Origin of the sequence: Parabacteroides leei (genome assembly GCF_023369805.1) — a bacterium.
GTDB lineage: Bacteria > Bacteroidota > Bacteroidia > Bacteroidales > Tannerellaceae > Parabacteroides > Parabacteroides leei.
The window spans coordinates 173,015-215,629 of record NZ_JAMBQG010000012.1 but is presented as its reverse complement, the minus strand read 5'-3'; the positions used below and the strand labels follow the sequence as shown (position 1 = coordinate 215,629).

The 42,615-nt window shown below is 42.4% G+C and carries 33 protein-coding genes, 1 tRNA gene, 1 rRNA gene and 1 riboswitch (1 of these 36 running past the window's edge); of the genes, 23 read left to right on the top strand and 12 right to left on the bottom strand.

Going from position 1 to position 42,615, the window contains the following annotated elements:
- Positions 1–92, top strand: a 5S ribosomal RNA gene (gene rrf, locus M1P97_RS17470); the annotation flags it as partial.
- Positions 93–217: 125 nt separating this feature from the next.
- On the opposite strand, the gene cobC is transcribed toward rrf, so the two are convergent.
- Genes cobC through cbiB form a run of 6 tightly spaced genes read right to left on the bottom strand, consistent with a single transcriptional unit; the run spans position 218 to position 4,694 of the window.
- Positions 218–751, bottom strand: a complete 534-nt coding sequence (gene cobC, locus M1P97_RS17465) for an alpha-ribazole phosphatase (protein WP_249389720.1) — start codon at positions 749–751, stop codon at positions 218–220.
- Positions 752–760: 9 nt separating this feature from the next.
- On the bottom strand, positions 761–1,513 hold the full coding sequence (locus M1P97_RS17460; RefSeq protein WP_195374897.1) for an adenosylcobinamide-GDP ribazoletransferase: 753 nt from the start codon (positions 1,511–1,513) through the stop codon (positions 761–763).
- Positions 1,514–1,546: 33 nt separating this feature from the next.
- Positions 1,547–2,584: a nicotinate-nucleotide--dimethylbenzimidazole phosphoribosyltransferase gene (cobT, locus tag M1P97_RS17455; protein WP_249389719.1), complete on the bottom strand. Its 1,038-nt coding sequence runs from the start codon at positions 2,582–2,584 to the stop codon at positions 1,547–1,549.
- A 15-nt stretch (positions 2,585–2,599) separates the two neighbouring features.
- Positions 2,600–3,127, bottom strand: coding sequence for a bifunctional adenosylcobinamide kinase/adenosylcobinamide-phosphate guanylyltransferase (locus M1P97_RS17450; protein ID WP_195374895.1), 528 nt, complete (start codon positions 3,125–3,127; stop codon positions 2,600–2,602).
- Positions 3,120–3,728 carry a S4 domain-containing protein gene (locus M1P97_RS17445; RefSeq protein ID WP_249389718.1) on the bottom strand — a complete coding sequence of 203 codons (609 nt, stop codon included), beginning with the start codon at positions 3,726–3,728 and terminating at the stop codon, positions 3,120–3,122. The genes M1P97_RS17450 and M1P97_RS17445 overlap by 8 nt, the downstream gene beginning before the upstream one ends.
- A 15-nt stretch (positions 3,729–3,743) precedes the next feature.
- Positions 3,744–4,694 (bottom strand): adenosylcobinamide-phosphate synthase CbiB, encoded by a 951-nt coding sequence (gene cbiB, locus M1P97_RS17440; RefSeq protein ID WP_249389717.1) that lies wholly within the window; start codon positions 4,692–4,694, stop codon positions 3,744–3,746.
- A gap of 85 nt (positions 4,695–4,779) precedes the next feature.
- Between cbiB and M1P97_RS17435 the strand changes: the two genes are divergently transcribed.
- A complete protein-coding gene (locus M1P97_RS17435; protein ID WP_195374892.1) occupies positions 4,780–5,799 on the top strand; it encodes an HU domain-containing protein in 1,020 nt (339 codons plus the stop codon).
- A gap of 160 nt (positions 5,800–5,959) precedes the next feature.
- On the opposite strand, the gene M1P97_RS17430 is transcribed toward M1P97_RS17435, so the two are convergent.
- Positions 5,960–6,151: an Arc family DNA-binding protein gene (locus M1P97_RS17430; RefSeq protein ID WP_195374891.1), complete on the bottom strand. Its 192-nt coding sequence runs from the start codon at positions 6,149–6,151 to the stop codon at positions 5,960–5,962.
- 269 nt (positions 6,152–6,420) lie between these two features.
- Here M1P97_RS17430 and M1P97_RS17425 point away from each other — a divergent pair, with 269 nt between their 5' ends.
- The 4 genes from M1P97_RS17425 (at position 6,421) to M1P97_RS17410 (ending at position 13,565) form a co-directional block, all read left to right on the top strand.
- Complete coding sequence (locus M1P97_RS17425) at positions 6,421–8,424, top strand: tetratricopeptide repeat protein (RefSeq protein WP_195374890.1); 2,004 nt, start codon at positions 6,421–6,423, stop codon at positions 8,422–8,424.
- 162 nt (positions 8,425–8,586) lie between these two features.
- On the top strand, positions 8,587–11,697 hold the full coding sequence (locus M1P97_RS17420) for a TonB-dependent receptor (protein ID WP_249389716.1): 3,111 nt from the start codon (positions 8,587–8,589) through the stop codon (positions 11,695–11,697).
- Positions 11,698–11,778: 81 nt separating this feature from the next.
- Positions 11,779–12,978: an alkaline phosphatase family protein gene (locus M1P97_RS17415; protein WP_195374888.1), complete on the top strand. Its 1,200-nt coding sequence runs from the start codon at positions 11,779–11,781 to the stop codon at positions 12,976–12,978.
- A 218-nt stretch (positions 12,979–13,196) separates the two neighbouring features.
- Complete coding sequence (locus tag M1P97_RS17410) at positions 13,197–13,565, top strand: RNA recognition motif domain-containing protein (protein ID WP_195374887.1); 369 nt, start codon at positions 13,197–13,199, stop codon at positions 13,563–13,565.
- Positions 13,566–13,640: 75 nt separating this feature from the next.
- On the opposite strand, the gene M1P97_RS17405 is transcribed toward M1P97_RS17410, so the two are convergent.
- Together M1P97_RS17405 and M1P97_RS17400 are read right to left on the bottom strand one after the other, a co-directional pair.
- On the bottom strand, positions 13,641–13,856 hold the full coding sequence (locus M1P97_RS17405) for a winged helix-turn-helix domain-containing protein (RefSeq protein ID WP_195374886.1): 216 nt from the start codon (positions 13,854–13,856) through the stop codon (positions 13,641–13,643).
- A gap of 318 nt (positions 13,857–14,174) precedes the next feature.
- Positions 14,175–14,247: transfer RNA gene (locus M1P97_RS17400), tRNA-Glu, on the bottom strand.
- 275 nt (positions 14,248–14,522) lie between these two features.
- On the opposite strand from M1P97_RS17400, the gene mutA reads away from it, so the two are divergent.
- The 11 genes from mutA to M1P97_RS17345 all read left to right on the top strand — a co-directional run bounded on the left by mutA (position 14,523) and on the right by M1P97_RS17345 (position 29,715).
- The gene (gene mutA / locus M1P97_RS17395) at positions 14,523–16,385 is read left to right on the top strand and encodes a methylmalonyl-CoA mutase small subunit (RefSeq protein ID WP_195374885.1); all 1,863 of its coding nucleotides are present in this window, start codon (positions 14,523–14,525) and stop codon (positions 16,383–16,385) included.
- A gap of 12 nt (positions 16,386–16,397) precedes the next feature.
- Entirely contained in the window at positions 16,398–18,545 is a 2,148-nt protein-coding gene (gene scpA, locus M1P97_RS17390) for a methylmalonyl-CoA mutase (protein WP_195374884.1), read from the top strand.
- 127 nt (positions 18,546–18,672) lie between these two features.
- Entirely contained in the window at positions 18,673–19,884 is a 1,212-nt protein-coding gene (locus M1P97_RS17385; RefSeq protein ID WP_195374883.1) for a hypothetical protein, read from the top strand.
- Positions 19,885–19,982: 98 nt separating this feature from the next.
- Complete coding sequence (locus M1P97_RS17380) at positions 19,983–21,449, top strand: glycosyltransferase family 2 protein (RefSeq protein WP_249389715.1); 1,467 nt, start codon at positions 19,983–19,985, stop codon at positions 21,447–21,449.
- A 30-nt stretch (positions 21,450–21,479) separates the two neighbouring features.
- Positions 21,480–22,415, top strand: coding sequence for a DUF4922 domain-containing protein (locus tag M1P97_RS17375; RefSeq protein WP_195374900.1), 936 nt, complete (start codon positions 21,480–21,482; stop codon positions 22,413–22,415).
- Positions 22,412–23,695 (top strand): MFS transporter, encoded by a 1,284-nt coding sequence (locus M1P97_RS17370; protein WP_195374881.1) that lies wholly within the window; start codon positions 22,412–22,414, stop codon positions 23,693–23,695. The genes M1P97_RS17375 and M1P97_RS17370 overlap by 4 nt, the downstream gene beginning before the upstream one ends.
- Before the next feature lie 20 nt (positions 23,696–23,715).
- Positions 23,716–24,549 carry an ATPase gene (locus M1P97_RS17365; protein ID WP_249389714.1) on the top strand — a complete coding sequence of 278 codons (834 nt, stop codon included), beginning with the start codon at positions 23,716–23,718 and terminating at the stop codon, positions 24,547–24,549.
- A 14-nt stretch (positions 24,550–24,563) separates the two neighbouring features.
- Complete coding sequence (gene murQ / locus M1P97_RS17360; protein WP_249389713.1) at positions 24,564–25,385, top strand: N-acetylmuramic acid 6-phosphate etherase; 822 nt, start codon at positions 24,564–24,566, stop codon at positions 25,383–25,385.
- Between the two features lie 41 nt (positions 25,386–25,426).
- A riboswitch (cobalamin riboswitch) is annotated at positions 25,427–25,625 on the top strand.
- Between the two features lie 267 nt (positions 25,626–25,892).
- Positions 25,893–26,486, top strand: a complete 594-nt coding sequence (locus M1P97_RS17355; protein ID WP_195374878.1) for a porin family protein — start codon at positions 25,893–25,895, stop codon at positions 26,484–26,486.
- A 71-nt stretch (positions 26,487–26,557) separates the two neighbouring features.
- The gene (priA, locus tag M1P97_RS17350) at positions 26,558–29,020 is read left to right on the top strand and encodes a replication restart helicase PriA (RefSeq protein WP_249389712.1); all 2,463 of its coding nucleotides are present in this window, start codon (positions 26,558–26,560) and stop codon (positions 29,018–29,020) included.
- 200 nt (positions 29,021–29,220) lie between these two features.
- The gene (locus M1P97_RS17345; RefSeq protein WP_195374876.1) at positions 29,221–29,715 is read left to right on the top strand and encodes a low molecular weight protein-tyrosine-phosphatase; all 495 of its coding nucleotides are present in this window, start codon (positions 29,221–29,223) and stop codon (positions 29,713–29,715) included.
- Between the two features lie 31 nt (positions 29,716–29,746).
- On the opposite strand, the gene M1P97_RS17340 is transcribed toward M1P97_RS17345, so the two are convergent.
- Together M1P97_RS17340 and M1P97_RS17335 are read right to left on the bottom strand one after the other, a co-directional pair.
- Positions 29,747–30,484: a hypothetical protein gene (locus tag M1P97_RS17340; RefSeq protein ID WP_229058660.1), complete on the bottom strand. Its 738-nt coding sequence runs from the start codon at positions 30,482–30,484 to the stop codon at positions 29,747–29,749.
- Positions 30,485–30,570: 86 nt separating this feature from the next.
- Positions 30,571–32,601 carry an HD family phosphohydrolase gene (locus M1P97_RS17335; protein WP_195374875.1) on the bottom strand — a complete coding sequence of 677 codons (2,031 nt, stop codon included), beginning with the start codon at positions 32,599–32,601 and terminating at the stop codon, positions 30,571–30,573.
- Between the two features lie 94 nt (positions 32,602–32,695).
- On the opposite strand from M1P97_RS17335, the gene gltX reads away from it, so the two are divergent.
- The gene (gltX, locus tag M1P97_RS17330; protein ID WP_195374874.1) at positions 32,696–34,213 is read left to right on the top strand and encodes a glutamate--tRNA ligase; all 1,518 of its coding nucleotides are present in this window, start codon (positions 32,696–32,698) and stop codon (positions 34,211–34,213) included.
- A gap of 3 nt (positions 34,214–34,216) precedes the next feature.
- Entirely contained in the window at positions 34,217–35,455 is a 1,239-nt protein-coding gene (locus M1P97_RS17325; protein WP_195374873.1) for a 3-deoxy-D-manno-octulosonic acid transferase, read from the top strand.
- A 77-nt stretch (positions 35,456–35,532) separates the two neighbouring features.
- On the opposite strand, the gene M1P97_RS17320 is transcribed toward M1P97_RS17325, so the two are convergent.
- On the bottom strand, positions 35,533–35,970 hold the full coding sequence (locus tag M1P97_RS17320) for a hypothetical protein (protein ID WP_195374872.1): 438 nt from the start codon (positions 35,968–35,970) through the stop codon (positions 35,533–35,535).
- Positions 35,971–36,167: 197 nt separating this feature from the next.
- Here M1P97_RS17320 and M1P97_RS17315 point away from each other — a divergent pair, with 197 nt between their 5' ends.
- The 4 genes from M1P97_RS17315 to M1P97_RS17300 form a co-directional block, all read left to right on the top strand.
- Complete coding sequence (locus M1P97_RS17315; protein ID WP_195374871.1) at positions 36,168–36,620, top strand: helix-turn-helix domain-containing protein; 453 nt, start codon at positions 36,168–36,170, stop codon at positions 36,618–36,620.
- 949 nt (positions 36,621–37,569) lie between these two features.
- Positions 37,570–39,204, top strand: a complete 1,635-nt coding sequence (locus M1P97_RS17310) for a tetratricopeptide repeat protein (protein WP_249389711.1) — start codon at positions 37,570–37,572, stop codon at positions 39,202–39,204.
- A 185-nt stretch (positions 39,205–39,389) separates the two neighbouring features.
- On the top strand, positions 39,390–42,548 hold the full coding sequence (locus tag M1P97_RS17305) for a SusC/RagA family TonB-linked outer membrane protein (protein ID WP_394803928.1): 3,159 nt from the start codon (positions 39,390–39,392) through the stop codon (positions 42,546–42,548).
- A 28-nt stretch (positions 42,549–42,576) separates the two neighbouring features.
- On the top strand, positions 42,577–42,615 hold the start of the coding sequence (locus M1P97_RS17300; protein ID WP_249389710.1) for a RagB/SusD family nutrient uptake outer membrane protein. It continues 1,470 nt past the right edge of the window; 39 of the gene's 1,509 nt are visible here — the first part of the coding sequence; it begins with the start codon at positions 42,577–42,579; its stop codon lies off the right edge, out of view.

Sequence of the window (42,615 nt, the reverse complement as noted above, 5' to 3'; positions counted from 1 at the left end):
GGGATCCACCTCTTCCCATTCCGAACAGAGAAGTTAAGCCCAACCACGTCGATGGTACTGCGTAAAAGTGGGAGAGTAGATAACCGCCGTTTTTGTCAGGTCGAAAGACTGAATGGTAGAAAGGAGTCAGTCCGAAAGAACTGACTCCTTTTCTGGTTTTGTACAAATATCAAATGGATATATTACAATAAAGAGTATTGGGAGATATGGGGAATTGTTAGTCGAAAGAGAGTTTTATAATCTCTCCGTAGGAAGGTACGTTCTTGAAAGCATCTTTGATATCATATTCTCCTGCATATACCCGCGCACAGGTTAAAACACCTCCGTGAGCGAATATACATACGTTCTCTAGTCCGCTCTTTCTTATTTCATCGAGGAATGAACTGACACGTTCATACTGATCTTTTAAAGATTCTCCTCCTGGTGTTCTGGTCTTGATCCAGTCTGCAAACCAGGTTTCAGAACGGGGATCAGAGGATAACTCTTCCCAGGATTTCATTTCCCATTCTCCGAAATTAAGTTCTTTTACCCGGTCTTCCCGTGTCGCTTCCGGATAGCCACAGTAAGATGCGAGCCGTACACAACGAGTTAATGGGCTACACCAAATTTTATCGAAGTTTAATCCGGAGAGTGATGCTTTTACTTTTTCAGCCTCTTCTTCAAAAGACGGACGTAATGCGACATCTGTTTGCCCATAGGCATAGCCTGCAGGAACCTCGACAGAGGTGTGTCTGATTAAATAGATATTCATATAGTAATTTTAAAGTGTTGTTGTGTATATAACAGCTATCCCGAGGTAAAAACTCAATTCGCAAAGTAGAAATGTGGCTCCGCAACAATCCCCCGTGTATCCTTGTATTTTCTTATTCATGAGTGCAGTCAGCATATACCAGGTGGCGACGGGAAGAAGACCTGCTAAAAAATAAACAGGTTCTGGTAACCAGTATAAAGGAACTAATAGGCAAATAAGACTGAATAGATATTCTCCTGTCGTCATGCGGCTATATACTGTCTTACTTTTAGCTTCCTCTTCTTTCCGGGCATATGGAAGACGATTGATGATCATTCCTGCAACTCCTTTACTATAAGGATCTCCGGCGAGTATGGCACAACCTGCTAATTCAATTGGGAGGTTACTGAGTAATAAGTAATACAGACCGAAATAGCAGATCAATCCGATTACTCCATAACTTCCTATGTGAGAATCTTTCATGATGGCCAATATTCGTTCCCGACTGGTACCTCCTCCAAATCCGTCAAAGAAATCCGCCAGTCCGTCTTCATGTAAACAGCCTGTAATTAATAATCGGGTTATCATTGCTAGTGCCAAAGCGACTCCGGCCGGTAGAATAAGAGAGCCTGCATACAATACGATAACCATTAATCCGGCAGTAAACCAACCGACCAATGCCCACCGGCTAACTATATTCTTGAAATATTCGGCGGGTACTTCTGCCAGTTTCCAGAAAGGCAGACGTGTAAAGAATATGAATGCAGCCAATATACGTAACATATATATAAATGTTAGGAATGGAATACCATCCGGTTAGAAATATTTTGTCACAGCAGCTTGCTGGAAAGTATGCATTTCATTTATCATACGTATAGCCGAGTCAATGATCGGGTAAGCGCATACTGAACCGGATCCTTCTCCTAAACGTAGTCCCAGATTTAATACCGGCTCTGCCTGGAGGGCATCCAACACTTTTCTGTGCCCTGCTTCATCTCCGCAATGTCCGAATATGCAATAAGGGAGCATGTCCGGATAGAGACGGGAAGCAGCCAACACACAATTGGTCATAATAAAGCCATCGACAAGGATGACCATTTTGAGTTCAGCCGCCCGGAGCATTCCACCTACTGCCATGACCATTTCATAACCTCCGAAATAACTGATTACATCTAAAGTACTGTTATCGCCTTTGTAGTTTTCAAGAGCAGCTTTTAGCACATTATATTTATGTTGCACTCCATTGCTGTCCAAACCACTTCCGGCACCCACACATTCGACTAAAGGAATACCTGTGAGGCAAGTCATCCACATGCTGGATGCTGCTGTGTTACCTATCCCCATTTCCCCGAAACTGATAACATTGCATCCTTCTTTATGGCAGTCGGAAACGATGTCGGCACCATACTGAAGAGCCAATTCCATTTCTTCACGAGTCATAGCAGCTTCGTGGAGGAAGTTGCGGGTCCCTTTTCTGATTTTACGGTCTATTAATTGTGGGATTACAGGAAAATCGAAATCAACCCCGCCATCGACGATCTTTATATCGAAGCCGTGTTGACGTGCAAGGAAACAAACACCGGCTCCGCCATTCAGGAAATTGTGGATCACTTGTCGGGTGACTTCTTTGGGGGATTTGCTTACTCCTTCATCGGCAATGCCATGATCGGAAGCGTATATAACATTGACAGGATGATTTAATGCAGGCGCAAGTGTCTGCTGAATCAGTCCGACCTGAAGGGCTATTTCTTCTAATCTGCCTAACGAACCTTTAGGTTTGGTCAGGTTGTTTATTTTTTCTTGTAACGCTTCCGCAATAGCAGTATCCGGTTTTTCAATCTGAAAAGTAATCATTGTTTTATTATTTTGTTATTCTTTTATTTTCATGGGTATTCCGCTTATCATCAGTACGACTTCATCGGCACGGGAGGCAATGTATTGGTTCAACCATCCCTGTAAGTCGGTGAATTTACGCTGTACCGGATCGGGAGATACGCCTCCCAATCCTATTTCATTGGTAACAAAGATGAGATAAGCATGCTGTTCAGCCAATCGGTTGAATTCTTCTTTTAGTTCTTTGAGTGACAGATCGACATTGCTGTCATTGTCAAAAAAGAAATTAGTTCCCCATAGGGTGACGCAATCTATTACAACTACGCGGCCTTCCAAGTTGTGATGGCTCAGATATTTTTCTTCTTCGATGTTTGTCCATTCCGGACCACGATCTGCCTGGTGGCGAAGAACACGTTGACGGAATTCCTCGTCCCATACGCGGGAGGTAGCCAGATAAACCGGGTTAGTGCTTAATGATAAGGCTAGCTTTTGTGCGTATCCGCTTTTACCCGAACGTTGCCCCCCGGTTATAAGTACAATATGCTTATCCGACACTTTATTCATCTTTAGGTTTGTTACGGGAAGCAGTACGTTTAGCCTTGTTTAAAGGGTTATTTTTACTGGTCTTCCGCAGGCTGGCCGACTTTGGTGATGCGGCTAGACGTTGTGCAACAGCTGCTTTTCCTAACGATTTGCCGAACTTCGGTTGTAATGCATCTTTCAACGCTTTTTCTTCCGGACTCAGCTTCTCCTTCGGTTTGGCTCCACTTTTTGCAGCTTTTCTTGCAGCTGCATATTTGTTGTATTTTACGTATTTTCCGGGTCTTAATGTACTGCTGGAACCGGACGGTTTATTACTGTTTTCTGCTTTAGGTGCAGTTACTGTCTTTTTCCCTTTTTTCTCCGGAGTTTTTGTTGTTTCACCAAAAACCAGATTTTGTGTTTTGCCGACTACAGCACGCGAATGCTCTTGAGCCTGACCTTCGTATTTACCTACATTGATCTGAATATCATCCAGCATGACAATGTCGGATTTACTGACCTTCTGTCCGACTTCCGGATGTTTACCATTAACGGTAACCCGTCCCATTTCAATGAACTTGTCCGCTTCCCGGCGTGAGCAATAACCTGCATCACTAAGTAATTTGTTTAGTCTTATTTCCATTGTATATAATTATCTTTAATGTAATAATAGTGATAAAAAACAAACAAGCAATCCCATTGCCAGTTCTGTATTGCTGTTTATTTTAGTCGCAATTAACATGTCTTCTACAGTAAAAGCTCTGTCATTGATACCAATGTATGGTTTTTCAACAGACTGGCCGAAATAGTCGTGTGTCCCTCCGAAACGACAGTCCAGGATAGCAGCCAGGGCAGCCTCCGGATAGCCCGAGTTGGGACTGAGGTGTGCACGGCCGAACTGTTGGAGATAGTTTCTTCTATGCCAGTTACCGGAAACCAGCAGCATTAGGCAGGCCGTTAACCGGGCAGGGATATAATTGGCTACATCATCCAGTCGGGCGGCTGCTTGTCCGAATTCTTTATACCGTTCGTTTTTATAACCAATCATGGAGTCGAGTGTATTGATCATTTTATAAGCCATCATACCGGGTAATCCCAGCAGAGCAAACCAAAACATGGGAGCAATAACACCGTCGCTCAAGTTTTCTGCTAATGTTTCCAGGGCAGCCGCTCTGATTTCCTGAGGAGATAGATGGGATGTGTCGCGACCGACAATACGACCGACCTGCATACGCCCTTCTTCTACGCTCCGGTCTACAGCTTCAAAAACAGCTTTTACTTCTGTAATCAATGTTTTTCCTGCCAGACAATAGAAAACCCCGACTCCGACAAGCAGTGCATAAAACTGTGTGTTGATTACTGCCGCCCACTGCAGGAGTAAGGAAGGAAGGAAATAGATACCTGTAACAAGAACCAATGTAAGTAAAGCTCCTTTATAGAAACGATTGTTTCCTACATTGAGTTTCTTTTCACCGAAAGAAATTAATTTGCCAAACCATATAATGGGATGGGGCCACCCTTCCGGATCACCCAATAGGCGATCTGCCAGCCATCCTCCTAAAAAGGGGATTACTTTTATTAAATATATAGATTGATATGACCAGTACATTGCATTTGTTATATGAGAGACAAAGGTAGAAAATTGTACCGTTTTTTGTTTTGTAAATTCACGAATAAATATCTACCTTTGTCTTATGTTAAGGATAATAACACATATAGAGCGACTATTGCTGGTGCACGATTGCGTAATTGTGCCGAAATTCGGTGGTTTTGTGTTGCAAACGGTCTCTTCCGTTTACAATGGGGCAGATCATTTGTTTAATCCGCAACGCAAAGAAATTGTTTTTAACATCACATTACAACATAACGACGGCTTACTTTCGGAATCATATATGCAAATGTATGATGTGAATTACCGAAAAGCACAGTTAATGTTGGAGGAAGATGTTGAAGATATGAAAGCTGCTTTGCAGGAGGAAAAGAAGTTGTCCCTGGGGGGATTAGGAACTTTTAGCCTGGGAATGGAAGGACAGGTTATTTTCCATCCGGGTAATTCCGATTCCTTTAGTATTGTTTCTTATGGTTTGGCAGCATTTCATTTTCCGCAGTTGAAACCTGTTTTGGCAGAACGTGAAGAAGCTGTTCTATTGGCGGGAAAGAAGAAGAAAGATATCTTATACATTCCAGTTAATCGAAAATTTCTCCGCGTAGCTGTTGCTTCTGCGGCCGCTCTCGCTTTATTCCTGTTGGTATCAACTCCGGTAAAGGATGTGAACCAAGCTGCTTATACGGCCAGTTTTGTTCCAACAGAAATGGTTGTTAAAAGTGTGCCGGAAATGAAAGTGGAAGAAGTTGCGCCAACTGTGTCTGTGGCAAAGGAGTCAAAAGCGGCAGAGATAAAAAAGAATACTGCAGTAGTAACCACTGTTCCTAAGGTTAAAAAACAGGAGGTTGTCTCCAAATCAGTTGAAAAGATACCTGTTCCTAAAATGTATCACATCGTAATAGCCAGTTTCCCGACAGCGGAACAGGCTGATAAATACATTGCCGGTGTAGATCGTAACGAATGTAAGCATGTTAGTAAAGTGGCCCGTGATGGAAAATATCGTATTTATGCTGATAAATTCGATAATCGTGAACAAGCCGAAGCTTATATGTCTACACTTCGTACCAATGAGAAATATAAGGATGCTTGGTTGTTTATCAGTCGCTAATAGAACAGCTTATTGTATATATTTCTGATTTTTTACAAGTCGTATTAATACTGATATAAAAAGGCATCCGAAGGAAAATAAAATTTCTTTCGGATGCTTTTTCTTTTTCTCCCGGGAGAAAAAAGTTTTTTATGTAGACGTGTTTTAGAGTTATCGTAATTTATTCCTCTTCTTGCTTCGATTGTTTTTTCTTTTTTAGCCGGCCGGCTTTGCGTAAAGCCTGGTCCAGAATGTACAGGATCTGACCATTGGTGCTGCGGAACTCGTCCGCAGCCCAGGTTTCGATAGCTTCCATCATTTCAGCGTCGATTCGCACGACAAAATTTTTGGTTGCATTCTCTTTTTTGGCCATCACTTATATTAATATTAAAAATTTAGAATCATTGGTACAATATTCGGGTATTGATAACCGGTCGATCAAACATTGATAATATTGCCGGTAAAACAGAAATACTGATGTCATTAAATGCTCTTTCTTATGATTTCGTAATGATAATTATTTGATATTATTTTGATATCACAAATTAAGCCCTAAAAAAGGATATATCCAAATAAATTATATCCTTTTTTAGGGCAGTATTTAAAATATTATTTAGCTTTGTCTACTCAAAATTTACACGATTGGAATTTCAATTAGATACAGACAACAAGGAGTTTCAGGATGCTTTGCAGCTGATCACTCACACGCGCCAGTCTGTTTTCCTGACCGGGAAAGCAGGTACGGGCAAGTCTACATTTCTTAAATACATCTGTGCTCATACCAAAAAGAAATATGTTGTATTAGCACCGACCGGGATTGCTGCTATAAATGCAGAGGGAGTGACGTTACATTCTTTCTTTAAATTACCGTTCCGTCCAATGTTGCCTGATGATCCGGATCTGAGCTTGAAAGATGGAAGAATTTTTGAATTCTTTAAATACAGAAAGGAACATCGGAAGATTATTTCAGAAGTGGAGCTGATCATTATCGACGAGATTTCAATGGTACGGGCCGATATAATTGATTGTGTAGACCGTATTTTACGTGTGTTTTCCGGAAATATGCGTTTACCTTTCGGAGGTAAACAATTATTGTTTGTGGGAGATGTCTTTCAATTGGAGCCGGTGGTCCCGTCGGATCAGAAAGAAATATTGAGTCTTTTCTATGCCAGTCCGTTCTTTTTCTCGGCCCGTGTTTTTAATTCTATCAACCTGGTGCCGATAGAATTGCAGAAAGTATATCGCCAAACAGATCCTGTCTTTATCAATATATTGGACCGGATACGCAATAATGCGGCCACGAAACAAGAACTGGATACATTGAATGGCCGTTATTTTCCGGAGTTTGTTCCACGCAACGAAGATATGTATATAACGTTAGCTACGCGTCGTGACCAGGTGGATTTTATCAATGAAAAAAGATTATCGGAACTTCCCGGTGAAGAATTTATTTCTATAGGACGTATAGACGGTGATTTCCCGGAATCATCTTTGCCGACTCAACTGAACCTGGCGATTAAAGACCAGGCACAGGTTATTTTTATCGATAATGATCATGAACGGCGCTGGGTGAATGGAACTATCGGAATGGTATCCGGTATTGACGAGAACGGAAATGTTTATGTCTTGCTTGAAAATGGAATCGAACATTTGGTTGAGCCGACTTCATGGCGTAATTATAAGTATAAATATAATGAGAAAGAAAAGAGGATAGAGGAAGAAATTGTCGGAACATTCGAACAATTACCTATCCGTCTGGCCTGGGCTATTACTGTACATAAAAGTCAGGGACTTACTTTCAGCCGGGTTGTAGTGGATCTTACCGGAGGTGTTTTTGCCGGAGGACAAACTTATGTCGCTTTAAGTCGCTGTACTTCACTTGAAGGGCTGGTCTTAAAGAGCCGGGTTACTTCTCGTGATATATTTGTACGTAAGGAGATTGTTCAGTTCAGTCAGATCTTTAATAATAAGGAACTCATTGATAAAAGTCTTCGTGAAAGTGAGGCTGAACTCCTCTATGCACGTGCGGTTCATGATTTTAACCGTGGAGATATGAAGAATGCTGTAGAGTCATTTTCCATGGCAGTCGGAAAACGCAATGAACTCGGTAACCCTTTGGTTCAACGGTTGCTTCGTTCCAAACTTCAACAGATCAATACGCAGCAGGAGCAAATAAAGAAATTGAAAGAGGAACTGTATGCACAGCGGGAAATACTGAAAGAATATGCTCATGAGTATTATTTGATGGGGAACGAATGTGTTACAAAAGCCAATGATCCGAATGCCGCTTTGCGTTCTTTTGATAAAGCGTTGAAACTTTATCCGGAATATGTGGATGCCTGGGTTCGTAAAGGGGTTACATTACTGGATTTGGGTGAAACTTATGATGCTCAGGTTGCTTTGAACGAAGCTGTCCGGTTGAGTCCTCTTTCATTTAAAGCCAGGTATAATCGTGGGAAATGTTACCTGCGTATGAAGTATTATGAAGAAGCTGTTGCGGACCTTCAAAAAGCTGTATCCATAAAGTCGAAACATGCTTCAGCACACGAGTATCTGGCCGAGGCATACCGTTATGTGGGGGAAGAAGAGCTTGCCAGGCAGCATCAGGATATTGCAGATAGTCTGAGAGAAAATAGAAATATTTAAGAAAGACCATAAAAATCAAAAGGAATCGTAATGGTTTCGTAATATAGATTATATATCTTTGTGGTGTTTTATAAAAAATGTATTGATTGTTTTATTTAAACACTACTTAGTATGAGGGGCGTATTTGTATTCATTCTTTTTCTTTTTTGTCTGACATTCGCATTGGATGCCCAGGTTACAACTTCCGGGATTAGTGGAAAAGTGACGGCGGAAGGCGAACTGCTGATTGGAGCGACAGTACAAGCTGTCCATGAACCTTCCGGTACTACATATGGAACAGTGACAAATGTTGACGGGCGTTATAGTTTACAGGGAATGCGTATCGGTGGCCCGTATACGGTAGAAGTGTCTTATGTCGGATATCAGAAAGCTATATATAAAAACATTACTCTTCAATTGGGTGAAACTTATCTGCTCGATGTTAATTTGACGGAATCGTTATCGCTGGAAGAAGTGGTTGTGACGGCTTCGAAGGCTGCGCTGTTTAATTCTCAGAAAACAGGGGCTGCGCAGAATTTTAATCAGGAACAGATATTGTCAACTCCTTCCGTTAACCGGAGTATTTTCGATATTACAAAAATGAATCCGATGGGGATTAACACGAGTAGTGGAATGTCGTTTGTTGGTTCAAGTAATAAATATAACTCCTTTCAGATCGATGGAACGGCTAATAATGATGTGTTTGGATTGTCTGCCAGTGGAACAAATGGTGATCAGGCTGGAGCAAATCCAATCTCATTGGATGCTATTGAAGAAATTCAAGTGGTAATTGCTCCATTTGATGTACGTCAGAGTGGATTTACTGGTGGTGGTATTAATGCAATCACAAAATCCGGAACGAATACATTTCATGGATCGGTTTATGGATATTATAATAATGAAAAATTTTATGGAAAAACACCAGGTGATGTAAAGGAGCGTACACGTTTGGATGATCAATCATCCGAGACCTATGGAGTTACATTGGGTGGTCCGATCATTAAAAATAAGTTGTTCTTTTTTACGAACTTTGAACGTGTAAAAGAAATTTATCCAACAACAAATAATATTGGCACAGAAAGTTCTAAATTAGATAAAAATGAAGTCGACCTGATTATTAATAAAATATCTCAATTGACAGGAGGTTATAATGGAGGAGGTTATGGTCCTTTGGATGTAGATACTTATTCGAATAAATTTTTAGCCCGTATCGATTGGAATGCGAATGATAAAAATAAATTTACACTTCGGTATAGTTTACTTGATGCACGTAGTATGAATTTTTCCAATAAACTGGCTGCAGCTCGTTTGAATGATAATGGATATTATATGAAGAATTCCACTCATTCCATTGTTGCAGAATTAAATACACAGATAAGTTCTTTATTGGCGAATGAGTTGCGTGTGGGATGGACTCGTGTACGTGATAATCGTGATCCGCTGGGACAAGCTATGCCTTATGTCAAGATAGAACAACTCTACAAAAACACTTCATTGGAATTTGGGACGGAAAGATTTTCTATGGCGAACTCATTAAATCAGGATATTTTTACATTAACGGATAATCTGACTAAAATGATAGGAAATCATTCTGTCACAGTGGGGACATATAATGAGTTTTTTAAAATGAGTAATCTTTATCTGACAAACAATTATGGTTCTTATACTTATAGCTCATTGGATGATTTTCTGTCTGTAGGGACCGCTAATGAAGTAGCTCCTAAGTATTATGATTATTCGGTAACACGCCCGGAAATAACCGGAACAAACCGTTGGGCTCCTGAATTTGGTGCCGCACAATTAGGCTTTTATGCGCAGGATGAATGGAATGTGACGAATTTGTTTCGATTAACTTATGGAGTGCGAATGGATATACCGTTGTTTTTTGATAAACCGTTGGCAAATGAAACATTTAATAATTCGGATATAGCAAAACAGTACAATGTTGCTACTAACCAATTACCTTCAACCAAAGTGTTGTGGTCGCCTCGTGTTGGTTTCCGTTGGAATTTGGATGAAAACCGTAAGACTTTAATACGTGGTGGTGTAGGTATTTTTACTGGACGTATTCCTTTTGTCTGGATATCGAATAGTTTTACGAATACTGGTATTGAAGTAAGCCGTACATCTTTAAATTCTTATAATATGCCGAAAGTAGGTCCGGATGATTTTCATTTTAGTATTGACCCGTCAAAGCAATATGAATCGCCAGCTACCTCAGAGGTGAATGTTGTTGATAAAGATTTTAAATATCCTTCTGTTTTTCGTGCGAATCTGGCCTTGGAACATACTTTACCTTATGATGTCCGTGTCAGTTTAGAGGGTTTATATTCAAAAACCTTAAACAATATTTTATATGAAAATATCAATTATCAACCCAATGGTAGCTTAAATAATGGGGGAGATAATCGTCCTACTTATAAAAAGGTCGATGATAACTTTACACAAATAATGTATTTAACTAATACGAATAAAGGATATACGTATAATGTAACAGGTAAAGTTGAGAAGTCTTTTGATTTCGGTTTAAATGCCATGGTAGCATATACTTACGGGCAAGCTAAATCCTTAACAGATGGAAATTCATCACAGGCTTATTCCGGCTGGAAATATAATCCTGTTTATGGAGGAGATGTTGCTCCGGAGTTAAGCTGGTCTATGTTTGACGTGCGTAATCGTATAGTTGCTTCTGTATCTTATACAAAAGAATATGCAAAACATTTTGCAACGACTGTGAGTCTGTTTTATAATGGTCAGACCGGTGGGCGTTATTCTTTGCTATACTCCAAAGATCTAAATGGTGATGGGTATGGAAATGACTTGTTATATATACCGACAGACGCAGAGCGTGAAAAAATGGTTTTTACTGATATTGTTTCAAGTGGAAAAGTTACTTCAACTGCAGCAGAACAAAAGGATGCTTTTATTAAATGGATTGAAGGAAATAAAGAAATCAGAGGAACAAAAGGGGACCATATGAAACGAAATCAATTAGTAATGCCGTTTGAGCATCATTTTGATTTTCATATTGCGCAAAATTTCTTTATGAATGTGGCAGGAAGAAGGCATACTCTGCAAGTAAATTTTGATATATTAAATGTCGGAAATTTATTCAATAAGAAATGGGGATTATATCATCAGACTTCTACTGGATATGATCTGACGCCTGTAACTGCATCTGCTGGTAAGGATGGTCAGTTTACTTATCAGTTCCGTGATCCGGGTGATATGTATACGAATACGGTAATAACTTCACGTTGGCAGGCTCAGATCGGTTTACGCTATATTTTCTAACTGTGTATTTTGTGATTTGAATTAAATAATCGGGAGAGGTTCGCTATCTTTGTGAACCTCTTTTTTTTAGCTGATATGGATATGAAAAGATATTTATGTTTGTTTTTAGTATGCGCAGCTCTTGCCGGTATTCTTCTCTCCGGTTGTTCTGCGTCTAAGCATAATGACCGTTATGTGGTTGTTCTTTCCATGGATGGTTTTCGGTCTGACTATCCGGATCGTGCTTATACCCCGACATTGGATTCTCTGGCGAAAGTCGGGATACGTGCTGCCTTTCGTCCTTCTTTTCCCAGTGTAACTTTTCCCAACCATTATAGTATGGCGACCGGTTTACATCCGGATCATCATGGTTTGGTTAATAATTTCTTCTATGCTTCCGACCTGGATAGTGTTTATCGCATGGCAGATCCGACTCCTGGCTTTTATGGAGGCGAACCGATCTGGAATACAGCAGAGAAACAAGGTGTGCATACCGCTTCTTTCTTCTGGGTAGGCAGTGAATATCCGATTCAGGGACGTCAGCCTTCTATCTGGAAACCATTTGATAAACACGTCCCTTATTCAGACCGTGCGGATTCTGTAGTTGCTTGGTTGCGTTTACCGGAAGATATACGCCCTCACTTGGTTATGTGGTATATAGAGGAACCGGATGGGATCGGTCATGTCTGTACCCCCGATTCTTCGGCAACCTTGCAAAAAGTAGAGGAGTTGGATCGGGTACTGAATCATTTCTTTAATGAAGCCCGTAAACTGGATATTTTTGATAAGATAGATTTTATTGTTCTTTCCGATCATGGGATGGCTACTTTTACTCCGGATAGATATGTCAATCTGAATGACTATTTGCCTAGGGATAGTTTCGATTATATATTTGACGGTGTCCCGACCCTGTTGTATCCGAAAGACGGATATACGGAAAAGGCATATGCAATCCTGAAGGAAGTACCCCATATAAAAGTGTGGAAGAAAAATGAAATACCGGAGAAGTATATTTATGGCTCAAATCCCCGCATCGGCGATTTATTTGTAATGCCGGATATTGGAACCTATTTGGATTTTCGGCCCGAATCTCGTCCAAGGCTCGCTGCTACACATGGGTATGACAATTTCGCTCCGGAGATGGAGGCTATATTTTATGCTGCAGGACCATCTTTCAGGCAACATGTGGAATTACCGGTAATGGCAAATGTGAATCTGTATCAGATAATAGCACGTTTATTAGATATCAAGCCTGCGCCGAATGACGGAGATAGTCTGGTAGTCAATGCTTTATTTCGGTAGAAGTTGGAAGTAAATATAGATAAAACAGAAAAATCAGACTTTTTTACGAAGTTTGTTGATTTTATAGTAAAATACCCGGATTAATCAATTACATTTGTGGAATATTTGAGATTGACTTAAGTTTGTATTAGAAGTAATTGCTCGCAACTTGATTTGTAAAGTAAACTTTTTATCCAACACATTCAGGCTCAATAAACAATTAAATTAAAGTTTACAAAATGAATCTTTACATTTCAAATTTAAGTTACAACATCACAGATGCTGACTTAAGAGAATTATTTGCAGATTATGGTGAAATTACTTCTGCAAAAGTTATTACAGACAGAGAAACCGGCCGTTCAAGAGGATTCGGTTTTGTAGAATTAAGCGATGACGAGTTAGCAAAAAAAGCAATTGAAGAACTAAACCAGGCAAGCTATGATGAAAAAATCATCAATGTAACAGAAGCCAGACCGAGAGAAGAAAGAAGCGACAGAGGCGGCAATAGAGGCGGCGGCTACGGTTCCAACAGAGGCGGTGGCGGTTATGGCTCTAACAGAGGTGGTGGCGGTGGCTACGGCTCTAACAGAGGCGGTGGAAGATATTAATTCTATCTACGATAAATAAAAAAAGCGATCAGAGATGGTCGCTTTTTTTATTTCTATCATAAGGAGTTTAATGCGCTAAAAATCGTAATTCATTCCCGGACAAAAAGCCAGTTGACTATTTGCACTTTTGATCTGAATCTTATTTTCGCGGGCTAGCCATCCGATTGCAGACCATAAATCAGCTTCACACAATGAGGTCGCTTTTTTTAGCTCCTCTAAACTCCAACATCCACCATCCAGTAACAGATTCCAGATAGTACCTGCATTCAATCCAATTGTTCCTTTCGTCATGACAAACTCTGTTTTATGTTTATGGTATGTTTTATTAAACAGAATTTGAAACGAAAATGATATAATCGCTTCGTTTTTTTAGCGTGTTTTAGAAAACGGATGATTCCTGTTAACTTTAATCCACACAAACGGTCAGAAGCACTTCTTATAAAGTATGGATAGAGATAATAGCTCTACTCTGATAGTAATTTCTACTGCAGTGAAAGAATATCCCCACTATGGTGGGGAAAAAGGTCCACTACAGTGGGTAAGTATTCCCATTATAGTGGGGAAAGTTAACAAAAAAGCCTGCCGAAATGAATCAGCAGGCTTTTTTAGTAGTGCGTCCGGGGATCGAACCCGAGTTTCCGCCGTGAGAGGGCGGCGTCCTAGGCCACTAGACGAATGCACCGTTTCGTGTCATAGTTTTCATTGTTTGACGCTGCAAAATTAAGTATTATTTCTTTTCGGTGTTCTCTTTATGCAGAAAAAATGTAAAGAATTTTATCCGGCTCTGTCAGAATGATACAAGAATTGTCCTTGTACCACTAAAAGGCGTTAAAAGTAAGCGCATTTTCGTTTATATTTCATTGTTCTTCCTGTTTATTTATTCTACCTTTGCCCTCTGTTATTGAACAATATACTATTGAACAATTACTAATACCAGTATTATAAATAACTAATATTATGGCAGAACTAAAAGAAAAACTTTTCTCAGAATTCGCTCCGGTCTCTACTGAAGAGTGGATGGCGAAGATCACGGCTGACCTGAAAGGTGCTCCGTTTGAGAAAAAGCTTGTTTGGAAGACAGGCGAAGGATTTAATGTAAATCCTTTCTATCGTGCAGAAGACATCGAAGGACTGAAGACAACCGAGTCTCTTCCCGGTGAATTCCCTTATGTTCGCGGAACAAAGAAGGATAACGATTGGAAGGTACGCCAGAACATTGAAGTAACTTGTTTCAAAGAAGCCAACGAAAAGGCTCTTGACCTGCTGACTAAAGGCGTTACTTCACTCGGTTTCATTATTAAAGGTGATGAAGTAAATGCCGACAATATTGCCACTTTATTGAGCGGTATCTGTCCGGAAGCTACTGAATTGAACTTCAATACTTGCAACTGCAAGGCTGAAAAGCTGATCGGTATCCTGGAATATTACCTGAAAGGAAAAGATGTCGACCTGAACAAGTGTTTCGGTTCTGTCAATTATGATCCTTTCAAAAAACCGTTGGTGAAAGGTAAAGAAAATGGAAATTGGGTGGAAGCTGCATCTGCTGTGCTCAAAGCAGGACAGGCTTTACCCGGTTATAAAGTATTAGCTGTAAACGGTTTCTACTTCAACAATGCCGGTGCTTATATCACTCAGGAACTGGGTTATGCATTGGCTTGGGGTAACGAACTGATGGCGAAACTGACTGAAGCCGGTTTCAGTGCTGACGAAGTTGCCAAGAAGATCAAATTCAATCTGGGTATCAGCTCTAACTACTTCATGGAAATCGCGAAGTTCCGTGCTGCCCGTTGGTTGTGGGCAGAGATCGTTGCAGCCTACAATCCTGCATGCAACTGCGCTTGCAAGATGAATGCACATGCTCAGACTTCCGAATGGAACATGACTGTTTACGATGCTCACGTAAACCTGTTGCGTTCTCAGACTGAAGCGATGTCTGCAGCTTTGGCGGGTGTCGATTCTATCACTGTCCGTCCGTTCGATAAGACTTATCAGACTCCGGACGATTTCTCGGAACGTATCGCACGTAACCAGCAATTGTTACTGAAAGAAGAATGTCACCTGGATAAGGTGGTCGATCCTTCTGCCGGTTCTTATTATGTAGAAGTACTGACTAACTCGTTGGCCGACGTTGCCTGGAAACTGTTCCTGGAAGTAGAAGACAAAGGCGGTTTCGGTGCTGAAGTGGCTAACGGTAACATACAGAATGCAGTAAATGCTTCTAACGTAGCTCGTAAGAAAGCTGTTGCTACCCGTCGCGAAATCCTGCTGGGTTCTAACCAGTTCCCGAACTTCACAGAAGTAGCTGCCGGTAAGATTAAAGAAACAGCTTCTTGCTGTTGTGGCGGTGGTCACTCTTGTGGTGAATCGACTGTTACTCCTCTTGATTTCTCCCGTGGTGCATCTGAATTCGAAGCATTGCGCTTGGCAACGGAAAATAGCGGTAAGACTCCGAAGGTATTCATGTTGACTATCGGTAGCTTGTCTATGCGTATTGCCCGTTCACAGTTCTCAAGTAACTTCTTTGCTTGTGCTGGATACAAGGTAATTGATAACTTAGGTTTCGAAACAGTAGAAGCCGGTGTTGATGCTGCCATGAAAGCAGGTGCTCAGATCGTTGTTCTTTGTTCTAGTGATGACGAATATGCAGAATTTGCTCCTGCTGCTTATAAAGCATTGGCCGGACGTGCCGAGTTTGTTGTAGCCGGTGCTCCTGAATGTATGGAAGACCTGAAAGCTCAGGGTATCGATCAATTTATTAATGTAAAGAGCAACGTGCTCGAAACATTGAAGGCTTTCAACGCAAAATTAGGAATCGCTTAAGTAGAAACAATTATGAGACCAAATTTTAAAAACATAGATATCAAGAATGCCGGTTTTGCAGCAACCAATGCTGCCGAATGGGCAAAAGCCAATGGCATTGAAGCCGATTGGAAAACACCTGAGCATATCGAGGTGAAACCTGTTTATACGAAAGAAGACCTGGAAGGTATGGAGCATCTGAACTATGCATCCGGTCTGCCTCCTTATCTGCGTGGCCCGTATAGCGGTATGTATGCGATGCGTCCCTGGACGATCCGCCAGTATGCCGGTTTCTCTACAGCAGAAGAATCGAATGCATTTTATCGCCGTAACCTGGCTTCCGGTCAGAAAGGTCTGTCTGTTGCATTCGACCTTCCGACACACCGCGGATACGATGCCGACAACGAACGTGTTGTGGGTGACGTTGGTAAAGCTGGTGTATCTATCTGTTCTCTGGAAAACATGAAAGTTCTGTTCGCAGGTATTCCTTTGAACAAGATGTCTGTTTCCATGACTATGAACGGTGGTGTTCTTCCGGTATTGGCATTCTACATCAACGCAGGTCTGGAACAGGGCGCTAAGTTGGAAGAAATGGCCGGTACGATTCAGAACGATATCCTGAAAGAGTTCATGGTGCGTAATACTTATATCTATCCACCTGAATTCTCTATGAAGATCATCGCTGATATCTTCGAATATACATCACAGAAGATGCCGAAGTTCAATTCTATCTCTATCTCCGGTTACCATATGCAGGAAGCCGGTGCTACAGCAGATATCGAAATGGCTTATACGCTGTGCGACGGTATGGAATATCTTCGTGCCGGTGTGAACGCTGGTATCGATGTGGATGCATTCGCTCCGCGTCTGTCATTCTTCTGGGCTATCGGTGTGAACCACTTCATGGAAATCGCCAAGATGCGTGCTGCACGTATGTTGTGGGCGAAGATCGTGAAGAGCTTCGGTGCCAAGAACCCGAAATCACTGGCATTGCGTACTCACTGCCAGACTTCAGGATGGTCGTTGACGGAACAGGATCCGTTCAACAACGTTGGTCGTACTTGTATCGAGGCTATGGCTGCTGCACTGGGACATACACAGTCTCTGCACACCAACGCGCTGGATGAAGCTATCGCATTGCCGACAGACTTCTCTGCACGTATCGCCCGTAACACACAGATCTATATCCAGGAAGAAACAAAGATTTGTAAGGAAATCGACCCATGGGCCGGTTCTTACTATGTAGAGTCTTTGACAAACGAACTGGTACACAAAGGTTGGGCGTTGATCCAGGAAATCGAAAGTATGGGCGGTATGGCAAAAGCTATCGAAACAGGTCTTCCGAAGATGCGTATCGAAGAAGCTGCTGCCCGTACACAGGCTCGTATCGACTCTGGTGTTCAGACAATCGTAGGTGTTAACAAATACCGTTTGCCGAAAGAAGATCCGATCGATATCCTTGAAATCGACAACACTGCCGTTCGTAATGAACAGGTAGCAGCTCTTAAGGTTTTGCGTGAAAACCGCGATGAAGCAGCTGTTCAGCAGGCATTGGCCGATATCACTGAATGTGTAAAAACTAAGAAAGGCAACTTGCTGGAACTGGCTGTTAAGGCTGCCGGCCTGCGTGCATCATTGGGAGAAATCTCGGATGCCTGCGAAGTTGTTGTGGGACGTTATAAAGCAATCATCAGAACTATTTCAGGCGTGTATTCATCAGAAACAAAGAAAGACGCAGACTTCATCAAAGCTTGCGAGCTGACGGAAAAGTTTGCTAAGAAAGAAGGTCGCCAGCCTCGTATCATGATCGCTAAGATGGGTCAGGACGGACACGACCGTGGTGCTAAAGTTGTTGCAACAGGTTATGCAGACTGTGGTTTCGACGTGGATATGGGACCGTTGTTCCAGACTCCGGCAGAAGCTGCCCGTCAGGCTGTTGAAAATGACGTTCACGTAATGGGGGTTTCTTCTCTGGCTGCCGGACACAAGACATTGATCCCGCAGGTTATTGATGAACTGAAGAAGCTAGGCCGCGAAGACATCATCGTTATCGCAGGTGGTGTAATCCCTGCACAGGACTACGACTTCCTGTACAAAGCAGGTGTTGCTGCTATCTTCGGCCCGGGTACTTCAGTGGCTAAGGCTGCTGTTCAGATCCTGGAAATCCTGCTAGGAGAATAATAATAGCTGAATATCTTACAGATTGATACTGCGTAGTTTTCTGTAGAGAACTACGCAGTTCTTTTATCCAATGTGCACGAATCTATATACACAAAGAACATACTCACATAATTAAATACATATAAAAATGGCAAAACAACGACATTTTCATGAGGGCAGAACGGGAAGAAACGACATCTCCCGTCGTTTATCCGATAGAAAAGAAGGAGAGCAATTGTCCGGTGCACAATTAGAATTAAATTGTATAAGGAAGAAGATAGCCAGCCAAAAAGAGGAAATCTATCTGATACCGGAAAAGGAAGAACGTATCAAAGATTTTTTTGAACGGAATGCCAAACCTGTATTCGAAAAAGAAACAGCTTTAAAATATAAGTATCTTGTTTATCTGGATGAGGCTTATGAAAGTGGAGAACTGACTTCCGGCGAAAAGGAGACACTACTCGATCTTTTTGCAGAAGAGAGCCAGGGAGTCGAAGATTTCGTGACTACCGACGAACAGCGTGAACATCTTTTAGAGTTGAAATATAAATATGACGAACTGACTCTCGGTATGAGTCGTGAGGAGTTGGATCAGGAAGCTGTGGAAGATACTTTAAGCCTGTTTGTCAATCGTTGTGGAATTAGGGTCAATAAAGCAATGGAGGCTGCGAAGACGGAAAACGAATTGCTGACTGCTGTTTCTGATTATATCGAAGCGAAGGACCTTAAAGCGATTCTGGCAGCTACCGGAGAAAAACCGAAGCGTGCCGGACGTAAAACAAAAGATGCTGGGGTAAAAAAAGTATCCAAGAGACTTCTAATCGAACAACTTCAGATAAACCAGGCCATCGGAGAAATGAAGAAACTCTATGTAGATATGGTAAGAGAGTTTTACAAAGGAGGGGTGGATGATGAAGTGCGTACTGCCCGGAAAGAAGAACTTTTGAAGCAGTTAGCTGTCGATAATGCCAAAAAAAATCTGGCTGCTCTTTTGATCACACAGGTTGAATGGATGGAAGAAGTTGCGATGGCAGCTCCAGTCGAAGAAAAAGACCTTATGGCATATAATATGAAACTTCGTTATTTATTGATCTGTTTTGAAGAACAGTTGAGAATTGTCAAAAACGTTCCGATTCCTGGTGTAGAAGGACCGTATACCCAACTGCGTAACTTTGCATGGAAGGATCTGCCTATTCAGATGAATATGTTGTTTACCCGTCATAAAAAAGATATGAAAGGCATCGAAGAATATGTATCTTCTGTCTCTACTGTTTCCGGTTTGAAATCATTCCTTAAGCGGTACGGGCAAACTCACGGTGATGGTGGCTTCTTGGGAGAAGGTGACTGGAATTGGGGATAAATTTATCTTTTAGAAGAAAGTAATAGGGCTGTTTTTCGTTTGAGAAACGGCCTTTTTTGTTTATGTTTACGCCACAATAAAGATAAACTTATTACTATATGGAATCGATCAATTGTTTTTTACCTTATATTTCTCCCGGACAACTGGCTTCTGTTGTTGAAGAGTTGAATAAAACGGGGCTTATCGATAAGATTTACTTGATGACCTCCAATCCCGATGCCGAGCCATATCCCGGTTGTGAGATACTCTTAGTCGATACATTGACCAGCACACAAACGCTGTGTTCTATCCATGAACATGCGGAAGGGAAAAATATTTTGCTTTATCTCCGTCCCGGCCTGATCCGGTTTGGGCAATATGCATTGGAACGGATGGATACGGTTCTTCAAGAGTCTAAATATAACCGGATTGTTTATGCCGATTATTATGAGATATCAAACGGAACTAAAAAGAACCATCCGGTGAATGATTACCAGTTGGGAAGTGTTCGGGATGATTTTGATTTCGGGCCGTTGCTGATGATTAAATATAATGTATTAGACACTTATATGGGGCGGCTTGTAAGTAAGACTCCTGAATATAAATATGCCGGTTTGTATCGTTTTCGGCTTTCTTGTGCTGCTTTACCGGGGGGAATTATTCATATCAGAGAGTATCTGTATACATTCCTGGAAGAAGATATCCGTAAAAGCGGGGAAAAGCAGTTTGATTATGTAAATCCTAAAAAACGGGATGTTCAGTTGGAAATGGAAGTTGCATTCACTTCTACCCTGAGGTATAGTAAAGAATATTTGAAAAAGAAAATCCAATCAGTGAAGTTTAAATCGAGAGGCTTCAAATATGAAGCCACCGTGATTATCCCTGTCCGCAATCGGGTACGAACCATCGAAGATGCTATCCGTTCCGTGTTTATGCAACAGGCTTCGTTTAAGTTTAATCTGATCATTGTAGATAATCATTCCACAGACGGGACCACCGAGGTGATCCGTCGTTATGCTTCCGACGACCGGTTGGTTCATCTGATTCCCGAACGTGACGATCTGGGGATAGGCGGATGCTGGAATCTGGCTGCGGCTCATCCGTTATGTGGTAAGTTCAGTATTCAACTCGACAGCGATGACGTATATAGCGGGCCGGATACATTACAGAAGATTGTCGATACGTTCTACGCTGAAAAATGTGCAATGGTAATCGGAACCTATAAAATGACCGACTTCGACCTGAATGAAATACCACCGGGCATTATCGACCACCGGGAATGGACGCCGGAAAACGGACGTAATAATGCATTACGTATCAACGGGCTGGGAGCACCGAGAGCCTTTTATACTCCGATACTCCGCGAAATAAAGATGCCGAACGTAAGTTATGGTGAAGATTACGCGATCGGTCTGGCTATTTCACGCACTTACGCGATCGGCCGGATTTATGAAGTCCTGTATCTTTGCCGGCGTTGGGAAGACAATACAGATGCTTCGCTCGATATACACAAGATTAATGAATATAATGCTTATAAAGACAGCCTGCGTACACGGGAGTTGAGGGCACGTGGAAATGTTTTATGAAGCATGGAAGGATAAATAATAATGGAAAATATAAATCAACAGGCTAAAGAATTAATACGCGAACATCTTACCTTTTGGGAACTGGCACAGGTAAACTATGCCGCTCTTGAAAAGGTGCAGACCCGTACATTGGAGGTAAACGGTTATCCCGTTATTCTTCAGTTCAATCCGGAGCGTATCCGTTCGTCGGCAGCGAAGATCGATAAACAGTCGTTGGCTGCCCGTCCCTGTTTCCTTTGTGAGGCGAACCGTCCCGGCAATCAACGATGGATTGATTTCGGGGGAGAGTATCAGATCATGGTGAATCCATATCCTATCTTTCGCGAACATCTGACCATCCCGATCCGGGCACATCAGGAACAACGTCTCTTTTCCCGTTATAAAGATATATTGTCGCTGGCTGAAGTCCTGACAGATTTCATCATTTTTTATAACGGTCCGAAATGTGGAGCATCAGCTCCCGATCATATGCATTTCCAGGCAGGTAATAGAGGCTTTCTTCCGCTCGAGACAAATTGGCGGAAGGCCCGGAAAGAGGTGGTGTTTTCTGCCGGACAGGCAACTTTATTTGCTTTAAGGGATTTCCTGCAACCGATGTTCGTTCTCGTGTCTGCAGATAAGGAAGACTCTGTCGCTCTTTTCAACCACCTGTACGCTTTGCTGCCCATCAGGGCCGAGGAGTACGAACCTATGATGAACGTGTTGGTCTGGACGGAAGCCGGACAATGGATCACCTGTGTTTATCCGCGAAAGAAACTGCATCCTGCCTGCTATTATGCCGAAGGGGATGCCAATATCTTGATTAGCCCGGCAACGGTCGAAATGGCCGGTGTTTTTATCACTCCACTGGAAAAAGATTTCCGGAAGGTGACCTCCGGAGACCTGCAGCAAATTATCAGTGAAACTTGCCTTTCTGCGGAGGAGATGGATCAGTTAATCAGTAAATCTAAATCATACTTCTTATGAAAACAAAACGAACATCCCCCTGGTGCTGGATACCCTCGCTCTATTTTGCAGAGGCATTGCCTTATGTTGCCGTGATGACAATCTCTGTTATCATGTATAAGCGGCTGGGGATCAGTAATACCGATATAGCCCTGTACACCAGTTGGCTGTATCTCCCCTGGGTAATCAAACCATTCTGGAGTCCGTTTGTCGATCTGTTGAAAACGAAACGCTGGTGGGTTGTCACCATGCAGTTCCTGATAGGAGCAGGATTGGCCGGTATCGCTTTTACAATCCCGATGGATTATTTCTTTCAGTTAACCCTGGCCGTCTTCTGGCTGGTGGCTTTCAGTTCGGCTACACACGATATTGCAGCGGACGGTTTTTATATGCTGGCACTCGACTCGCATGACCAGGCTTTCTATGTCGGGATACGAAGTACCTTTTACCGCATTGCAACCATTGCCGGACAAGGATTGCTTGTGATGCTGGCCGGCGCTTTGGAAGACAGTACCGGAAAGATTCCGTTCGCCTGGTCGATCACGTTCCTGATCCTGGCCGGACTATTTATCGGTCTCTGCCTGTATCATAAGTATATTTTACCGGTTCCGAAGTCCGATAAAGCGGCTGTAACAGTTACTGCTTCTACCATATTTAAAGAATTCTTTGCTACATTTGTCTCGTTTTTCAGGAAGAAGCAGGCATTGGTCGCTATACTGTTCATGCTGTTCTATCGTTTTCCAGAGGCACAACTGGTTAAGCTGGTAACGCCTTTCCTGATCGATCCGCGCGAAGTGGGTGGTCTGGGACTTACTACTTCTGAGATCGGCCTGGTGTATGGTACGATCGGTATTATAGGCCTGACACTGGGAGGTATTATCGGGGGAATCGTGGCAGCGCATGGTGGATTAAAGAAATGGATTTGGCCGATGGCGCTGGCAATCACATTGCCTGACCTGGTTTTTATCTACCTGAGCAGTGCACTTCCTGAAAGTCTGCTGGTCATTAATATATGTGTGTTTGTTGAACAGTTCGGTTACGGATTTGGTTTTACTGCCTATATGTTGTACCTGATCTATTTCTCCGATGGAGAACACAAAACGGCTCATTATGCGATATGTACCGCCTTTATGGCATTGGGTATGATGCTTCCGGGGATGGTTGCCGGGTGGTTGCAGGAAGAACTCGGATATGTGAACTTCTTCTGGTGGGTGATGGGATGTTGCCTGATCACACTGGCTGTAACAGCTTTCCTTAAGATAGATCCGGCATTCGGTAAAAAAGACAGAACGATCGATTAATTAAGTAATAAAACGGAAATATGATACTAATTGCCGACAGTGGTTCCACCAAGACAGATTGGTGTGTAATAGAAAGAGGAAAGCCAGCCCTTCGTTTTCAAACGCGGGGGATGAATCCTTTTTTTCAGACGGAGGAGGAGATAGGGAAGGAGATTGAAACCGGATTACTGCCTGCATTAAAAGACCTTATACCTTCCGCCGTATATTTTTACGGGGCAGGCTGCGCTTTCCCTGAAAAGAATGAAATGATACGGCGGTCTGTCAACCGGTATCTGTCTGTTCCTGTTGAGGTAGGGAGTGATCTCTTGGCTGCTGCCCGTGCTTTATGTGGCGATGAGCCGGGGATAGCTTGTATTCTGGGAACCGGTTCGAATTCCTGTTATTACGATGGCAAAGAGATTATAAAGAATGTTTCTCCCCTGGGATTTATTCTGGGAGATGAAGGAAGCGGTGCCGTATTGGGTAAACTATTGATCGGGGATGTATTGAAAGACCTGCTGCCTCCGGCTCTGAAAGAGCAGTTTCTTACACAATATGGCTTGACTCCGGCATCGATTATGGACAAGGTTTACCGGCAACCTTTCCCCAACCGTTTTCTGGCCGGCCTTTCCCCTTTTATACGGGAGCATTTGGATGAACCTGCCATTTGGGAACTGGTCACCCGTAGCTTTCTGGCATTTTTTACCCGGAACGTGAAGCAGTATGATTGTTTTGAATTACCTGTCCACCTGGTCGGTTCAGTTGCATGGTATTATCAGGAAATACTGAAAGATATTGCTTTCGATCTGGGTCTCCGTCTCGGAACGGTTGCGCAAAGTCCGATGGAGGGATTGATTGCGTATCATGGTAAGTAAACTTATATTTAATTATGTCATTTACTAAAATAACAGAACAAGATTCATTATATAATGACCTGGAACATAAATCTGTCCGGGAGTTGTTGGAAGATATAAACACAGAAGACCGGAAGGTCGCATTGGCAGTGCAAAAAACAATCCCCCAGATAGAGAAACTGGTAGATCAGATCGTTCCCCGGATGAAACAGGGAGGGCGTATCTTTTATCTGGGGGCCGGAACAAGCGGTCGGTTGGGAGTGCTCGATGCTTCTGAAATACCTCCAACTTTCGGAATGCCCCCCACTTTGGTGATCGGTCTGATTGCCGGTGGCGATACGGCTCTTCGCAATCCGGTAGAGAATGCGGAAGATGATATGGAGCGTGGTTGGGAGGAATTGCAGGAGCATCAGGTCACAACCAAAGATACGGTGATCGGTATTGCTGCATCCGGTACGACCCCTTATGTGATTGGAGCTTTGCGTAAAGCCCGTGAGCAGGGGATACTGACGGCCTCTATCTCCAGTAATCCGGATTCCCCCATGGCCGCTCAGGCCGATGTGGCGATCGAAATGATTGTCGGTCCGGAATTTGTAACCGGCAGTTCCCGTATGAAGTCCGGTACGGGGCAAAAGATGATTCTGAATATGATTTCAACATCTGTGATGATCCGGTTGGGCCGTGTAAAAGGCAACCGGATGGTAAATATGCAATTGACCAATCAGAAACTGGTCGACCGGGGGACGCGGATGGTGGCAGAGGAACTGGGGCTGAGTTATGGCCAATCGCAGCGGCTCCTTCTGATGTATGGCTCGGTAAAGGCTGCCGTTGATGAATATCGGAAACATAATAATTAATATTTTTCATCAACCGATGGAGAACGAAACGAAAATATCTCTATATTTGCGACGTGCATTGTTCCGGACCTGTATCCGCAGGAAAGGATTAAAAGGGAATCGGGTGTAAATCCCGGACAGTCCCGCTGCTGTAAGCTTCATTATAGATTGGGCAATACCATAAGCCACTGTTCTTTTTTGAATGGGAAGGCGCTCAAACCGGAAGTAAGTCAGAAGACCTGCAAGGCATATTATTTCGACGGCTTCGAGGAAAGGCCGGAAGAGAACAGGAGGTCGGTTAACGTCTCCACTATTCTTACTCCCGTTTCCCGTATAGCTGTCTGAACGTTTTTGTTTTTAATTATTTTGCCATAATAATTAGGAAAAGAGGCATGGATCGGTTTATGGGATGAGCTCCGTAACCGGTGCATGCTTTCCTTTTTATGAATGAACAGGATGATAGGAATACTTGTTTATTATAGGAAAAGTGCGTTTATTTGTAAACATAATTAATTAACAACAGGCAATATGAAGAAGGTTACAGGTTTAGTTTTGGTTATTTTGATGATGTTTATAGCCCTACCGGCTAAGTCCCAACTGAAGTTTGGATTAAAAGGGGGAGTAAACATATCGTCCGTTCATCTGAATTCCGATATACTGAAGGCGGATAATGTGACAGGGTTCCAGATCGGTCCGATGATCGAGACAACACTCCCACTGGTCGGAATCGGACTGGATGCGGCGATCCTTTATTCTCAGAAAGGATTGGAGTTGAAAGCGAAAGGCTCTGAAAATACCAGTATAAAAACGGATTATCTCGATGTACCGGTCAATTTGAAATGGAAATTCGGTATTCCCCTTGTTAAAGCTTATCTGTCGGCCGGACCCTATATCGGTTTCCGTGTCGGAGGAGATAAAATCTGGAATGTTTTAGGCGAACAGATGAAAGCAAAGAATTTCAGTGCAGGACTTAACTTCGGTGTAGGGGCTGAATTGATAAGCCATTTACAGGTAGGGATAAATTACGGATTGGGATTGACTGACAATTACAGTGCCGACAAACTCGATTTGGGAGGTGCTAAAAACCGTGGATGGTCTATCACAGCCGCAGTTCTGTTTTGATGACAGATAGAAAAGATATGCAGGGCCGGACTTTAACAGTCCGGCCTTTTTTGTTACTTTTGACCTCGTAAATGAAATACGCAGATGTCATATTGCCTCTTCCGTTAGAGAATAGCTATACCTATAGTATTCCTTCCGATCTGGAGACAGCCGTCATTCCCGGTTGCCGGGTGATCGTCCATTTCGGTAAGAAGCGCTATTATACGGCGATTGTAATGGATGTGCATGAACGCAGGCCTGATACGGATTTTGAAACGAAAGAAATTTATGCCTTGTTGGATGCGACTCCCGTATTGCGCCGTCCGCAACTCCGTTTCTGGAAATGGATCTCATCCTACTATATGTGTAAGCTGGGGGATGTTTATAAAGCCGCCTTGCCTTCCGGCTTGAAGCTGGAAAGTGAAACGGCCGTCACCTATAATCCCGACTTTGAGGCAGATGGTCCTTTGAGGCCGAATGAACAGTCGGTACTGGATGCTTTTACCGGTGTCCTGAAACTGACCGTGTCGGAACTGGAGAAAAAGACAGGGCTTCGTAATGTGGTTCCCGTAGTTGCTTCCCTGATGGCCCGTGGAGCGGTAGTAGTGAGTGAGGAAATGAAACGGGGATTTGTCCCGAAGATGCAAACCTTCATTCGCTTATCGGAAGAATATGCCACGGAAGAACAGTTACAGGCTGTATTTGCCGATTTTAAGCGGGCGAAGAAACAGGAGCTTATGTTAGTTTGCTATCTGGATCTGAGTCATGCCTTGAATCCGGCGTTGGTTCAGGAAGTATCAAAGAAGGAGCTACTGGAACGTAGTGGTTGCTCTTCCACGATTCTGGACGGACTCTTGAAACGTGGTGTCCTGGTAAGTTATGAAAAAGAAGTGGGGCGTTTACAGGTTCCGGTCTGCCGTCTGCAACCCCTTAGTCCGTTAAGCCCGGCACAGGAGAAGGCTTATGGTGAAATACATGACGTGTTTACTTCGAAGGAAGTTTGCCTGCTTCATGGAGTTACTTCGAGTGGCAAGACGGAAATCTATGTCCGGTTGATCGATGAGGTACTGAAGTTGGGACGGCAAGTGCTCTACATGCTGCCCGAAATAGCTATCACGACACAGGTAACCGAACGGTTGGCAAAATTGTTCGGTGATAAGCTATTGGTATATCATTCTAAATTTTCGGATAACGAACGGGTAGAGGTTTGGAATAAACTATTGCATGGGAATGGTCCTATGTTGGTCTTGGGAGTACGCTCTTCACTTTTCCTTCCGTTTAAGGACCTGGGATTGATTGTCGTAGATGAGGAACATGAAAATACTTACAAGCAACAGGACCCGGCACCCCGTTATCACGCCCGTAATGCGGCTATCGTGTTGGCGGGCATGCATGGGGCCAAGACTTTGCTGGGCTCGGCTACACCTTCAATCGATTCTTATTTTAATGCTACTACCGACAAATATGGCTTGGTTGAACTGACTACACGTTTTGGCGACTGCCTGATGCCGGAGATTATCTCTGTCGATATCAAGGAACTGAAACGGAAGAAGATCATGAAGGATACGCTTTTCTCTCCATTATTGGTAGAGAAAGTAAACGCGGCTCTGGCCCGTGGCGAACAGGCTATTCTTTTTCAGAACCGCCGTGGATTTGCTCCGTTGATCGAATGTAAGAGTTGTGGCTGGGTTCCCCATTGTGTAAATTGCGATGTCAGCCTGACTTATCATAAATATCACAATCAGCTGGTTTGTCATTATTGTGGCTATAAGATCCAGTTACCGCCTCATTGTCCGCAATGCCAGAGCACGGAATTAAAGATGATGGGTTTTGGTACGGAAAAGGTGGAGGAGGAGATTGCTTCCCTGTTCCCGTCGGCAAAAGTGGAGCGGTTGGATTTTGATACTGCTCGTACCCGTACAGCCTATGAACGGATCATTGCCGACTTTGAGAAAGGGAAAACGCATATCCTTATCGGAACCCAGATGTTATCGAAAGGACTGGACTTCGGAAATGTCAGTGTGGTAGGCATACTGAATGCCGACAGCCTGATGAATTATCCGGATTTCAGGGCGCATGAACGGGCATTCCAGTTGATGGTGCAGGTTAGCGGACGTGCCGGAAGAAGGGACAAACAGGGAACGGTTATCTTGCAGACCTCACAGCCCGAACATCCGTTGATACGTATGGTGCAGCATTTTGCCTATAAAGAAATGGTCGGTTTGCAACTCAGCGAACGTAGTATGTTCAGATATCCGCCTTACTACAGGTTGATTGTGCTCGTACTTCGCAGTCGTAACGAGGCGATCCTGCAGGAGATGTCTGTTTTGTATGCCGAGAAACTACGTGTCCGTCTGGGGGAACGTGTGTTGGGGCCTGTTACGCCGCCGGTGACTCGTGTGCAAACACTTCATATTAAAAAGATTGTATTGAAGATCGAAATAGCGGCAGCGATTGCTCCGGTCAGGGAAATACTGGAAGCGATTCATTCGGAAATGCAACGTTATCTTCCCTTTAAACAATTGCTGGTACACTACGATGTAGATCCGGCTTAAGGAAGTAACACTACTGTGTTGTTGCAACGACTTGGTTTTGCCAACGGCATGGCACAGCTTTGCCAACTGGATGGCACTATCTTGCCACACTGATGGCAGTACTTTGCCACTAGGCTTGGCAAAACTTTGCCGATCGTATGGCAAGACGCTGCGCTCGAAATAAGACGGATGTTTTTGTTCTAAAAGATAATATCATTGTTATGAAACAAGAAAAGATAAGATTGCTATTTGTATGTCTTGGGAATATTTGTCGTTCACCCTCTGCCGAGGCAGTGATGAAGAAACTGGTGAAGGATGCGGGTCTGGAAAAACAGATCGAAATTGATTCGGCCGGTATTATGGGCTATCATGAAGGTGAACGGGCTGATGAACGTATGCGTGCGCATGCTGCCCGGCGAGGATACGTGCTCGACTCTATCTCACGGCCTGTCCGTACGACGGATTTCTATGACTTCGACCTGATCATCGGTATGGATGACCGGAATGTGGATGATCTGAAACACAAAGCCCCCGATCTGGAATCTGTAGCTAAGATTCACCAGATGACGGAATATAGCCGTAATAAATTGTACGACTATGTGCCCGACCCGTATTACGGTGGTGCCACGGGTTTTGAACTTGTATTGGATTTACTGGAAGATGCTTGTGGCGGATTATTGGATACAATAACGCCTCATTTTGACCTGCCAGGCTAAAATGAGGCGTTTTTTGTAAAATGAATATAGATTAGAATTCCAATCCTACCTTAATACTTACTCCTCCTAGATTTTCATCGGAGTAATAATTATTGTAATAACTATAATAGTAGACTTCTGCAAGTTGGACTGTATATCCTAGTGTTGCATTAAATGCGAGCCTGTTGTTAAGCATGAACTTGACACCTACGGATGGTGCGAAATAGAATCCCAGGTCATCGGCATCGTCCGAAAGGGATGCTGTGTATCCTGTTTTAACTCCGGCGAACGGAACGATCGGCCCTTGCATGAAGTTCGCTCTGAAATCGACAAATAATGGCATAGCAAAGACTTCACTTTCATGATAATAATTGAATCCGGTACCACCTCCTAAAAAGAGATAAGGATTAAACTGGAATCCGTGGCTGGTAGTCAGTTCGACTCTTCCTTCTGAAAAATCACCTGTCCCGACTGTATAACCAAAATCCACGAAACCTTTGTAGCCTCTTTTTACGTATTTCGTATTCAAGTCTCTGGATGAATAAGAACGATTATGTGAACCGTAAACAGCTTCCTTGGTTATTTTCTCTACATCTTTCATGTCACAAACAAAAAGACTTCCGTCAGCTGTTTGTATTTTTAATGATTTGTTCGGAACTTGTTCAACAATGATCCCTTTGATAATGCTACCGTTTTTCAGATAGACAACTTCTTTCATATCACTCTGTGCGAAAGACCATTGCATGGCAGCAAATAAAAAAACAAAAACGAATAAAACTCTTTTCATCATATTAAGTATTGTTGTTTGATGGATGCGAAGATATTGATTTTTATTGTTAAATTCGTATCCGGGCTTTATTATTCTTTCTCTATCCCCTATTTCTTCAAGTCCGGATAGCTGATACGTGTATGGAACATAGTCTTTAGTTTGTCAACAAAGACGTTTTTAATCATCTCCACATCCCGGAAAGTCAGTGGGGCACTTTTCAATAGTCCGTCTGCTATTTGCCCGTCGATGATTTTATCCACCAGCTGTTTGATACTTTCTTCCGTATGTTCTTTCAGACTACGGGAAGCTGCTTCTACTGAATCGGCCATCATTAATATGGCTGTTTCTTTAGAGAACGGGTTCGGCCCCGGATAGGTAAATGTTTCTTCGTCGATTTCCCTGTCCGGATATTGGTTTTTGAATGAGTTATAGAAATATTTTGCTTTACCTAATCCGTGATGCGTGCGGATAAAGTCGATAACGGCTTTGGGCAATAAAGCCTTTTCTGCAATTCTGACACCATCGGTTACGTGATTGATGATTACTTTGGCACTTTGATCGAAAGTGAGTTGGCCGTGTGGGTTTACGCTACTCTGATTTTCTGTGAAGAAAGCAGGGTTAGCCATTTTTCCTATATCATGATACATCGCTCCCGTACGCACCAGTTGGGCATTGGCTCCGATCTTCGCCGCAGCTTCAGAGGCCAGGATAGACACTTGCAGCGAATGCTGGAAGGTTCCGGGGGAAGTCTCCGACAGCTTTTTCAGGATAGGAGTGTTGATATTGGACAGTTCGACCAAAGTGATGCTCGATACATACCCGAATGTTTTTTCCAGCATGTATACCAGAATGTAGGTGAACATCAAAAGGATGAAATTAATACCGAAATACAGGATCATCAGCCAGTTGATCTTGTTGAAATCAGCTTCCTGATATAACGTCAGGCTGATATAACATAATGTATAAGACATAAAAATCAGGAATGCACAACGAATCAGCTGGGAACGTTCCGACAAATCTTTCAGACTGAATGTGACCACCATACCGGCAATGATCTGTAATAACAGGAATTCATGCGGAAAAGGAACCATCAGCGAACAGATCAATACAATGACCAGATGAATAAATAAAGCCGTACGTGAGTCGAAGAAGGTTCGCACCACGATCGGGACGATTGCAAACGGTAATATATATACATTAAATAATGCGTAGGTAACACACAACTCGGTCAGTATACAGCTGACGAATATACAAAGGATAAGAAACAATGCATTCCGCCTGTTATGTAAAATCTTTAATCGGAAAGACCAGAGATACAACCAGAAACAGAATATGAGACCCAGTACCAATACGAATTGTCCTCCCAGGATAATGCTCTGGCGTTGGGCGCCTCCCGACTTGGTTTCGTGTACGATCTTGAGCGAGCGGAGGACATTGTATGTATGGTTGTCGATAATTTCCCCCCTGTCTACAATACGTTCTCCTGCCTGTACCATCCCGTTGGCAAGGGATACACTACGTAACATATCTTCTTTGACCTTTTCCGACATCATTTTGTCGTATGAAATATTTTCAGCCAGATAGTTGTTGATATCACACGATTGTAAGACCGACTTATCCAGGCGTGGCGGACAATTGTTTATAATAAACTCGTAAGCTGTCTTAATCGTAAAGAAGTCGCTGGCATAACGGGAATGCGCCACGTTATTTTCAAGCAGGTTGACTCGTTCGTACTGGTTATTTTTCAGTTCATCCAGCTCCTGCGATGAAATAATGCCGTTCTTATACAATTTGACGAGGCTGTTTTCAATATACTGCATGTAGGCCGGTGTTGCTTTATGGCTCAGACTGTTGGTGTAAGCGGTACGCAACTTATCGACTTCGGTATTTTCAACCGATGCATCCAAACGGAAATAGGGTTCGAAATTTTTCAGCACACTATCCTTTTCAGCTTCTACTTCCGCATCGGTTTTATAGATGGGAAAATCACTGGGAGCCGTGAGTAATCCGTACCTCCAGGGTTTACCTTCGTAGAATTGATAACGGAACTTTCCTTCCCGTGGAAAAAAGTAAGCAATCAGTAGTGATGCGACAATGAAATATACCGCCGGATGTATGTTATAATTTTTCAGTTTCATAAGTTTCTCATTTAAGGTCGAAATGTACGTAAAAAAGTTTATTAAGAGAAAAAAAAGGCCTACTTTTGCCGCATTATTATAGAATGAAAGAATTATGACTCAAAGGAAAGTTAGAGTCCGTTTTGCACCCAGCCCGACAGGGGCGCTGCATATCGGCGGTGTTCGTACAGCTTTATACAATTATTTATTTGCCAAACAGAATGGCGGAGATTTGATCTTACGTATTGAAGATACCGACTCACAACGGTTTGTTCCCGGTGCCGAAGCTTATATCATTGAAGCTCTTACCTGGTTAGGGATCAAGTTCGACGAAGGCGTGAACTTTGGAGGTGAATACGGCCCTTATCGCCAGAGCGAGCGGAAAGCCATTTACAAAGAATATGTAGACCAGCTGTTGAAAGATGGTCATGCTTATATCGCATTTGATACACCGGCAGAGCTGGATGCCAAACGCCAGGAGATCGCAAATTTCCAGTATGATGCATCCACACGTCTTCAGATGCGCAACTCGCTGACTCTTTCTGCCGAGGAAACAAAAGCGTTGATCGATGCCGGCAACCAGTATGTAGTTCGTGTAAAGATTGAACCGAATGAAGACATTCATGTAAACGATATCATCCGTGGAGAAGTAGTAATCAATTCTTCTGTATTGGATGACAAAGTATTATATAAATCGGCAGACCAGTTGCCAACCTATCACCTGGCAAATATCGTAGACGACCATTTGATGGAAGTCACTCATGTGATCCGTGGTGAAGAATGGTTGCCGAGTGCACCGCTTCATGTATTGCTGTACCGTTATTTCGGCTGGACTGAAACAATGCCTCAGTTTGCCCACCTCGCCCTGTTGTTGAAACCGGAAGGAAATGGCAAACTGAGTAAACGTGACGGTGATCGTTTAGGTTTCCCTGTTTTCCCGCTGGAATGGCATGATCCGAAAACCGGTGATATCTCTTCAGGATACCGTGAGAGTGGCTATCTGCCGGAAGCAGTTGTAAACTTCCTGGCTTTATTAGGATGGAATCCGGGTAACGACCAGGAGATCATGAGTATGGATGAACTGATCAAATATTTCGATCTTACCCGTTGCAGCAAGGCCGGTGCCAAGTTCGATTATGAAAAGGGAAAATGGTTCAACCACCAGTATATCCAGAAAAAAGATAATAAAGAAGTAGCCGCATTGTTCATGCCTATCCTTGAAAGCCACGGTGTAAAAGCCGAACCGGCTTATGTGGAAAAGGTTGTCGGAATGATGAAAGACCGTGTATCTTTTATTAAAGAATTATGGGATGTTTGTGCATTCTTCTTTGTTGCTCCGACTGAATATGACGAGAAAACAACCAAGAAACGTTGGAAGGCTGATTCAGCAGCCCAGTTGACCGAGTTGATCGAAGTGCTTCGCACCCGTGAACCGTTCGATATCGAAGGAACGGAAGAAGAAGTGAAGGCCTGGATCGAAAGCAAAGGATACCATTTAGGTAACATCATGAATGCTACCCGTCTGGCTCTGGTCGGTGAAGGAAAAGGTCCTCATATTTTTGATATTACTGAAGCATTAGGAAAAGAAGAATCTATTCGTCGTATTCAAAGAGCGATTGAAGTGCTTAAATAAGTTATGTATAGTCTGGCAATCCACTTTTACGCATTTATAATTGCGTTGATTTCTCCATTTCATAAGAAGGCCCGGATGATGCGTCTGGGGCAGTGGAAGACGAATTCCATTCTTCGGGAGAAGATCGACCGGAATGCAAAATATATCTGGTTTCATGCTTCTTCGTTGGGCGAATTCGAACAAGGCCGTCCGATGATGGAAAAAATCAAGGCGGAACATCCGGAGTATAAAATACTGCTTACTTTCTTTTCGCCTTCGGGATATGAAGTTCGTAAGAATTATAACGGGGCAGATGTCATTTGTTATCTGCCCTTCGATACACCTTACCGGGTTAATAAATTCCTGAACCTGGCCAATCCGGCTATAGCCGTATTTATCAAATATGAGTTTTGGGGTAATTACCTGCATGAGTTGAAGCGTCGGAATATACCCGTTTACATCATTTCCTCCATATTCCGTCCGGATCAACTCTTCTTCCAGTGGTATGGTTTCTTATACCGGAAGATGCTTTATTGTTTCACGCATCTTTTTGTACAGGATGAACGTTCGGCCGCTTTGCTGAAAGAATTTGGTATAACGAATGTGACAGTGACCGGAGATACCCGTTTCGATCGGGTACTGGATGTGCGTAAACAAGCTCGCGACCTGTCACAGGTGGAACATTTTGTTTACGATAAGAATGGGAAAAGAAGTCTGACGCTTGTTGCCGGGAGTTCCTGGCCGCAGGATGAAGAGATCCTGATACCATATTTCAATGAGCATCCTGAGATGAAGCTGATCATTGCTCCGCATGAGATCCATCGTGAACATTTGATGTATATCGAATCGTTATTGAAACGTCCTTCGGTTCGTTTGTCGGAAGCAATCCATGATGAAAGCCTGCTGGAAGGAAAAGACTGTCTGATCGTAGATAGTTTCGGTCTGCTCTCTTCTATCTACCGGTATGGGGCTATCGCTTATATCGGAGGAGGTTTCGGTGCAGGCATACATAATACATTGGAAGCAGCCGTGTATGGTATACCTGTTATATTTGGCCCTAAGTACCAGAAATTTAAGGAAGCCAGAGACTTGATCAAAGTCGGAGGAGGTTTTTCTATATCGAGCAAACAAGCTTTCTGTGATAAAATGGACGAGTTACTTACCTACCATGAAGTACTGGATGCTTCGGGTAACGCTGCTGGACACTTCGTCAGTGATAATGCCGGGGCTACGGAACAGGTGCTGAAGAAGCTTGGATTGTAAAAAGTCGTCATTGGCTAAAATGTTCCCCTATAAAATAATAAGCAGGCGGGTGAATTACCGCCTGCTATTAATAGTATCTAATCAATCTCCGAAGCTAGCAAAGATACCTGTAAATGCCTGTTTCCTGCACTAAGGATTGTTTTCTTTTGATGTTCAATCCATATCGAAAGCGGTTTCATCGTAAAATCGTTGGCTATCGTGTCTTGTATTTCTTGTTCGAAAGCATAATAACCGGGATAAGGGTCTTTGGGATTAATGATTTCATCTATCCGTAAAGAAGCAATCTCATCAGGAGATAAACAAACTTTTTTCTCCCACCTTTTGCCTGTAAAGGTTTCCTGTGCCAAACCCTTTTCATCTGTATAAGTGACTACCATTCTGCGTGCTAACATTCTATGTACGGCTACATGGTAAGTAACGCAAAATGGCTCTCTTTCTTTCTTTTCGTAACTCTTCCAGAAAACCAGTAAAGATAAGGTTAATGCCATCAGGAGTAATGTGTATATTTTATTCATAACGATCCTTTTTACAAAAGACAGCATATAATTTTGAATGGCTGTAAACATTTTGTTTGTAAAATACAAATAGCTGTTTGTATTTTACAAATTCATACAAAGAGAAAAAAGACCGGATGTTTTGTTATAATCTCGTATCTTCATCGAAATATGGAGATTTGTTCATATATTTGTTTCACTCTTAAAAATAAGATAACATGGAAACTGAAAAGATAAACAATACTAGAGTTCACCAGGGGGCTAATGTGAGTAAGATACGCAGGTATGAAGGTGTGAAGCAAGAGACATTGGCCGAAAAATTGGGCGTTACCCAACAGCTTGTTTCCTGGCTGGAACAACAGCGTGAAATAGGAAAAGATTATCTGGTGAAAATAGCGGCTATTCTTAATGTTGCACCGGAAATTATTGAAAATATGGAAGAGACGCCGGTTTCTGTGGTTATTGAGAATAATAACTTTGAATATGAAAATGGTAGTATTAGCAGTAATAATATAGGCTATTCTACAGAATTTAATGACAATAAAACTATTCACCCTGTCGAAAAGATAATCGAGCTAACTAAAGAGAATACTTCCTTATACGAACGTATGCTGGCTAACGAAAAAGAAAAAGTAACCTTACTTGAAAAATTATTGAACGAGAAAAAATAAGTTTTTCGTCATCTTCTAAATATATTGTGGTTCGTTTTTTGACAGATTTGAATGTAGTGTCGTTGGTAGGGGCGGTTCGCGAACCGCCCTTACAGGCGCCGTCACAATGGAACAGGCAGGTTCGGCCGTAGGGGCGGGGTCTGCCCGCCCTTCTTCACCGGTTGTTATATTCTTGTCGCAAAGGGTGGGCAAACCCCACCCCTACAAAACCTGTCATTTGGTTTCACCTTTTTCTAGAATGGAATCAAACAATAAATTCAAAACAGTTTCAAAGAGTTATAGTGTCTGTCAATAATCGAACTAAACCGGCGTTGTTCTCTTGAATACACAACAAAGATATAAGGCGGATATGGAGCGAATGGACCGGATGGAACTCAGTGGGAATAAGAGTCGACTTTCCGGAAGTTTTTTATAGATTTCCGTCTATAAAACAATTATATTTGTATTCAAAAACAACTGTTTTTCAAATCAAAAACAATTGTATTTGTAACAGAAAACAATTGTCTGTAACCAATAAAATAAAACAGGCTGTTTTCAGGAATACAGAAATACGGGGGAGATGGAAGATGGCTGAAAAAAGCCGATCCCCTTATAATTCTTTATAAAGAATATTCTTTCTATATTATAAGAGAAAAATAAAGCTGTCAACGAACTCTAATATGGATGCGTATTAAAGCTTTGTTAATCAAGTTGTTAACATTGAATATTCGTAATAAAGTGCTGATATCAAAATTTATTGAATATATCGTTGTTGTGAAATATGTCGAATGTATTGAAAATTAAGGGATACGTTTTAGTAGTTGTCAGATACGAATGTTTCAGTTATTGACAGAGAATAATGTGCTGATTATAAAAAATAGTTGCCTACCCATTGGGAAACTCCTGTCGGACTATTTTCATATTCTCGCATGATTTATTTACATTTGTCAAATTAAAACAGCAGGATTAGATGAAAAAACTATTTGAGACCGCCTTTCTTTTGAGTACTTTGTGTTGTCTGGTAATCTGTTTGTCCGCGTTTTCGAAAGAAAATAGTTCTGAGGATACTATCAGTGATTTAATCAGTAAGGCAGAAGATATGCTTAAAATAGATCCTTCCAAGGCTATTTATTACTCTAATGTCGCGATAACAGAAGCGCAGAAAAAAGGTGATAAAAGTCTTTTGGCCAAGGCCCAGTCAACATTGGGCGAAGCCTATATGAATCAAGGTGATTTTGATATGGGATTTGAATCTATGACGAATGCCCTGGAGAATGTACCTGCCGGCAAACCTAACCAAAGTGCTTATATCTACGTACGCCTTTCAGGATGTTATACTAAGTTAGGCGATTTGAATGCAGCCTTTCAGTATGTCGATAAGGCGATTGATATTTGTAAGGAAGCGAATGATCGGAAGAGTCTGGCAATGTGTTATAATGCCCGTGGACTGGTTTATATACTTGTGCCGGATAATGGAAAAGCGGAAGAGAATTTCAAAGCAGCCCTGGATATAAACAGGGAGTTGGGGGAAAGGAAACTAGTGGCTGTAAACCTCAATAACCTTTGTTTGTATGAAGGCAATACGCGGGAAAAGATAGGTATGTTGCGGGAAGCCATTGCTATAAACGACTCTTTGGGTACTGTCTGGTCACTCGGAGAGAATTATAATAATCTGGGAACACAGTATTATTATGCCAAAGAATACAGAAAGGGGATGGCTGCATTGGACACTGCAAGGATCTATGCACGTAAGATCAATGCTAAAGAATTGATTACCGATAATTATCGGTACGCTTCGTGGATCCACGAAGCGATGGGCGATTATCCGAAAGCTTATAAAAATCTGAAGGATCTGTATGATATGGAACAGGACTTGTCGGCAAAAGATGAGATGAGACAAATTGAACTGAACCTTATTCAAAAACGTTTGAAAGCGAAAGAACATGAAATGATCGTGCAGGAACAAGCTTTCCAGATCAAGAGCCTGAGAATGCGTAGTTTTATAGCAATACTTATTGCTATAGCCGTATTGCTCATATTGTTATATGTTACTTTCCACAGCCGGCAACAAAAACGAATACAAATGTTGGAGGCCTCGAGGAAGCTGGAGGAACAAGAGAAAGAACTGATCGCCCTGAAATTGAAACAAGCAGAAATAGCCACCCAAACCACACAGCAGGAATTAGATTATAACCGGCACGAATTGACGAACTTCGCTTTTTTTGTACGCAGCCGTAATGATTTACTGGCAAACATACAATCGATGCTGAAAGAAGGTTACAAATTATCCGGCCCGGAGATGGATGCCCATTTGAGAAGTATTAATGCCTATATCTCCCAATTCAATGCCCGGAATACCGAGACTGAATTGTTGATAGATGAAGTGAATGCCCGCTTTATAGATAAACTATCCGGACTTCATCCCGATTTATCAAAAAATGAACAACGTTTGGCTTCCCTGCTTCGCATCGGTCTGTCGACAAAGGAAATTGCTTCCGTTATAGACTCTACTCCCAAGACTGTGAACATGGCAAGATACCGGTTGCGTAAACATCTGAACCTGGAAACAGACGAGAGTCTGACTGAATATATGAAAAGTATCTGATGTAGTATCTGTTATTGGTGTAATATGCAGTTAATCAGTTGCTCTTTATTTTTATATGTAGATAAAAACATCCTCTTTTTTAGTGATATGTAGATATTAGATAGGCCGATAAAGTCTTGACAAAGGAATAATAAACGACTATTCTTGCAACAAAACTTTATTAATTTAATCTAATTGAAACAGTCATGGGAATATCGCAATGCAAATCCCGGTTTATTACCGGTTCTTTCCTTAGGACATCAATCGTTCTGATGCTCCTTTCCCTTTTACCAATGTTGGGGTTCGCTCAAAACGTAAATGTAAAAGGTGTTGTTTATGATGAAACCGGAGCTCCGGCTATCGGTGTGAATATCCTGAAAAAAGGGACTACGGAAGGGGCAACGACCGACATGGATGGTCAGTTTGAGTTGTCCGTAAAAAAAGGAGATATTCTTCTCTTTTCTTATATCGGTTATACAACACAGCAGATTACTTATACCGGGCAACCTCGTTTGGAAGTCCGATTAGCAGAAGATGCAGAAAAACTGGATGAGGTTATTGTTGTAGGGTATGGTACAATGAAAAAGAGCGATTTAACAGGTGCTATATCTTCGGTTAATGTGGAAGAACTGACGAGCCGTGCAACTACCAATCCGGCAGAAGCATTACAAGGTAAAGTATCCGGCGTCAGTATCCAGAAAAAAGGAGGTAACGCAGGTGCAGGGATCTCTGTTAAGATACGTGGTGTGAAATCTTTCGGTAATAATGAACCATTGTATATTATCGATGGATTTCCCGGTGATATAAGCAATGTGAACCCTCAGGATATTGCTGCAATGGAAGTCTTGAAGGATGGTGCTGCTGCCGCTATTTATGGTTCTACTGCTGCCAATGGTGTTATTATGGTAACAACTAAAAACGGTAAAAAAGGAGATCTGAAGGTAGATGTAAATGCTTATCTGAACTTCTCGAAAGTAGCTAACCGGCTGGAACTTTTGAACTCGGAGGGCTATGTACAGGTACATAAACAGATGTATGATAATTATAATCTTCAATATCCGAATAAGACAGTCGATTACCCGGCTTATATAACAAACTTCCTGGCTAATCCTTCCTCTTATCCTAATACAAACTGGCAAGACGAAATGTTCCGTGGCGGATTGACACAAAACTATCAGGTGAGTGTTCGTGGTGGAAGTGAAAAAGCCCGTTATTCGGTATCTTATAATCACTCGGATGATAAAGGTGTCCTGTTGGGTAATAGCTTCAAACAAGATAATGCCCGCATGAAACTGTCTGTTACCAAGAATATATTCGACTTGGATGCCAATTTGTCTTTTATGGCTAAAGATGAAAAGCAGCCACAATATTCCCTGAAAGAAGTATATGGTATTTCTCCGCTGGTTTCGGTATATGATGATACGAAAGAATACGGCTTCGGACTGACAGATCATGATGGACTGCCCAGCAACCGTAATGTGATGGCGGATTATACTTATCGCCAGGGTGGTGGCAAAACATATAATATGGATGCCAATGCCGCATTGACAATGCATCTGGCTGAATGGCTTACATTCAAAACCGCTTACTCTTATCGTGGAGAACATTATCGTTACCAGCGTCACATGCCGGCTTATGTGGCAGACGTAAAGGCAAAACAGGATTACCCTTCTCAATATGAGAAATCCTATTACTGGGAAGATCAGGTGATAGACAACGTATTGACTTTTGATAAGCAATTCAAAGATCACTCCCTGAATGTAATGGCCGGTAATTCTATTCAGATACGTAAATACAACTGGAATGAAATACAGGTAGATGGTAAAACAACTGTTTATGAGGTAAAAGACGGACAGTTGGTAACATCTGAGAAACCGTCAGGATTCTTAGATCCTAATTTCGCTACTATCGGAGCAGGTAAAGGCGGTACTTATAGTGGCGATGGTTCATTATACGATTATAACCGTGCTTCTTTCTTTGGCCGTGTAAATTATTCTTATGCCGGACGTTATATGTTGCAGGCTACTGTCCGTGCAGACGGTTCTTCCAAATTCGGTAAAGATAGCCGCTGGGGTGTTTTCCCATCAGTCGCTTTGGGATGGAGAATAACGGAAGAAGAGTTTTTCCCGAAAGACGGTGTGATCAGTAATTTGAAATTGCGTGCCAGCTGGGGACGTTTAGGTAATGAGCAAGCACTTGGCTATTATGACTTCCAGGCATTGATTACCAGCGGAAATGATATGTCGATGGGTGCTGTTCAGGGTAACGGATCAAGTCCATGGCCGGGAAGTATAGCTACCGGGTTGGCAAACCGTAACCTGCAATGGGAAACAACCGATACAAAGAACATCGGTTTCGACTATGGTTTATTGAACGGTCGTTTATCGGGAGCATTGAACTACTATTATAACAAGACGGAAGATATGCTGATCACCAAGAAACTGGCTCCTTCCGTAGGTCTGAATAACCCGGTGATGAATGTCGGTAAAATCCGTAACTCCGGTTTTGAAATGGAGATCAACTGGGCTGATAAGAAAGGAGACTGGGATTATAATGTAGGACTGAACCTGACAACAACAAGTAACAAGGTTCTGGAACTTTCAGATCCGAAGCAGGCTTTATATGGGGATGGTTTGAAATGGGGTACGGAGCACTTTCCGACTCAGACGCGTGTAGGTGAACCTATTGCAAGTTTCTATCTGTATCGTGCCGACGGTATCTTCCAGAATGAAGCAGAAGTAGCCGCTCATGTGAATGCCGACGGTGATTTATTGCAGCCGAATGCCCGTCCGGGAGATATCCGTTTTCGTGATGTGAATGGAGATGGCCAGATAGACGAAGATGATAAAGAGTCTTGCGGTTCCGGTATGCCGAAACTGGAGGCCAACCTTTCTGCCGGTTTCTCTTATAAAGGCATTGATTTTTCTTTCTTACTGGGTAGTGGTTGGGGACATAAGCTATATAACGGTAACCGTTATTTCTTTGAAGGAATGAGCTCGGGTACCAATATGCTGGCTTCTACATTAGATGCATGGACTACAAGTAATACCAACACAAGTGTTCCCCGTGCAGTTTTACAGGATCCGAACAATAACTCACGCGAAAGCGACCGTTTCCTTGAAAATGGAAACTTTGTTCGCCTGCGTCAATTACAGATCGGGTATACATTACCTTCAACATTATTGAAGAAACTGTTTGTTGATAAACTTAGATTATATGTAAGTGGCGAGAACTTGTTTACAATTACCAAATACAGCGGTATCGATCCTGAATTCTCTACGGAAAAGATATTGAATACAGGTGTGGATAAGGAAATTTATCCTTTCACACGTTCTTATATCGTAGGATTGCAGCTTACATTCTAATTACAAATTACTTAAAATCACATAGACAATGAAAAAGATAAAATATATAGTTGCTTCTTTCTTATTA

Excerpts from the sequence above, each read along its gene's own strand:
- cobC (WP_249389720.1), bottom strand. The coding sequence starts at position 751 with ATGAATATCTATTTAATCAGACACACCTCTGTCGAGGTTCCTGCAGGC.
- M1P97_RS17460 (WP_195374897.1), bottom strand. The coding sequence starts at position 1,513 with ATGTTACGTATATTGGCTGCATTCATATTCTTTACACGTCTGCCTTTC.
- cobT (WP_249389719.1), bottom strand. The coding sequence starts at position 2,584 with ATGATTACTTTTCAGATTGAAAAACCGGATACTGCTATTGCGGAAGCG.
- M1P97_RS17450 (WP_195374895.1), bottom strand. The coding sequence starts at position 3,127 with ATGAATAAAGTGTCGGATAAGCATATTGTACTTATAACCGGGGGGCAA.
- M1P97_RS17445 (WP_249389718.1), bottom strand. The coding sequence starts at position 3,728 with ATGGAAATAAGACTAAACAAATTACTTAGTGATGCAGGTTATTGCTCA.
- cbiB (WP_249389717.1), bottom strand. The coding sequence starts at position 4,694 with ATGTACTGGTCATATCAATCTATATATTTAATAAAAGTAATCCCCTTT.
- M1P97_RS17435 (WP_195374892.1), top strand. The coding sequence starts at position 4,780 with ATGTTAAGGATAATAACACATATAGAGCGACTATTGCTGGTGCACGAT.
- M1P97_RS17430 (WP_195374891.1), bottom strand. The coding sequence starts at position 6,151 with ATGGCCAAAAAAGAGAATGCAACCAAAAATTTTGTCGTGCGAATCGAC.
- M1P97_RS17415 (WP_195374888.1), top strand. The coding sequence starts at position 11,779 with ATGAAAAGATATTTATGTTTGTTTTTAGTATGCGCAGCTCTTGCCGGT.
- M1P97_RS17410 (WP_195374887.1), top strand. The coding sequence starts at position 13,197 with ATGAATCTTTACATTTCAAATTTAAGTTACAACATCACAGATGCTGAC.
- M1P97_RS17405 (WP_195374886.1), bottom strand. The coding sequence starts at position 13,856 with ATGACGAAAGGAACAATTGGATTGAATGCAGGTACTATCTGGAATCTG.
- mutA (WP_195374885.1), top strand. The coding sequence starts at position 14,523 with ATGGCAGAACTAAAAGAAAAACTTTTCTCAGAATTCGCTCCGGTCTCT.
- scpA (WP_195374884.1), top strand. The coding sequence starts at position 16,398 with ATGAGACCAAATTTTAAAAACATAGATATCAAGAATGCCGGTTTTGCA.
- M1P97_RS17385 (WP_195374883.1), top strand. The coding sequence starts at position 18,673 with ATGGCAAAACAACGACATTTTCATGAGGGCAGAACGGGAAGAAACGAC.
- M1P97_RS17380 (WP_249389715.1), top strand. The coding sequence starts at position 19,983 with ATGGAATCGATCAATTGTTTTTTACCTTATATTTCTCCCGGACAACTG.
- M1P97_RS17370 (WP_195374881.1), top strand. The coding sequence starts at position 22,412 with ATGAAAACAAAACGAACATCCCCCTGGTGCTGGATACCCTCGCTCTAT.
- M1P97_RS17365 (WP_249389714.1), top strand. The coding sequence starts at position 23,716 with ATGATACTAATTGCCGACAGTGGTTCCACCAAGACAGATTGGTGTGTA.
- murQ (WP_249389713.1), top strand. The coding sequence starts at position 24,564 with ATGTCATTTACTAAAATAACAGAACAAGATTCATTATATAATGACCTG.
- M1P97_RS17355 (WP_195374878.1), top strand. The coding sequence starts at position 25,893 with ATGAAGAAGGTTACAGGTTTAGTTTTGGTTATTTTGATGATGTTTATA.
- priA (WP_249389712.1), top strand. The coding sequence starts at position 26,558 with ATGAAATACGCAGATGTCATATTGCCTCTTCCGTTAGAGAATAGCTAT.
- M1P97_RS17345 (WP_195374876.1), top strand. The coding sequence starts at position 29,221 with ATGAAACAAGAAAAGATAAGATTGCTATTTGTATGTCTTGGGAATATT.
- M1P97_RS17340 (WP_229058660.1), bottom strand. The coding sequence starts at position 30,484 with ATGATGAAAAGAGTTTTATTCGTTTTTGTTTTTTTATTTGCTGCCATG.
- M1P97_RS17335 (WP_195374875.1), bottom strand. The coding sequence starts at position 32,601 with ATGAAACTGAAAAATTATAACATACATCCGGCGGTATATTTCATTGTC.
- gltX (WP_195374874.1), top strand. The coding sequence starts at position 32,696 with ATGACTCAAAGGAAAGTTAGAGTCCGTTTTGCACCCAGCCCGACAGGG.
- M1P97_RS17325 (WP_195374873.1), top strand. The coding sequence starts at position 34,217 with ATGTATAGTCTGGCAATCCACTTTTACGCATTTATAATTGCGTTGATT.
- M1P97_RS17320 (WP_195374872.1), bottom strand. The coding sequence starts at position 35,970 with ATGAATAAAATATACACATTACTCCTGATGGCATTAACCTTATCTTTA.
- M1P97_RS17315 (WP_195374871.1), top strand. The coding sequence starts at position 36,168 with ATGGAAACTGAAAAGATAAACAATACTAGAGTTCACCAGGGGGCTAAT.
- M1P97_RS17310 (WP_249389711.1), top strand. The coding sequence starts at position 37,570 with ATGAAAAAACTATTTGAGACCGCCTTTCTTTTGAGTACTTTGTGTTGT.
- M1P97_RS17305 (WP_394803928.1), top strand. The coding sequence starts at position 39,390 with ATGGGAATATCGCAATGCAAATCCCGGTTTATTACCGGTTCTTTCCTT.